The sequence below is a fragment of the Maritimibacter alexandrii genome (assembly GCF_005871115.1).
GTDB lineage: Bacteria > Pseudomonadota > Alphaproteobacteria > Rhodobacterales > Rhodobacteraceae > Maritimibacter > Maritimibacter alkaliphilus.
This window is the reverse complement of the sequence record NZ_SWKQ01000001.1, coordinates 1-42,855: the sequence shown is the minus strand read 5'-3', so window position 1 is coordinate 42,855 and position 42,855 is coordinate 1. Positions and strand designations below refer to the sequence as shown.

42 protein-coding genes and 2 pseudogenes are annotated in these 42,855 nt (G+C 60.0%); 8 read left to right on the top strand and 36 right to left on the bottom strand.

Going from position 1 to position 42,855, the window contains the following annotated elements; translation table 11 throughout:
* Window positions 1-106: 106 nt before the first annotated feature.
* Genes FCT00_RS00230 through FCT00_RS00205 form a run of 6 tightly spaced genes read right to left on the bottom strand, consistent with a single transcriptional unit; the run spans window position 107 to window position 4,917 of the window.
* On the bottom strand, window positions 107-1,327 hold the full coding sequence (locus FCT00_RS00230) for a His-Xaa-Ser system-associated MauG-like protein (protein WP_212747986.1): 1,221 nt from the start codon (window positions 1,325-1,327) through the stop codon (window positions 107-109).
* The gene (locus tag FCT00_RS00225; protein WP_235888901.1) at window positions 1,311-1,643 is read right to left on the bottom strand and encodes a TIGR03982 family His-Xaa-Ser system protein; all 333 of its coding nucleotides are present in this window, start codon (window positions 1,641-1,643) and stop codon (window positions 1,311-1,313) included. The genes FCT00_RS00230 and FCT00_RS00225 overlap by 17 nt, the downstream gene beginning before the upstream one ends.
* A gap of 40 nt (window positions 1,644-1,683) precedes the next feature.
* Entirely contained in the window at window positions 1,684-2,205 is a 522-nt protein-coding gene (locus FCT00_RS00220; protein WP_138421428.1) for a peptidoglycan-binding protein, read from the bottom strand.
* Window positions 2,202-3,281: a His-Xaa-Ser system radical SAM maturase HxsC gene (gene hxsC / locus FCT00_RS00215; protein WP_138421427.1), complete on the bottom strand. Its 1,080-nt coding sequence runs from the start codon at window positions 3,279-3,281 to the stop codon at window positions 2,202-2,204. Before hxsC ends, FCT00_RS00220 begins: the two co-directional genes overlap by 4 nt.
* Window positions 3,278-4,687 carry a His-Xaa-Ser system radical SAM maturase HxsB gene (hxsB, locus tag FCT00_RS00210; protein WP_171042837.1) on the bottom strand — a complete coding sequence of 470 codons (1,410 nt, stop codon included), beginning with the start codon at window positions 4,685-4,687 and terminating at the stop codon, window positions 3,278-3,280. Before hxsB ends, hxsC begins: the two co-directional genes overlap by 4 nt.
* The gene (locus FCT00_RS00205; RefSeq protein ID WP_138421425.1) at window positions 4,687-4,917 is read right to left on the bottom strand and encodes a hypothetical protein; all 231 of its coding nucleotides are present in this window, start codon (window positions 4,915-4,917) and stop codon (window positions 4,687-4,689) included. The genes hxsB and FCT00_RS00205 overlap by 1 nt, the downstream gene beginning before the upstream one ends.
* A 368-nt stretch (window positions 4,918-5,285) precedes the next feature.
* Here FCT00_RS00205 and FCT00_RS00200 point away from each other — a divergent pair, with 368 nt between their 5' ends.
* Window positions 5,286-5,618, top strand: a complete 333-nt coding sequence (locus tag FCT00_RS00200) for a YegP family protein (protein ID WP_138421424.1) — start codon at window positions 5,286-5,288, stop codon at window positions 5,616-5,618.
* Between the two features lie 180 nt (window positions 5,619-5,798).
* Here FCT00_RS00200 and FCT00_RS00195 read toward each other — a convergent pair whose 3' ends face one another.
* Complete coding sequence (locus tag FCT00_RS00195; protein ID WP_138421423.1) at window positions 5,799-6,686, bottom strand: ImmA/IrrE family metallo-endopeptidase; 888 nt, start codon at window positions 6,684-6,686, stop codon at window positions 5,799-5,801.
* Window positions 6,683-7,096, bottom strand: coding sequence for a helix-turn-helix domain-containing protein (locus FCT00_RS00190; RefSeq protein ID WP_212747985.1), 414 nt, complete (start codon window positions 7,094-7,096; stop codon window positions 6,683-6,685). The genes FCT00_RS00195 and FCT00_RS00190 overlap by 4 nt, the downstream gene beginning before the upstream one ends.
* A gap of 67 nt (window positions 7,097-7,163) precedes the next feature.
* Here FCT00_RS00190 and FCT00_RS00185 point away from each other — a divergent pair, with 67 nt between their 5' ends.
* The 5 genes from FCT00_RS00185 (at window position 7,164) to FCT00_RS00165 (ending at window position 12,705) form a co-directional block, all read left to right on the top strand.
* Window positions 7,164-8,525: a nucleotidyltransferase domain-containing protein gene (locus FCT00_RS00185; protein WP_138421422.1), complete on the top strand. Its 1,362-nt coding sequence runs from the start codon at window positions 7,164-7,166 to the stop codon at window positions 8,523-8,525.
* 476 nt (window positions 8,526-9,001) lie between these two features.
* On the top strand, window positions 9,002-10,069 hold the full coding sequence (locus tag FCT00_RS00180; RefSeq protein WP_138421421.1) for a CBASS cGAMP-activated phospholipase: 1,068 nt from the start codon (window positions 9,002-9,004) through the stop codon (window positions 10,067-10,069).
* 261 nt (window positions 10,070-10,330) lie between these two features.
* Window positions 10,331-11,161 carry a type IV toxin-antitoxin system AbiEi family antitoxin domain-containing protein gene (locus FCT00_RS00175; protein WP_138421420.1) on the top strand — a complete coding sequence of 277 codons (831 nt, stop codon included), beginning with the start codon at window positions 10,331-10,333 and terminating at the stop codon, window positions 11,159-11,161.
* Window positions 11,151-12,068 (top strand): nucleotidyl transferase AbiEii/AbiGii toxin family protein, encoded by a 918-nt coding sequence (locus FCT00_RS00170; RefSeq protein WP_138421419.1) that lies wholly within the window; start codon window positions 11,151-11,153, stop codon window positions 12,066-12,068. Before FCT00_RS00175 ends, FCT00_RS00170 begins: the two co-directional genes overlap by 11 nt.
* A 13-nt stretch (window positions 12,069-12,081) precedes the next feature.
* Window positions 12,082-12,705, top strand: a complete 624-nt coding sequence (locus FCT00_RS00165; protein ID WP_138421418.1) for a hypothetical protein — start codon at window positions 12,082-12,084, stop codon at window positions 12,703-12,705.
* 300 nt (window positions 12,706-13,005) lie between these two features.
* Here FCT00_RS00165 and scpB read toward each other — a convergent pair whose 3' ends face one another.
* Complete coding sequence (gene scpB, locus FCT00_RS00160) at window positions 13,006-13,602, bottom strand: SMC-Scp complex subunit ScpB (protein WP_138421417.1); 597 nt, start codon at window positions 13,600-13,602, stop codon at window positions 13,006-13,008.
* Window positions 13,603-13,604: 2 nt separating this feature from the next.
* A complete protein-coding gene (locus tag FCT00_RS00155; RefSeq protein ID WP_138421416.1) occupies window positions 13,605-14,489 on the bottom strand; it encodes a DUF1403 family protein in 885 nt (294 codons plus the stop codon).
* A gap of 113 nt (window positions 14,490-14,602) precedes the next feature.
* Between FCT00_RS00155 and FCT00_RS00150 the strand changes: the two genes are divergently transcribed.
* Window positions 14,603-15,712, top strand: coding sequence for a tyrosine-type recombinase/integrase (locus FCT00_RS00150; RefSeq protein ID WP_407943645.1), 1,110 nt, complete (start codon window positions 14,603-14,605; stop codon window positions 15,710-15,712).
* Window positions 15,713-15,724: 12 nt separating this feature from the next.
* Here the strand turns inward: FCT00_RS00150 and repC are convergent, their stop codons facing one another.
* The 9 genes from repC to FCT00_RS00100 all read right to left on the bottom strand — a co-directional run bounded on the left by repC (window position 15,725) and on the right by FCT00_RS00100 (window position 24,087).
* Window positions 15,725-17,005, bottom strand: a complete 1,281-nt coding sequence (repC, locus tag FCT00_RS00145; RefSeq protein WP_138421415.1) for a plasmid replication protein RepC — start codon at window positions 17,003-17,005, stop codon at window positions 15,725-15,727.
* A 220-nt stretch (window positions 17,006-17,225) separates the two neighbouring features.
* Window positions 17,226-18,242: a ParB N-terminal domain-containing protein gene (locus FCT00_RS00140; protein ID WP_138421414.1), complete on the bottom strand. Its 1,017-nt coding sequence runs from the start codon at window positions 18,240-18,242 to the stop codon at window positions 17,226-17,228.
* Window positions 18,239-19,597, bottom strand: coding sequence for a ParA family protein (locus FCT00_RS00135; protein WP_171042838.1), 1,359 nt, complete (start codon window positions 19,595-19,597; stop codon window positions 18,239-18,241). The genes FCT00_RS00140 and FCT00_RS00135 overlap by 4 nt, the downstream gene beginning before the upstream one ends.
* A gap of 211 nt (window positions 19,598-19,808) precedes the next feature.
* On the bottom strand, window positions 19,809-20,147 hold the full coding sequence (locus FCT00_RS00130; protein ID WP_008335621.1) for a DUF736 domain-containing protein: 339 nt from the start codon (window positions 20,145-20,147) through the stop codon (window positions 19,809-19,811).
* Window positions 20,148-20,723: 576 nt separating this feature from the next.
* Window positions 20,724-21,437, bottom strand: a complete 714-nt coding sequence (locus FCT00_RS00120; RefSeq protein ID WP_138421412.1) for an energy-coupling factor ABC transporter ATP-binding protein — start codon at window positions 21,435-21,437, stop codon at window positions 20,724-20,726.
* Window positions 21,425-22,144: an energy-coupling factor transporter transmembrane component T family protein gene (locus FCT00_RS00115; protein ID WP_138421411.1), complete on the bottom strand. Its 720-nt coding sequence runs from the start codon at window positions 22,142-22,144 to the stop codon at window positions 21,425-21,427. The genes FCT00_RS00120 and FCT00_RS00115 overlap by 13 nt, the downstream gene beginning before the upstream one ends.
* Window positions 22,141-22,689, bottom strand: coding sequence for a cobalamin biosynthesis protein CbiL (locus FCT00_RS00110; protein WP_138421410.1), 549 nt, complete (start codon window positions 22,687-22,689; stop codon window positions 22,141-22,143). The genes FCT00_RS00115 and FCT00_RS00110 overlap by 4 nt, the downstream gene beginning before the upstream one ends.
* Window positions 22,686-23,318: a cobalt transporter CbiM gene (cbiM, locus tag FCT00_RS00105; RefSeq protein ID WP_138421409.1), complete on the bottom strand. Its 633-nt coding sequence runs from the start codon at window positions 23,316-23,318 to the stop codon at window positions 22,686-22,688. The genes FCT00_RS00110 and cbiM overlap by 4 nt, the downstream gene beginning before the upstream one ends.
* A gap of 1 nt (window position 23,319) precedes the next feature.
* The gene (locus FCT00_RS00100) at window positions 23,320-24,087 is read right to left on the bottom strand and encodes a DUF4198 domain-containing protein (RefSeq protein ID WP_138421408.1); all 768 of its coding nucleotides are present in this window, start codon (window positions 24,085-24,087) and stop codon (window positions 23,320-23,322) included.
* A 143-nt stretch (window positions 24,088-24,230) separates the two neighbouring features.
* Between FCT00_RS00100 and nikR the strand changes: the two genes are divergently transcribed.
* Window positions 24,231-24,725: a nickel-responsive transcriptional regulator NikR gene (gene nikR, locus FCT00_RS00095; protein WP_138421407.1), complete on the top strand. Its 495-nt coding sequence runs from the start codon at window positions 24,231-24,233 to the stop codon at window positions 24,723-24,725.
* Window positions 24,726-24,859: 134 nt separating this feature from the next.
* Here the strand turns inward: nikR and FCT00_RS00090 are convergent, their stop codons facing one another.
* The 17 genes and pseudogenes from FCT00_RS00090 to FCT00_RS00005 form a co-directional block, all read right to left on the bottom strand.
* Window positions 24,860-25,771, bottom strand: coding sequence for a DUF2493 domain-containing protein (locus FCT00_RS00090; RefSeq protein WP_138421406.1), 912 nt, complete (start codon window positions 25,769-25,771; stop codon window positions 24,860-24,862).
* Between the two features lie 298 nt (window positions 25,772-26,069).
* Window positions 26,070-27,116 carry a DUF7146 domain-containing protein gene (locus FCT00_RS00085; RefSeq protein WP_138421405.1) on the bottom strand — a complete coding sequence of 349 codons (1,047 nt, stop codon included), beginning with the start codon at window positions 27,114-27,116 and terminating at the stop codon, window positions 26,070-26,072.
* Window positions 27,113-29,213, bottom strand: a pseudogene (locus tag FCT00_RS21560) (strawberry notch C-terminal domain-containing protein). Before FCT00_RS21560 ends, FCT00_RS00085 begins: the two are co-directional and overlap by 4 nt.
* 297 nt (window positions 29,214-29,510) lie before the next feature.
* Window positions 29,511-30,437: pseudogene (locus FCT00_RS00070) on the bottom strand (IS5 family transposase).
* 321 nt (window positions 30,438-30,758) lie between these two features.
* Complete coding sequence (locus FCT00_RS00065; RefSeq protein WP_171042836.1) at window positions 30,759-31,370, bottom strand: TetR/AcrR family transcriptional regulator; 612 nt, start codon at window positions 31,368-31,370, stop codon at window positions 30,759-30,761.
* A gap of 62 nt (window positions 31,371-31,432) precedes the next feature.
* Window positions 31,433-32,593, bottom strand: a complete 1,161-nt coding sequence (locus FCT00_RS00060) for an ABC transporter substrate-binding protein (RefSeq protein ID WP_138421403.1) — start codon at window positions 32,591-32,593, stop codon at window positions 31,433-31,435.
* A gap of 20 nt (window positions 32,594-32,613) precedes the next feature.
* Entirely contained in the window at window positions 32,614-34,452 is a 1,839-nt protein-coding gene (locus FCT00_RS00055; protein ID WP_138421402.1) for an AMP-dependent synthetase/ligase, read from the bottom strand.
* Window positions 34,449-35,219 carry an ABC transporter ATP-binding protein gene (locus tag FCT00_RS00050; RefSeq protein ID WP_138421401.1) on the bottom strand — a complete coding sequence of 257 codons (771 nt, stop codon included), beginning with the start codon at window positions 35,217-35,219 and terminating at the stop codon, window positions 34,449-34,451. Before FCT00_RS00050 ends, FCT00_RS00055 begins: the two co-directional genes overlap by 4 nt.
* Window positions 35,216-35,983, bottom strand: a complete 768-nt coding sequence (locus tag FCT00_RS00045; RefSeq protein ID WP_138421400.1) for an ABC transporter ATP-binding protein — start codon at window positions 35,981-35,983, stop codon at window positions 35,216-35,218. The genes FCT00_RS00050 and FCT00_RS00045 overlap by 4 nt, the downstream gene beginning before the upstream one ends.
* A complete protein-coding gene (locus FCT00_RS00040; RefSeq protein WP_138421399.1) occupies window positions 35,980-37,059 on the bottom strand; it encodes a branched-chain amino acid ABC transporter permease in 1,080 nt (359 codons plus the stop codon). The genes FCT00_RS00045 and FCT00_RS00040 overlap by 4 nt, the downstream gene beginning before the upstream one ends.
* A gap of 4 nt (window positions 37,060-37,063) precedes the next feature.
* Complete coding sequence (locus FCT00_RS00035) at window positions 37,064-37,945, bottom strand: branched-chain amino acid ABC transporter permease (RefSeq protein WP_138421398.1); 882 nt, start codon at window positions 37,943-37,945, stop codon at window positions 37,064-37,066.
* Complete coding sequence (locus tag FCT00_RS00030) at window positions 37,942-38,301, bottom strand: CoA transferase (RefSeq protein WP_222481103.1); 360 nt, start codon at window positions 38,299-38,301, stop codon at window positions 37,942-37,944. Before FCT00_RS00030 ends, FCT00_RS00035 begins: the two co-directional genes overlap by 4 nt.
* Before the next feature lie 4 nt (window positions 38,302-38,305).
* Complete coding sequence (locus tag FCT00_RS00025) at window positions 38,306-39,079, bottom strand: SDR family NAD(P)-dependent oxidoreductase (protein WP_138421396.1); 774 nt, start codon at window positions 39,077-39,079, stop codon at window positions 38,306-38,308.
* Window positions 39,080-39,090: 11 nt separating this feature from the next.
* The gene (locus tag FCT00_RS00020) at window positions 39,091-40,227 is read right to left on the bottom strand and encodes an acyl-CoA dehydrogenase family protein (RefSeq protein ID WP_138421395.1); all 1,137 of its coding nucleotides are present in this window, start codon (window positions 40,225-40,227) and stop codon (window positions 39,091-39,093) included.
* Window positions 40,228-40,236: 9 nt separating this feature from the next.
* Complete coding sequence (locus FCT00_RS00015) at window positions 40,237-41,475, bottom strand: thiolase family protein (RefSeq protein ID WP_138421394.1); 1,239 nt, start codon at window positions 41,473-41,475, stop codon at window positions 40,237-40,239.
* A 10-nt stretch (window positions 41,476-41,485) separates the two neighbouring features.
* Window positions 41,486-42,274, bottom strand: coding sequence for an enoyl-CoA hydratase/isomerase family protein (locus FCT00_RS00010; protein WP_138421393.1), 789 nt, complete (start codon window positions 42,272-42,274; stop codon window positions 41,486-41,488).
* A gap of 72 nt (window positions 42,275-42,346) precedes the next feature.
* Window positions 42,347-42,649, bottom strand: a complete 303-nt coding sequence (locus FCT00_RS00005) for a hypothetical protein (protein WP_138421392.1) — start codon at window positions 42,647-42,649, stop codon at window positions 42,347-42,349.
* Window positions 42,650-42,855 lie beyond the last annotated feature (206 nt).

Genomic DNA, 42,855 nt, shown 5'->3' with positions numbered 1-42,855 from the left:
CTTGTATCCTAAATTAGGGTACAGTATCCTAATTAAAGGTACAATGCCACAAATAGAGGTACAAGCAGCCATTGAAAAGTCAGGGAAAAATTAGCCTCTATTCTCTTTAATTAGGGCACAACGACACCAGCGTCGACAGGAAGGCGACGAGCTCGGCGATCTCCGCGTCGCTGAGCTCGACCGCGTAGCTCGGCTCTTGTGACCAGCGCGCAATCTTTTGGTAGACCTCCGCCCGATCTAGCGCGGAAAGTCTGCTGGTATCGATCTCCGCCAAGGGATCGACATGGGCCCGGATGGCGCTGGCGAGGTCTGGCTCGCCCCCGGAATGGGAAAAGGGCGCGGTCTTCGTGACATTGTAGAGCGGCGGTGTGCGGAAGGCGTAGCGGTCCTGTGGGTCTTGAGTGAAATTGTATCGGCCGTAGTCGATGCCGAATCCGTTGAACCCGAAACCGAACTGCGCAAACGGAATCGCATGGAACTGGAGGTCCGAGAAATAGGCTCCCATATGACAGGCAGCGCATTGCCCGCGCCCGTAGAAAAGGAGACCACCGGCCAGTTCCCGATCGGTCAGATGCTCAGCTTCGAAGACGAAGCGATGGAGCCTCGTTTCGCGCAGGCGGAACTCAGAACGGATGAAGGCGGCGATGGCCTCGGCGATCTGCAGGTAGGTGAGCTCCTCGACCTCAAGCCCGGAAGCTACCGCCAGGGGTGCGGCGATCGCCGGCGTCTCCCGGATGCGGCGGGCGATTTCCTGATGCACCCGGGCCGCGGCGCCGACATCGCCCTGGCGGAGCCATTCGGTTGCATCGCTCTCCCCGATCATCTCGCGGAATTCCACTGGCGGCAGATGTACGGACACGACCAGCGGGTCGTCGGAGGGCGCCATGGTGCCGAACTGGCTTCGGACCGCACCCGAACTGGCATCTACCCGTCCGTCCCAAAAGAAGACGTCGAAGCCGATCCCGCCGCGGCCCCAGAGGGCGAGGGCGTTGCGTGAGAGCACCCCTGCCGGGCTCTTCATCCGCTCGACGCCTTTGCCGACACCACCTGCCCCATGTCCAAGCGGCAGACCATCTGCGGAGCCGAACTCGTCGAGGTGGCAATTACGACAGGAAACGTTCCGGGTAAGCGAGAGAAGTTCGCTCTCGAAGAGGAGTTTGCCGACCGCCGCCTTTTCCGGTTCGAAATCGGGCCAGGACTCTTCGGCCGGACGCAATCCATTCTCCAGCGCGGCCTTGCGCAGGACGGCCTCGCGCATGGTTTCGGCCATGGCGGGGGCGGCGCAGATCAGCGCGATCGCGAGGAAGACCCTAGTAACGGATTTCATGGATCTCGATCACATCCTGCAGGTCTGTCGCCTTGGCCTCGATGGCCCGGAGCGCCATGTAGCCAAGCGCCGTCTCGTCAAGCCCGACAAGCATCAGCCGCTTACGCAGCAGATCGTAATCTTGGCAATCGATCAGCGCGATCTCGCTCGCCTCGAGGTCTCGCACGGTCTCAGCAGAGGGGTCGGCCTCCAGCTTCTGCTTGGCGAGCAGATGCGCGCGCATCGAGCGGTCGCAGCGATAGGTCGCCTCCTGGTAGGCTGGCTCGGCGACGAGGATCACACCCCAGGTCCAGAGTGGCGGGATGATCTGGCCCATCAGCACGCCACCGGCCAGGACCAGGGCATACCGGAGCCAGCTACTTCGCAACGATATTGAGCGCATCTAGGACCTCGGGGGTAATGGTGCCGGTGATCTTTAGGCTCCAGTCCCTCTGGAACTTGCTGAGCGCGGTCTTGGTGCCGGTGCCGACGATCCCGTCGATGGCCCCAGTGTAATAGCCATAGGTATAGAGTGCGGTCTGGACGCGCTTCACGATCTCGGTGAAAGCAGCGCTGTTGCCCGGCAGTATCTTTGGAGCCTCAGGCGCGCGCGGCATTACGGCAGTGGGCGGCGTGCTGTTGCTCGAGGGCTTAGAAGGTCGAGAAATCCCGCCGCCCGAGGAGGAGCGATGGCTGCCGTGTGAGCTGTGCGAACCATGGCTCGAATGCGAACGGTGTCCGGCCAGCGTGTAGGTGTGCTCGCCCCGGAGAAGCTGAAAGAGCGAAGCCGATGGGTCGTCGTGACGATCCGACCGCGCCGGGGCAATGGCGGCCTGCGCCCCCTGCGGCAGGTAACCCGCGGCCGCGAGCGTGATGGCAAACTTCCCGATCTTCTTCATTGCGGTCGTATCTCCATGAATCCGTCCTCCTCGCGGTACCACTCGAAGAACCCGGCGCAGTTGTCGCGCAAGCTGCAGGCGCCGCAGGCCGGGAGGTATTTCTGTTTCCAGTCTGAAATCGATCGCATCGCGAGACCTCGATAGGCCGGCGGCACCGTGCAAAGCGGGAAATTGTAGAGCGAGGCGCTCTGGCCGCGCGCCCGCATCAGGTCGATGGCCGCGCCGAGACTGGCGAAGTCTGTGCTGCTGTCGAAGAAGCATCGGGTCCAGTTCATCCGGCCGAAGCCGATGCGCTCCATCTGCATGATCGCCCAGGTCGCAGCGAAGGGCAGATGCAGCGTGATGAAATCGGCGAGGCGCGGCAACCCTGGGGCATTCTGCGCCAGGACCACAGTCCTCAGTTCGAGCGCGGCGCCGGCGAGGCCCAGGAGCGAGAGGTTCGGAGCTAGCTGTGCAAAGGCACCGGGCTTGCCGACGATCTCGTCATGGGTCGCGGGGTCGTCGGAATAGATCGGCACGCCCCAAAGGAGGCGCGCCCGGTGCTTCCGCAGCCATGCCAAATCTCCACGCTCGAAATGCTGGCCATTGGTCAGGATGTGGAAGCTGAGATCGTCGCGGCTGGAGAAGACCGCGTCTATGAAGGCGAAGAGGTCGTCCTTGTGCAGGAGCGGCTCACCGCCGGAGAGGCCGATCTGCGCGCCCGGCGGCGCCAGCCGCGCGGCCGTAAGGAAGTGCCCGAACATGTCCTCATGGTTTTGCTTTGGCGGCTGGGAGCACATCAGACAGAGCTGGTCGCACTGCTCGGTGACGAGAAACGTGTTGTGCGGCGAGGCCGCCCGGATGAGACGATGGGCGATCTGGCGTCGCGGATCGATGAGCAGCACGTCGCCCGCGATGTCCGCGGGCGCGACACCCCTAAGCCGGAACGCGGTCTGTCCGGTCCGGTAGCCCAGGGCCCCCGCCTCCAATGACCAGAGGGTGGCATCTTCCGCGCTTTGCGGTTCCCCTTCCGCGATCCGGGTCACAAAGGGCGCGAGATCGCGGTCGCACTCCGATTTGAGACGAAGCTGAATCATGGCGCGACTGGCCGCAAGGATTGGGGAAGACTCTCGAGGCCAAGCCAGCGCGACAGGGTGAATTCAACCTCCGGGTCAGCGCTGTAAAGGAGTTCCATCGCAAGATCGAAGATGGCGAGATGGCGCTGACAGAACCAGCTTTCGCGGCTCGGTACATCGATCCGGCCGCTACGCGAGAGATCATCGATCGGATCGGTGCCGCAGAAGGGCTGATAGGGGCAGTGGATGCAATCAGGGTCGAAGTTGTTGATGTGGCCTGGTGCGAGCAAGGCCAGCTTTTCCTGGTCCAGTCCATCGACCACGTTGCCGATGGCGAGATCAACCTGGCGAACACGTGCGAGCATGCGTGCCTCGTCGCTGGGATAGATCTGCCCGTCGAAATCGATAACAGCATTCTTGCCGGTCGGGATGTTGGGATTGCGCAAGTCGGTGTGACTTTCCATCCCAGGGGCGAGGATACGCCGCAGGCAATGGGCGAGATAAAACTCCTCCATGACGCGGCCTGTGCGCGCGTTCCGCGCGATCAGCGCCTCGATGAAGTCTCGGTAGTAGGCGTTCCAGGTGGCCGAGGTCCGAGCAGTGGGATGGCTTTTACGGGCAAAGCCCTGGTAGTTGACCGGGCGCAGGTAGAGTGAGGCGAAACCAAAACCCTCGTAGGCAGCGATGAGCTCCTCCGGCTCAGGCGGGTCTTTCATGTCGATAGTCGGCAGGGCGGAGATCCGTCCCGGACCGATCAGGCCGATCACCCGCTCGAGGTTGCCGAGGAAGGCCTCTGTCAGCGCGCTATCTGCGGTCCGGTTTCGGGTATGAACCTGGTGCGGACCGTCGAGCGAGGTGCTGATCAGCACGTCCCCGCTCTCTAGGAACGCAAGGATATCCTCATTGAGGGATTGAAGGTTGCTGCAGACCACGAAACGGACACTCCGAAAGCGCCGCCGCGCGAAGGCTGCGACGGCCTGCAGGAGATCTAGCCTCAGGAACGGCTCGCCGCCCTGGAACTCGATCTGGATCTCCTCGACTGGTAGGCCGTCAAGAAAGCCCAGCACCTTCTGAAGCGTCTCTTCATCCCAGTCGAAGCCCTGCGCAGCGAGCGGAGCGCGCGAGACCTGGCAATAGGAACATTTGAGATCGCAACGTAGAGTCGGGATTAGAATGACGTAGGCCGTCCCGTCCCCTACATGGTGGCGACGCGACCACCGCGTCAGGAACCCCGTATGCGCGAGATCGCCTTCCCCCTCGAAAGCATGTCCCTTGTCGCGCAGGAATTCTTTGTCCGAAGGCGTCAACAGATCGCGCGCGTAGCGCTTGACGAATCCGCTATCGGCCAGGAAATAAGCGCCGGAGTCATCCGCGAGGATCGTTCGGCGATCGTCGAGATCGCGAAAACGGAGCGGCCAGACCTGCATCACCCTGCCAACATCGCGTAGAGGCTTTGCCGCATGGGCAAGGTCTGCCGGAAGATCTTCTCGCGATAGACCTGGTAGCTCACCTCGCGCTCGAGCTGCGCGGGATCGGCCGCGGATGCGCCGAGCACCGCGACGCCCTGCTCCGACACGGAAAAGTCGAGCTCCGGATAGAGATATCCCAAGCGCAAAAGGGCCGCGGGGATGCAGGGATGAAATTCCGGGTCGATCAATATATTAAAAACGGGGCTCGCGGACATGTTGGCAATCTCGGAGTCTAGTAATAAAACTGGCGTCCAAAGTCGTATAGCCTTCATTGGGCGCGAAATCTGACAAAAATTCAAGCCCGTGACGCCCAAGAAATGGACATCGGAATAACTACCCGTGGCGGTTGACGCAATGACACCATCCTTCTGCCGGCCCTGATGATCGGTTCGCCCAAAACAAAATTCCCCACTGGCTTACGCAATCCGACCCTGCCGATATCGGAGCAATTGCGTTAGAACGATTTCCGCGCGCATAGAGAAATCCGGGACTTGCCAAGCCCGTGTCGCACCTGTCAACTGCGTGCGAAAATCAGACTTTGGAAGGAATTGATTGAATGGCAGGTAAATTCGAGCTCTACGAGGACAGGGCGGGGGAGTACAGGTTTCGTTTGAAGGCCGGAAATGGTGAGATCATCTTGGCCAGCGAGGGTTACAAGAAGAAGGCCAGTGCCGAGAATGGCATCGCCTCTGTGCGCACCAATGCTCCACTGGACGCACGCTACGAGCGTAAGACCAACGCGGCTGGAAAACCCATGTTCAATCTCAGGGCCAGCAACGGCCAAGTCATTGGGACCAGCGAGGCCTATAGCAGCGAAGCGGCATGCGAAAACGGCATCGCCTCTGTGAAAGCCAACGCGCCCGATGCCAGGCTAGACGATCAAACCTGATGACATACACGCGCGGCGCATCAGCAGATGGCGAGCCGCCGCGCATGCCGTGGCAGGCACCGTGTCGCGATCGTGTTCGGCCGCATCAAAAAATGGAGACGTGTGGCCACTAGTTTCGACCGACGCCCAATGGTCTTCCTCTTCGCCAACGCGCGTACCAATCTTCATCGACTAGCCGCTTTAGCGACCTCGCGCGAACTTGGGGGTCCAGCTTTCAATCAATGAGGCTTCGTCTTCGTAGGCCTCGTCATCAGGGTCGTCGGCAAGTTCTTCGCTGGAAAGGACGGTAAGGGTGAAGCCGTAAGCGCCGAGACCGATGACTTCTTCATCCAACGCAAGCCGTCGCCCACAAGAGAACCATTCAGCAAGACTGGTTTGTCCACATATCGAGCGCGCGGACCGGATGTTTTGCGTATCAGCGTTGAACCGCAGGGTATGGGTTCGGGGCAGCGGAGTACCCTTCTTGAGGAACGTGAGCTTATCGAGCTTTTTGAAGCTTTCAGACAAGAACGCATATGCGACTTTGTCGCCGGAACTGACGACAACCGCCATCGGATAGTCGCAACATTCGGCAGCTCTGATGGCAGAAGCCGTGAGCGAGCACTCTGCCAGCTGGCTTAACGCAATGATCCCATCCAGACCGACACGGCTTCCCCCGATGACCTCGCCCACGAGTTTCGACGGCATGAGCAGACCAGACGCAAAATGATCCGCCTCAAGCTCTATCGAACTCATCCCTTGTGAAAACCCGGCCCTGGACATGTGGATCGGAGCGGTCTTCAGGATTTCCTCGGGATGCCCCTCAAGAAAATAGTGGCCAAGTTCGTGAGCCACGGTGAACCTGCGAAACCCTTCGCTCTTGATATCGGTCGCATAGAACATGCCAACGCTCTCATAATGGAAGATGATCCCGCCGCTCACGCCAACCCGGCCCGGATCCTTTGGCTCGACCAAGATGTCTTCGCTCTCCGCGATCGCAAACGGATCCACGGGTAAGGCATCGTAGCCCTTCTCCTTTGCTTTAAGCTCGCCCTGGCGCCGAGCCATCTGGACTCTGAACTTGCTCAACGGCCTGACTTTCTCTGATTCATGAGATCGATCATCATCTGGATGTGTTCTCTGTCGTCATCCGATAAATTTTCTTCACCACGAAAAGCCGTTGTTGCCCCGGCCATGTCACTTGTCCTGCCGAGCAAGTAGTCTGACGTAACGCTCAATGCCTTCGCGAGAGCCCGAATGTTTGCAAACGAAGGCTTGCGCCGCTCCTTCTCGAAATGGCCGATTGCTGATGGCTGTAACCCAGTCTTCGCCGCAAGTTCCGTTTGGTTGATCCCTCGCGCTTCTCTGGCCTGACGTAACCTGTCACCGAACCCACCATTGGAATCCGTAGAATTTGACATGACGCTCCCGCACGTGTTATTACGACGATATCGTAGGATGTCCGCCGCTTGCTCGCGGCTTCTTTTTTCGCTTTCCATCCTACGAAACCGTCAAAAACTGTAGGACGGATCAGCGAATCCGTCAAGCCTGAGGGGGCAGAAGAAGATGAATATCAGGACGAACCTCGAAGATTTCGCCCGCAGCCTGGAGATCGACCCTGTAGAAGCTGCGCTGATGGACGTTGCACGTGCCATCCAGATCACCCGCACGATGCACGACGAAGCTGACCGCCATTTTCGCGGGCTCGCTCAGCATGTCGACCGCCCTGGCAGCCCTCTCGAAGATTTGGTCCTTGAGATCTACCCTTCTGGCAGCTTTGCAATCCACGCCGCGACTCGGTCACGCCTGAAGACCGACCAGCACGACGTTGATGCCGTGCTCGAGATCGCGATCGCTCCTGGCACCGACCCGGCATGGGTGCTTGAACAATTGTACAAAGCGATCAAGGGCGAAGAAGGCAGCAAGTACTACGGCTACCTGATTGAGAAAAACAGTCGCTGTGTCACGGTTACCTACCCGGACGGTGTCACAGTCGATCTGATGCCGGTCGTTCGCATCGATGGGGCACCAGAACGCGTGGCGACCCTGTTTCACTACAAGCCTGAGACGGACGAGCGGTACCACAAGGAGATCAATCCGATGGGGTTTGCCGATCACTTCAATGCTCGCGTCGAGATCAGCGAGGCGTTTCAAAAGCGCTTCGATGCGCGTCGTTACCTCGTCGATGGCGAAACCTACACCGAACTGGCCACGCGGCTTTCAAATGAGACGTCTGGTCTGGCGTTGCAAAAGGCAGATACCCAACCGATGCCGGTGCATGTCCCGCTCGACCAGAAATCGCCTCGCGTGGTTGCCCTGCAGCTGATCAAGAGGTTCCGCGACAAACGCTATCGCAAGCACGACGATCACCGTGGCAAACGCAAACCACCGGCCGTCATTATCGCAGCGATTGCAATCGATGCCGGCCCTGCAAACGATAGCCTGGTCGATGAGGTGATAGCGATTGCCAAGCGGATGCGCTGGCAGATCCGCAATGCTGAACAGAACCTGCGGTTGCTGGAAGTTCGCAATCCGGCACATTACCCCGACCTCTTTACCGATCGGTGGCCGGCTCAAAGGAGCGACCAGCAACTTTGGGCGGCGGACTTGCTCACCCTCATCGAACGCCTCGAAAACCTGAAGCGGGTTGGCTTCGATCCTGCGGTTATCCAATCGACGTTCGACGATCTGTTCGGCGAAAAGGCGGGCGAGACCGCTCTGCAGGCCTATCATCGCGCACAGACTGTCCAACTCGAACATGGTGCGCTCGGCATGACACCGAGCGGGCATTTGAAACCTGCGGCACCTGTTTCGTCCTTGGCTGCTCCAGCTCTGGGTGCTGGGATCGCATCCGCACCAGGCCTCGTGAAGCCTGCACGCGCGAATACGAACATGGGGGGCACTGTAGCTGATGATAACTGTTGGTGATCAGATTGCGGACATGGCCGATGTCTATCCTGAATGGTCATGCGACCGGCTGAGCCAGCGAACTTGCGTTTGGGAAGGGCATCTGCAGCCACACAGAACGATGTACCGGCTGCGGGTAGAATACACGGAACCCTTACTGCTTGAAGGCAGATCAAACCTGTACCTGCAACCACTGGTTGAGGTTCTTGAGCCGACATTGCAAAGGCGTTTCGACAACGAAGAAGGGTCCCTGCCGCATGTTTACGTTTCACATCCGCGAACAGAGCGTACGGGGCCATTCCTCTGCCTCTTCGACGACGAAGCGGATCAGTGGTCGCCAGATGACCTGATCAGCAATACGACCATTCCCTGGGCGTCCAACTGGCTGAGCTGCTACGAAAGCTGGCTCGCTTCGGGAAAATGGTTTGGGACCGGCAAACACATCAGAAGTCAGTCAGGCGGTCGATCCAGGTTGGCGGCACTTATGGAGAGATTTCATGGCACAACCTCAATCCCGCCGCTCGCAGGGCACCATCTTTCACCGTCGAGATCAACTCGAATGGCCCGCAGATGATCTTCGAATACTGTCCATTGATGGCGGCGGCATAAAAGGCATTCTGCCTGCGGCGGTGCTGGCGGAATGCGAGCGCCGTTTCTTGAAGGGCGGTTCGGCAGCCAGCTACTTCGATATGATCGCCGGCACTTCGACCGGAGGAATAATCGCGCTCGGCATGGCAGCAGGAATGCGCGCAGAGGAGGTTCTGGAAATCTATATGCGCTACGGGTCGGAAATATTTCCCCGGCCTTGGACTCCGCCAACTCGATTTGGTCGCGCGATGCGATCCGCTTACCAGTTTGCCCGCGATCTTGCCGTTTATCGGTACAATCGCGATCCCTTGGAACGAGCGCTTCGAGATCGCTTCGGCAACAGGACACTGGGCTCCGTCAATGTGCGTTTGAACATTCCCGCCTTCGATGGATTCAACGAGGTCAATGTCCTCAAGACCCCGCACCACCCTGACTTCCGCCTCGACTGGCAGGAAGAACTGGTCACGGTGGCATTAGCGACATCAGCCGCGCCAACATTCTTCTCGACCTACCGAAACGGCACCCGGCACTTTGCCGATGGCGGTGTTTGGGCGAACAACCCCATCATGGTGGCGCTGGTCGATGCCATGAGCTGTTTCAACGTCGACAGGCACGAAATCGAAATCCTGAGCCTTGGCTGTGGTGAACAAGACCTCCGCATGACTGATGGTCAAATCAAGCGCGGCGGCATGTTCCACTGGAGAACAATCATCGAGAGCGCGATGCACCTGCAAAGCCAGAACGCCCTCGGGCAGGCCGGACTTTTGATCGGGCGAGACCGCATGCTTCGTCTGACATCCGCTCCGACGCTGGAACCCATTGCACTTGATGACTTCACGCGAGCGAGTGCCGAACTTCCGCAGCAGGCGAAACGTCTTGTCGAGGAGAACGCCGAACGTCTTGAGACATTCTTTGATGCTCCTCGGGCTTCGGCTGCATTTTACCACGGACCGCTTAGCACGTCCGGAGGAACTTAAAATCGGCCACATTCGCCGATAGACAAACACCGGTTTTCTCGTCGCAGGAACGACTGGTAGTCGCTCATCTGTGAAGCCCACATGGCCGGGTGTTTTCTCAGCTGTTCGAGGGCATCCCCCCTCCTTTGCTGGTGAGTTTCAGAGCCGACAACCACCGGTCTCTTTGAAAATGAGAAAATTTGTCCATCCTTGATGGACTATTTTGTGGGTTTCCACTGAAACAGGTGGCGGTCTCTTTGAAAATATATCATTGTGTCGCCTATGAGCGGACAAGAACACGAAAAGCTAAAGAGTCTTCTTGAGGCTGTCCCCACGGGGTTCCTCGTGGACTCCGCCTGGCTTGAGCATCACGGGATAGGCCGGCGTTCGTCCTACGCCTATGTCCAACGTGGCTGGCTAGAACGCCTTGGACGCGGCGTCTTCCGCCGCCCGGCACCAGGCAGCGCCACCACGAATACGCTCGATTGGAAGACCTGCCTGCTCTCGCTCCAGCACATCATGCACTACCCTGTCCATGTCGGGGGGGCGACGGCATTGGACCTGCAAGGCTATGCGCACTATCTCTCACTCGGCGACAAGAGCACAGTCTGGCTATACGGCTCAAATATCCCCAACTGGCTCGAAAAACTGCCGCTCAACGCCGAACTCCGCACACGCAGCGTATCGCTGTTCTCCGACCCGCAGTTGGGTGTCGATGACGCGCGAGATAATCAGGGAGAGACAGCATCGTCCCTGCCATGGGACTGGAAACTGGTGATGTCATCCCCAGAACGCGCGGTCTTTGAGGCGCTGGACGAGTTGCCGGATCAAGAGAGCTTTCACAACCTCGACGTGGCGTTCGAAAGCCTGACGACGTTGCGCCCGAGAACCCTCTCGGCACTGCTCAGAAGTTGCAAGAAGATCAAGGTCAAACGCCTGTTCTTCGTGTTCGCCGACCGCCACGACCATGCCTGGCGCAAGCGACTAGATCCGGAAGAGTTCGACCTCGGTAGCGGCGACCGCGCATTGGTCAAAGGCGGCAAGATACATCCGCGCTACAGGATCATGGTGCCCGAAGAGTTTGTACGAAAGGAACGTGATCATGGCGCGTGAGGACTATGCCGCCCAAGTGGCCCTGCTCGTGCGGGTACTTCCGTATGTCGCGAAGGAGGAGATATTTGCGCTCAAGGGCGGGACGGCCATCAACCTCTTCTATCGCGACCTTCCGCGCCTCTCGGTCGATATCGATTTGACCTATTTGCCTGTCAAAGACCGCGCCGAAAGCCTCGCTGAGATCAACGACGCGATGGACCGGATTGCCGCTGCCATCGAAGGCGGCATCACCGGCGCCAAAGCGCAGCGCATTGCCGGCGGTGGCGGCGGCGCCACGCGTGCGCTCGCACGCCTCGGCGCAGCCGAAATCAAGATCGAAACCTCCCCCGTCACCCGCGGCGTCGTGCATGATCCCGAACAACGCGAAGTCTCCGAAGCCGTCGAGGAGGCGTTCGGATATGCGACGATGAACATCGTTTCCTTCGAGGATTTGTTCGGAGGTAAGCTACATGCGGCCCTCGATCGCCAGCACCCGCGAGACCTCTACGACATCAAACTGCTCTACGAGAATGAAGGATTTACCGACGCGTTGTTCCGCACCTTTCTGATCTACGTCGCGAGTTCACCACGCCCGCCACACGAACTTCTGAACCCAAACCTGATCGATCTGGATCAGCCCTATGCCCGGGAATTCGAGGGTATGACGAAGGAAGCAGTCGACCTTGCGGAATTGATCTCAACGCGCGACCGCCTGATCGGGGATATCCAATCCCGCATGGATGAGGGCGCGAAGAGGTTTCTGAGAACCCTGCATGACGGCGACCCAGACTTCGACGCGATCGACCGCCCTCAAGCGGCCGAGCTTCCAGCGGTCCGATGGAAGCTCATCAACGTGAACAAGCTGAAAGCAGAAAACCCCAAGAAGCATGCCGCCCAAGGGGAAGAGCTGGAGAAGCTCCTCGGCTGAAGATGGACCAGAGATGACTGATTTCGAGAACGACCCCGACTACGAAGAATGCCTTGTGAGCTTTTTTGATGTCCTCGGTTTCAGGAACCTCCTGCACACGCGAAGCGGTGCAGAGATCAGGCACTTGCTTTCGATGTTTCGCAGGGTGTCCGAAGGAGATGCCACGCCGCCCACCCGCTCCGACGAGATGCGGATGATCAGCGAAGTCCATGCAGAGATCGTGTCTGACGCGATCGTCAGAACCAGAACCATTGAAACTCAGTACCAGGCCGGCCCCTTGGTCTGGGAGCTCATCGATCTGCTGCACATCCAGATCGAATGCGTGGCAAATGGCATATTGGTGCGCGGCGCGATGACAATCGGCCTCATGCATCTCGGCATCGACTTCAGTGGTCCGGTGTTTGGGCCTGCCCTCGTTCAGGCTTATTTCATGGAAGAAAGCGAGGTCATCTTCCCGCGCATTGCGATCCACGAAGATGTCATCGAACGCCACCGGCAGGACCAAACGCTTTGGCGGGAAGGTCATTCCTATGAGGATGAAGAGCGTCACTTGAACAACCTCCTGCGCCAGGACGAGTCAGGCCTCCACTACATCGACTATCTTCGCGCCAGTCTCAGCGAACTCGACGGCGAATAGGCCGGCTGGATCGAGTTTCTGGGTAGGCACAAAACGTTGGTGGAGAGCGGTCTCGCCGACAGTACCAACGCGACGGTGCGGCGCAAATACAGCTGGCTCAAGAACTACCACAACGCAGTCATCGACGAGAACATAGCAAACCTGGAACCGGGCGCGATGACCGAGGATGGGGCCCCTTGGGAAACTCTGTTCAGAGGGCTCAGGATCGAAGCCTGAATTCTCTCAACAAGCCACGACTGAGAGCGTCACGACATGCCTCACCGTTTGGCCAATACGGGGATCGCCAGCCCGCAACCATTCCTATGACCCGCCATCCAGACCTGCGTCCTCCAACTGCTCCCGCTCTGGCAGATCTGCGAGAGTCTCCAGATCAAATGCGACAAGGAACTGCTCGGTCGTCACAAAGGTGTAGGGCGCACCGCGGCGCGGCGATCGTGGCCCCGTCCCGATAAGGCCGCGCGCATGCAACCTACCGATCAGGTCGCGACTGATCTCCTTGCCGAAGATGTCCTTGAGTCCGTCGCGCGTGATCGGCTGGTGATAGGCGATGGCCGCGAGCACCGCGACATCGAATTCGCTCAGATCGAGTAGCTGATCCCCGATATCCGCCGCTGCGCGGATCGCAGGGGCGTAGATAGCCCGCGTCCGGAACATCCAGCCGCCGGCGACCTGGGCGATCTCGAAGGCCCGCCCCTCCAGATCGGCGGCGAGGTCTTCGACGAGCAGATCAATCGACTCCCCCTGTCCCACCACCCGCGCCAGGTCGTTTCGCGGCACAGGGGAGGCAGAGGCGAAGAGAACTGCCTCGATCCGGCGCATCCATTCCCGCCAGCGCAGCTCAGGCGGCAGGTCAGTCAACTCGCGGTCAAGCTCGGCTTCAGGGCGATCCTTTGCCATCGCTACACCCCGTAAAGCCGAAAGGTATCGCGCCCGGTCAGTTCGCGCACTGCGCCGAGGTCGACCAGCCGATCACACAGCCGCCGCGCGGCGCGATCCGGCAAAGGCAGAGCCGACGGCGTCACGGCGTCACGGGTCAGGAACATCTCGACGGCATCCCCCGCCCCCTTTGCCCGCAGCTTCGGAGCGACCACCTTCAGGTGCGTCACCCGACGCGCAAGGTCAGAGGCCTGACGCACCGCCTCGACCACCGAAGAGATGAGTGCCCGATGACAGGCCAAGCGAAGGTCAACGCCCTGCTTACGCAGGTCGGCGCGTTTCAGGCCTACGGCCAGCAGCGGCACGAGATGATCCCAGCCAAACGCCTGCGCAAGAGCAGCATCCGCGAGGATCAGCGCAGGCATTTCGGCCCGCGGCGCTTCCGTCAAAACTGCCTCCAGCACCAGTGCGGCACGGGTAACCGGCCCGCCCTTCCCCGCATCCAGCCACCTCGCGATCCGGTCCGGTTCGAAAGCCGACAAGGCGCGACCGAGAGTCTTGATCGACACCGGCCGCTCCACCGCACGACGCCAGATAAGGTAGGTTTCACCGGCCGGTCCCGGTAGATCGCCGGGACGCAGCAGGTGCACCGCATCACGCAACTCCCCTGCCCGCTCCGACCGTCCTGAGAACGCGACGCAAGTCTCGGCCGCACGCAGCGCGAGCCGGTCCCGCAACAAGGCTTGGGGCACTTCCTCGCGTCCCAACACAAGATGCAGGTGGTTGAGCGCCGCGCCCGACAAAAACGCAACATCTTCAAAGGTTTCAGCGCGTGCAGAGGTGACCCAGGCGGGCATCCGCGGTAACGTGTCGAGGTCGCTGGTGTGATCCGGCCGGGCAATTGTCATGCCCAGAGCCTACATCTACGCGGCGCTTTATTCCAGAAAATAGCGATCTAACCGCCCCGCCTTACCGTTCTAGATCATGTCCAATAAGTTTGCCTTATCGGACACAAAAAGATATGCTCAGCGGCATGTCAGAAAACACCGAGAAATCGAGCTCCGAAGCGCCAATCGGGCCTTCGTCCAACGAGGACAACGAGAGAGATCGCCCTGACGGCGGGGCCTTGAGCCTGCCGTCCTTTGTCGCCGGTTCCGGCAGTCTTGATCGGCTGGTGGACACGGCCCGAGACTATGCCCGTGCCGCGGCCTCGGACAACACGCTGAAGGCCTATGCAAAAGACTGGGCGCATTTCGCTCGGTGGTGCCGGATGAAGGGCGCTGAGCCTCTGCCACCATCGCCGGAGATGATCGGGCTCTATCTCGCGGATGTGGCCTCCGGGTCAGGCCCCTCCCCTGCCCTCTCCGTCAGCACGATCGACCGCCGCCTGTCGGGCCTCACCTGGAACTACGCGCAGCGCGGCTTTTCCCTCGATCGCAAGAACCGACACATCGCGACAGTGCTGGCGGGCATCAAGCGCAAGCACGCGCGACCACCGGTTCAGAAGGAAGCCATCCTGGCGGAAGACATCCTCGCGATGGTCGCCACCCTGTCCTACGATCTTCGCGGGCTACGAGATCGTGCAATCCTGTTGCTCGGCTACGCAGGAGGCCTCCGCCGCTCGGAAATCGTCAGCCTCGACGTACACAAAGACGATACGCCGGACTCCGGCGGCTGGATCGAGATCTTCGAGAAAGGCGCCCTCCTGACCCTCAACGCCAAAACCGGTTGGCGCGAGGTTGAGATCGGCCGCGGCTCGTCCGAGCAGAGCTGCCCGGTTCATGCGTTGGAACAATGGCTGCACTTCGCGAAGATCGACTTCGGCCCCATCTTCGTCGGCACCTCGCGCGACGGCAAGCGTGCGCTGGAGACACGGTTGAACGACAAGCATGTCGCGCGGCTGGTCAAGCGCACGATGCTCGACGCCGGCATCCGCGCCGACCTGCCCGAGAAGGAGCGCCTGGCGCTGTTCTCCGGTCACTCCCTGCGCGCCGGTCTTGCCAGTTCGGCCGAGGTGGACGAGCGCCATGTGCAGAAGCATCTCGGCCATGCCTCGGCCGAGATGACCCGCCGTTACCAGCGCCGCCGCGACCGGTTCCGCGTGAACCTGACCAGTGCCGCCGGCCTCTAACCCCCTGCCCCATCACGCCGCCTGCCCGCTGAGCCTGCCATAGAAGCTGCGCTCGAGATGCAGCTCCCCTGCCCCGGCCTTCTCGACCATGCCGCGCAGATAGCCGCCCGGCGAGGAAACTTCCCCTGCGCAATGCTTCTCGAAGACAAGCGCCAGCGCCGCTGTCGCCACCTGTTTGCCCAACCGCTCCTGCGCCACGTTCCAGGCATGCTCGGACACCCCGATCATCGGCCTGAGTTGACCTGCAACCCGGTGAAGATCGCCCCAATCTTTCAGGAACCCGCCCATATTGCGCGCCCAGGATGCGAATTCCGGGCAGGCTTGCATGACGGTTGGGAGATCCAGCGCTGCGCGCTTCTTGCGCACCTCTGCCACCCACTCTTCCAGCTCCCTATCAACCTGATCTTCGGGCTGAGCATTGGGCACCACGGCCGCGACTTCCTCATTTTCTGAGGAATTACGAGTTACAGGATTAAGTTGGTTTGTAATTAGTATATGAGGGTCAGAAATGACCTCCCTGGGGTTCATTTTTTGAGTCTTCTCAGAGGCTTGTTCCTTGGTTGTGAGCGTGTTTTCCACAGACTCGACCACCTGAGTTGCCTTGAGATAGGCAGCTTCGACGCGTTCCTGAAGTTCCTTGAACCACGTCAGCAGCCGAGCAAGCTGCTCGGAAGCTTCATGGCGACGAGGAAGCCGGTCCAGAAGCTCCTCGAAAAGACCTGTGAATTGCGTCCAGGGACCGCGCAGCGCGCTGCTGACGGCCGCCTCGATCCGAGCGCGGATCATACGTCGTGCAACTGTGATCTGGCGCTTCAGGCGTTGACAGAGCTCGCGCTCGGCCTGCAAATCGGCATGGAGCTCCTCGAACTCCTCTACACGCGCCGACAGCGGCGACAAATCAAAGCCATAGGCCTCGATAATGCGCCCCTCGACGTCCCTGCGGCCCCACCGCTTGCCGTTAGGGCTGTCTTGAAAGGAGATCACCCCGATCTCAGCCAGGCGCCGCGCATGGCGCTTAAGCGCCGAAAGCGAGAACCCCGTCTGCTCCATCAGATAGGCGTTGGACGCCCAGACGATCGGGCGCTGTCCCTCCTCCCAGTCCTGGGCCTGGGTAAAGGCCCCGAGCGTGTCGAGGAGCAACATGTCTCCGGCCTTGAGGCCAATGTAGGCGCCCACGCGCTTCAGAGCCACGAAGGCACGCGTTTTGGGTACTCCTACCTGTTCACCGGCTTGGGCAAGCTGCTCTGCAATGCCAAGACCCGGTGTCGGCTTGCGCCAACCTGTATGTTTCATGCCTGTTTCTCACCTCCAGTTATGTGGAGGCAAAAGAAAGCCGTTCGCTCAGAAGCGTTCGTCGTTGACAGTGATTCGAGAGAGACTTATCTTCAAGGCGACCAAACCAATAAGATCAGCTCTCAGGCCCTCAGCTTGGGGGCTTTTCTTTTGCCTTTAGATCACATTCTTCCTTCTTGCTCGTTGCCTCAATGTATGGAGATGCACCGGTATTCAGGCTTTAGCCCGTCGGTGGAACCTCCTTGTTCTTTGTCAAGAAGTCCGCGATCAGATCGCTCAACTCCTCAAGCTTCTCTTGGCTCAGCGGTACGCTCGCGGCTTTGATCGAGAGATTGCCGTTCGCTGACGTGAGCGAGAGATTACGACCCCCTACCTTGCGCTTGGCGGTGATCTTCTGAGCGGACTTTCTGACTTGCTTCTTCGGCTTGCCCTCAAGGCTGGCCAGCGCTTTTTGCAGATCCTGGAAGCTCATGTCGTAAGCGTTCTTGAACGCGTTCAAGATTTGATCTCGAGCCCCGAAAACTGCGCGAGCGCGCGACACGATACTCTCGTGGACACCAATACGTGCAGCAAACGCCACCGCAGTCGTCTTCTCACCAGATTCACGAAGCGTCTCGTACATCTCTCCGATAGCCAGTAGGCGCTCGAAAGCGCCAAGGTTTTCCCTTTCCTCATTTTCCCGGAAACGAAGGAACAGCATCTCGAATTGCGCGTTCTCCGCGCCTCGCTTATCTGGGGACGCCAAGATGGCTCTTAGCTTAAGCCCCAAGGTCTTCGCTGCAGCATGACGACGTCTGCCGGTCAGCATGATAAAGCGAGCATCCGCGACGTCAGTCGGGTTCAACGGGTCAGGCTTCCAATTCGGATCCTCTGGCCAAACAAGGATGGGCGTGTCTTGGCCGTTGATTTCGATGCTCTTAAGTAGCGTTTGAAAGGCCTCTTGTGCCAGCCAGTCATCACGACGATCTGAACCTAACGGATCCTCCACTTGTTCCGGTGAAATCTGAAGCTCGTGACGGCCGTTCAGAATGTCTTCGACGAGCTGCGCACGACCCTGCTCTACCGCTGCCTGCGATTGGGCAAGCGCGCCGGCCTTCCATGCACTACCCGCCCCCTTGAAAGCTGCAGTAGTAGAAGACGGTGCAGTGTCGACCTTTGCCTCGTCGTCATTGCCACTCGGCTCAGCTGATTGGTTCAACGCTTTCGAAACCAGCGACCTCGGGATAGTTCGCTTCATGCTGCGGTCTCCCCGTCATCGTCATCATAGAACGTGTCCATCCAAGCATTCGCATAACCACGTTCGAGGCCTGGCCACAGACGGCTGACGATTGCATCGTTCACCGCGTCAGCGTTCTCGATAAATCTGTTGATACCTTTTCGTTTGCCAGGCGTGTCAGGCTCGTATTCGTAGACCGACTGATAAACGTCTGAAGCGTTCGAAATCGCGTCCGACCGAAGATAGAATACTGGCAAGATCTCCGTGGGGCAGTGCTCGAGAAGATTGCCGATGTGGTTGAGATCCTGACCGTTGGAACGCTGCACAATGGTTGGCAAAAGCATGTTGGCACCCGAGCCAATATCGATACGCTCATGTGCTAGGATGTGCTGGAGCATGCCTAGCAGGCCGGTGACAAACGTCGACAGCGTTGCGATGTCGAACCCCTTCATGGTCTGCGGAATGACGAGGGATGAAGAAGCTATCACATTGTTGAGCTGGAAAAGCGTCAGCGCCGGTTGATAGTCAATGATGATGCAATCCAACGTTTCGTTCAGAGCCTGTTGGAGACGGACAGGATCGACCTTTCCATCCGCAACAAGTTCGTTGGGAGACGTTGTCGGCGGATAAGCCTCTTTCCAGCGATCAATCGCATCCCGAAGGTAGCGGTAGAAACTCTTCCCTGCAGGAGCTTCGCGAACCAAGCGAGCGATCTGAATTTCGCCTTCAGAGGTCTCGCCGTGCGCCGGCACCAATCGAAGCCCAGGCCAAGAAGTCTTCAAGAAGAAGCCATCCAACGTCTCCGCAGAGTGATCCGTATACGGTGCCTCCTCAGACTGGAAGAGGCCCGCGAAGTCCACCATCGATGGCGTTTCTTCAGTAGGCATTTGAGACAACCCCTCACCGCCTACAAAGTAAAGTGTGATCGTGCTCTGCGGGTCCGCATCCATCACTCCAACGCGCATTCCGTAGTGTAGGCTCAGGTACTGCGCGAAATGTGCAGCGCTAAGGCTCTTGGCCGTTCCGCCCTTTTGGCTGGCAAATGAAATGACTGGAAGCGGATCGCCGGGCTTGCGCCACGCAAGATAGTCAAAAGGACGCTTTGCAGACGCCGCCATCAAAGCGCGCATATGCATCAGTTCATGAAGGTTGAAGACACGCTCGCGTCCAACGTACTCACCCTTTGGAAAGTCGTCGTTGCCATTCGCGAACTTGGTCAAGTATTGGATGCTGACGTTCAAGAAGCGAGCGCACTGTCGCATCGACCATGTGCGCTTGATACGATGGCGCAGCGTCAACTCTTTGTTGACGGCGACCATTGTGCGCTCCAGACCTCGTGACAGGTCGGTCAAAAACTGCTCTAGACTTCCGCTCATATCGCTGCCCCGACTTCGGTTGATTCCGAGTTCGACTCGTTTCGCCACTCATAGTAGCACTATTATGGGCGCAATTGGAAGATACCACGCGCCTACCTGAATTCAGGAGTATGATTGGAGGCAGTGAGGCGCAAAACGATCTAATCTTGAACGCGTTCAAGATCGACTTGCGGGTGCTGGGCCCGAACGATGTCGGGCCCAATTCTTCAGATCACGCGGCGTCTTTGGGACCCCAGGGGATCACGGCCTGCAGGGACAGATCGTCCTGGTTTGCGGCCTTGCCGAGGTTGGCGTTGAAGCCGTGGTCGCGGATGGTCAGCGTGTAGTAGTCGGCGCCGGTCTCCTTGTTCTGCTTCTTCCAGATGCCGCCGCACTCGACCAGCTTGCCGCGCGGTGAACGGCCGAGGACGCGGTGCGTGGGGGCCATCGGGTTCGCGCTTGCGACGGGTTCGACCGTGATGTCGAGGTCGAAGGTCAGGGTCGAGATGGAGCCGACGCCCTTGGCGGTTTCGATGTCGGCGCTGGTGAATTTGATACAGTTCGTGGTCATTGCTCTTCTCCTTGTTTGCGTTGCAATGATGGTCACCTTGCAGCTGGCCAAGGCCCGGCCACACCGAAGGCGAAGCGCAGCGGAGAGGGGCAGGCCCCGGTCTTTTTGATCCGCGAGGAATGGCCCGCAGGGGCAGGGAAAAAAAGCGGCGACAACCTTTGTGGACGGGACGACAGCTGCGACCAGCATGTCATGCAACTCAGACAAAGGGAGAAGTGCGGTGGCCGCGAAGGAAGGTAGGGGAACAGCCGAAAGAGATTCCGCCGGTTGGCGATCTAGCGAAAAGCCCACTTACTAGCCCAGAGCTGCGACAGGTCACACTCTCGGAAACAAGAAAACCAACCTCAGCGCAGCGCCCTTGGCTAAATGACCGAAAATGTGAGGCTCGTAGCAATCTGGCAGAAGCCATAGGGCAGGGGGACCGGTCAGACGAAAATGCCTGTTGAAGATCCTCGGCTCCGACGCGACCATAAAGCGACCGCGCAGCTAATGGCGGCTCCGAGCCCATATTGACCAAGAGCTCGCCACGGCTTCGCTGCGGGTGCATTTGGCCGCGCTCAGCCCAGTAATACCCCATCAAGAGGGCAAGCCCGAGCGATGCAAATGTGGATGAACATGGCTGTGGCGATGCAAATGGATCTCCGCAGGGCAGAGCTGCCCATGTTCGAGCAGCATTCCTCGGGTCGCTATACGGGTGACGAAGGCTTCGTCGTGCGAAACCAAAATCATGGCACCGTCGAAGGACTGCAGAGCGGCTTCAAAGCGGGCTTGGTTCACAGCGTCGACCCCGTTGGTCGGCTCGTCGAGCAAGATGACATCCGGCTTCATCGCGAAGAGGCCCGCAAGGCAGATGAGGCGCTTTTCGCCGCCGGAGAGCTTGTGCGTGAGGCGATCTGCAAGATGGCCCAGACCGAGATCATCCAGCGCCTGACGCGCGGTTGCTTCTGCACCGGACGGCGTTTGGCCAAGATTCAGCGGGCCGAAACTGACGTCCTCGAGAACAGTCGGACAGAACAGCTGGTCGTCGCTGTCCTGAAACAGAAAGCCGATGCGGCGACGTGCGACACGGAAATCGGCCTCTCGCCGACAGGGTATGCCGAAAAGGGACAGCGTTCCCGACGCAACAGGCTCGAGGCCGACCAGGGCCCGCAGAAGCGTTGTCTTGCCCGCACCATTGGGGCCGACAATGGCAAGCTTCTCGCCTCTGCAAAGCGTCAGACTTGCGCCGGATAGAACGGGTCGCCCGTCCCGCTGGACCGCGATGAGATTGGCGTCAATCAGGTTACCCATAACAGATCCCAAATCAGTAGGCCGCAAACGGCCGCAAGGAATAGCCCGCCCGCCAGCCAGTCTCGGCGCGCTGCGGGCGGCAAGGGAGACACCGGGACAAGACCGCGCGAGCCACGCATCCGCATGGCTTCCTCGACGCGGTCCGCGCGGGCCATGGCGCGCAAGAGTGTCATCCCGATCAGGTTGCCGTAGCTGCGCCAGGTGTGTAGCCCGGTGCGCGGAACAAAGGCACGCATCCGCATGGCGTCCTGTAATCGCGCAGCCTCGGCCCGGATCAGGCTCAGATAGCGGATCACGCCGAGAAGCAGGCGCACGAGGGCTTCGGGACAGCCCAGTCCCCTGAGTGCCAGCCCGAGCCGGACCGGTTCGACACGCGAAAACGCCGTGGTCAGCAAGAGCATTGCGGCTGTGACCTTGGCTGCGACCAGCAGCGCTCGCAACATACCTTCGCGGCTGGCACCGAAACTCCCGACTTGAAACAAGGCTTCGCCGGGGATGGTCAGCGGCAGCGTAATAAGCAATAGCACCAGAAAGGCTTCGAGATGTACGAGCCTGCGCCACGGGAATGGCCCGGGGTGCGTCAGCGTCACGGCAAGGGTCAGCCCAAGCCATGCAAACCCGGGGCCGAGATGCGCCAGCGGTGACAGGATGAAGAGCGCGCCGACCACGGTGACGAGCCGCAGGCGCAGATCAAGCGGCAGGATCATCCGCGCCGACCACGCGCCCAGAGCGCGATTCCCGCAATACCGAAGATCAGACAGAGGCCGGAAATGATATCGGTAAAGCGCATCCGCGCATCCATCTGCTCAATGCGTTCGAGCAACGGGGCGATTTCGCGAGCGACGACAGTCTGGATCGCGGCTTCGGTCACAGCTCCGTCCGGTGAAGTGGGCGGTTCACCCAGTGACGCAACTGTCGCCGACGGCGCCGTGACAACTCCAAAGCGTTCCGGTCCGAGGTCCCGGGACGCGATGTGGCCTTCACCCGAGTTGATCGTGACCGTCACCGGACCATTGATCTGGGGCGGCACCGCAAAGAGGAACCCGCCCTGGCTATCTGTCCTTCCCCGCGCCAGCTCCTGCCCGGCCATCGTCGCCGACCAATCCACATCCTGAGGTCGCCCTCCGCCGACGAAGAACCCGTAGCCCGTGACCGTCTCGCCTTCGACGGTGGCAAATACCCTCAGGCTGTGAGCCGCCACCGGACTGGCAAGCAACATCAAGACCAGCATACCCGAAATGAGGCGCGTCATGCGGAGACCTCCTCCGCGGCAACCCGTGGCCGGAGCGCCTCGGGTGCGGTCCGGGCGAGGAAAGCCAGCACCATGCCACAGATCAACGCCTCGCCCAGTGCCAGCGGTAGATAGGTAATCAGCACGATCTTTGCCGCGGGAACATAAGCAGAGGAGGACAGCCAAAGCGCCAGCGCCACCATGCCGCCGGTGCCGAAGACCGCGAATGCCGCACCGATGCCGCCGACAACCCCGGCCCGCACCGGACTTTGCGCGCTTCGAACCAACCCGCCGATCATCAACGCCATGATGTAGCCCGGCAAAGCAATGTTTAGCGCGTTGACGCCGAGCGTCGTCAGGCCGCCAAATCCGAACATGACGGATTGAAGGATCAAAGCCACCAGCACCGCCGGGAATATACCCGGCCCCAGCATCAGCGCCATAAGGGTCGAGAGCAGCACATGCACGCTCGACGGTCCCACCGGCACGGAGACAAGCGAGGCCACGAAGAACGCCGCCGAGAGGATCGCCACGCGCGGAATGGCGCGGTCATCCATGGTGCGCAGCCCCGCCGCTACGCCGACCGCCGCCAGCGCGCCGCCGCCTATCAGCACCGGCAGCGACAGCAGACCATCGGGGATATGTGCCATCCTATTGCGCCGGTTTCGTATTGACCCAGATCAGCGCACCTTCCTCGACCGGAACCTGCGTGCCGTCCGGCGCGGTCATCGGCTCGTCGCCTTCGATCAGGGCGGCAAAGCCCCACCAGCCCGATACCGGCATGGCATAGGAAAACGTGCCGTTGGCATCGGCCTTGATGACCTGCGTGATGTAGGCATCGTTCGGCGCGGTGATGCCGTGATCGTTGATGAACTCCACCTCGATCTCGGCGTAAGGCACCGGCGCGCCGCCCTTGGTGACGACCCCGGTGAAGATGTTGCCTGTCCAGAGACCGGTCGGCTGCGTCAGTGGCATGATCTCCACCGGGAAACCTACACTGTCGTCCCAGCCCTCGCCCGAGGCGAAACTGTCCACGACGACCTTGGAATAATGCACGATGTACTTGCCCTCGGCGGGTTCCCAGTAGGGTGCCGGTTCGATGTAGAAAATCGCCGCTCCCGGTTCGTCGAGTTCATGCGTCAGGCTATAGGCCATAGCCTCGCCCTGAGGCGCTTCGGCCAAATCGCCCGAAAGATCGGTCTTGGTACCACCTTTCAGCACACCGACAGCGACTGGCCGCGCCATCGACATGACCGGACCGCCCTCAAACGGATGGGTAAATACCAGATCGAGCGTCACTGCCCCGCCGTCAGGAAGCACATCCGCAGAGGGAATGATCTCTTGAAAATGCGCGAGCGCCGGTGCGGCAAGCCCAGTAGCCAGCGCACAGGAAAGAAGAAGGCGGGGCAATGTAATCATCGATTGCAGTTCCTTTTCGAGTATGATTCTTCAATAAGAAAATCATACTGCGCGATACCCTGCAACCCACGACTAGAAAATCTTCATTGTAACTCATATACTTGCTGGAAACTTTCTTTCCACGCTCGGAAAGGGCGCTTACCATGAAACGTATCACAATCACCCTGTCGGACGACATCGCAGAGGCGTTCGACGCCTACATGACCGAAAGCGGGGCGCAGAACCGCTCGGAGGCGATCCGCGACCTCGTGCGGCGCGCCATGTTGCAGCGCCAAAACGGACCGGCAGATGCTCCTTGCCTCGGAGTGGTTTCCTACACCGTCGACCAGACCACCCGGAACCTCGGAGCAAGGCTGGCACAGAGACGGCTCGATGCACATGATCGTCACGTTGCCGCGCTGTCCGTGCCGCTCGATCACACCACCGCGCTCGAGATCGAAGTACTCCGCGGCAGGCTAAGTGACGTCAGCATCGCATCCGAAGCACTGTTCCTCGAACGTGGCGTCGCCCATGGCGCGCTGTCGCTGATCCCGGTGGCCCCCAGCAAATCGCCACATGTCCACGATCAGGAAAACGATCATCCTCATAGTCACATACATGTACAGCCAAGTTTTATCGCAACCACTCAAGACAGTTGACTGCGCATTGTTGCCGGTCGGCGCATTGCGGGCTGCACGCGCAGCGAACGGCAGGAAGGTCCCGCATTGCTGCCCTTTTGCGAAAACAAGGCAAAAGGCTGCTTCCTTGAACCAAGCCGAGAACGAACCGGGGCCTAAGCCCCGATCCTCTTGATGCGGATCCCGAGCTTGCGGGCCTTGTCGACAAGGTTCTCGGTGATGCCCGAACCCGGGGTGGCAATCAGGCCCTGCGGCATGGTATCGAGCATCTTGTCGTTGCGTTTGAAGGGGGCGGCCTTGCCGTGGCTCTTCCAGTCAGGTTTGAAGACCACCTGGGTGACGCCACGGGTATCTGCCCAGCGGGCCGCGATCATCTCAGCGCCCTTGGGCGTGCCGCCGTGCAGCAGCACCATGTCGGGGTATTTGGCGTGCGTGGCGTCGAGGACGGACCAAATCAGATCGTAGGCCTGATAGTCCCCGCCCGAGAAGACGATCCGCGTGCCTTCGGGGCAGTGCACCTCGGTCTCTTTGCGGCGCTTGGCCGAGAGATAGGCCCGGCTGTCCACCACGGCAGAGGTCAAGCCGCGATGCGAGACCTTGGATCCGGTGCGGGGCAGCCAGGGTGAACCGGTGGCAGCCGAGAAATGGTCCACGGCCAGATCGCGCATCTGCTCGAAGGCGTCGCGATGGTCCCAGAGCTTGAGCCCGATGATTTGGAGGCGCTCGAGCTCGACCGAGGCGACCTCAGAGCCGTCCTGGATGGCCAGACTTTCCCGGACCTCGAATTCGTTGTCGTCAAGAATCTTCTGGATATGGGTCAGCCGGCGATGGAAAATCGAGGTGAGGGACCAGAGCATCTCTTCGAGATTGTCTTCCAACTGGCTGCCGGTGAGGAGGCCGATGGTGGTGTCAAAGAGCGTCGCCATGGCGAGCTCGACCTCGTCAGGCTGGGGCAGGGGGCGATGATCTGTCTCGCCGGGTCCCGGTGTTGCGCCGTGAAGTGCGAGGTGGTCGAGGATGGCGGAGGTCACGCCGGTGTCCTCTTGGATGTCTGTCTGATGGGGCATTGTCTGGTTCCTCTGTTTGATCTGACCCGATTTGGATGGGGCGATAACAGGACCGGCGGCGACCGGGCCGCATCCGTCAGGATCGGAGCAAAGCGGAGAACGCGCCGCGGGCCGGAAAATTGGTCCCGCGAGGAATGAGCCGAAGGCTCAGGGGAATTTTCTGGCGCGGGGCGCATTGCTGCCCGGGCGAGGGGCACTCAGCCCCGACCCGCCGGTCCATCGCTCCCCTTTTCCAAACGGGATCAGATCGAACCGGCGGAACCTTTGCCCAGTCAGGCATCCGCGAGGAGGTTGGCGGTCATCCGTCCTCGATCTCCAGACCTTGTGCCTTCATGGCCTCTAACAAGGACCGGCGCAGCGCATCTCCGCCAAATGCTCGCAGATCGTCGTTGAAATCGCCCAAATGCGACACGAGTTCACCACAGGCAATTCCAAGCGATTTTAGTTGGTTACGCAGTCTCATTGATGCGTTACGTCCAGCTTTGTCATTGTCCCGCGCGATCCAGATACGCTGAATGCCCGGCGGCGGAATGAAGAGGCCGAGATGGCTGGCGGTGAGACAGGAGGCGAGATCGAATTCCGGGAGAACGGTGCCAACCGAGAGGGTGTTCTCGAGCCCTTCGCCGACGATGAGATCGCTGCGAGGTGGGCCGGACCAGAAGCGGATGGCATGGCCGTGAAGCTGCCCGAGGATCCGTTTCGGACTCTCGATCGGGGCCAGACCGCCGGTGGACGGGTCGAGATAGACCCTTGCGCATCCGGTGATCTGGCCCCGATTATCGGTGACCTTCGCGAGCAGGGCAGGGGCCCTTTGCGGCGGATCGGCGTCGTCCGTGCCGTGCCGCAGGAAGACCCGTGGGTGATAGCGCAGGGCCGGGCCCAGCCGTGTGATGCCACGCCCTTGTAGATAGATGGCGGCTAAGGTGCCAAGCACCGGCTTGCCAGCGGCAAAGAGTTTGCGCGCCCGCGCGATGCGTTTGCTCGAGGCGGCATCTGGTTGCTCACGGGTTTTGGTGACTCGCGGCACGGCAGGGTAGGGGGCCTCGCCGAGAAAGGACCGGGCCTCCCTCAGCGTTTCCTTCAGCGTGACCGACCCAAGCCGTTCCTGCAGCAGGTCGATCAGGTCGCCATATTGCCCCGTCGCGAAATCTTGCCAGGACCCGGCCTTGCGCCCACCCTGCGCGTGGAGCCGGATCGCGAGGCTCTGGCCCTTAGCGCCAGAGGTGTCACCAATCTGCCAATAAATGCCCTGCTTGCGCCCCTCGGGGAAGTACTGGCGGCAGAAACTCTCGGCCCGGTCTGCCAGATCGACCGAGAGGTCCGCGATACTGCGCCCCGCGCTCATGCTGCGGCATCCGCTGCACTGGCGCCAACAGGATACTCTGCGAGAATCCGCGCCAGCACCTCGGTGCCATCCACCGGGATGAACACTCGCGTCTTCCACTGGATCACCTCGGTGAAACAGCCCATCGCCTTCAGTGCGGGCAGGGCCGTGCCCGACGCGCCGATGAGTTCAAGCCTCGGCTGACCCATGACCAGCGACCGGCGCAGCTGGTAGCCGCCAAGGAGGCTCAGGGTCGTTCGCGCCTCTATCACCGCGCCGAACACCTCCTGCGGCGTCATCTGGATCTGGCAGTCGAGCCCGAGCCGCGCGTAGACGTTAAAGAGCTGCTCCTGGCTGACCAGACGGCCGATGGCGCGCTCCCCGTCCTCGGTCTGAAGACGATAGATGCGCATGTTGTCAGCGGGCAGGCGATCCCAGATTGGCAGAAGAAGCCCGCAGATCAGCGTGATCTTGGAGGTGGTGAACTCCGGCACCGCTTCGACCTCGGCCTGCCAGAGCTGCTCGAACATCCTATCACCGACCTCTTCCCAGTGCGACTTCGAGAACTCGGAAAGTGCGAGTAGCTCGGTCGCGATGGGTCGTAGCAGTTTCACCCAAAGGATCGGCACACCGTCCTCATCCATGAAGGCCGGCGCCTTCACCATCAGCGCCGCGCGTTTGGAGGTCTTGTTCCAACAGAGCGTCGCGCCCTTCGTATCAGCGCAGATGGCTTTGACGCGGGGCAGGGTGAGCGGATCGTTGCGATCGGTGCGCTCCACGGTCAGCGCGGTCGCCGTCGCCCCCGTCGCCTCATGCTCGAAGATGACCTTGCGGTCGACAATCTCGAATTTCTCGGCGCGCAGAGTCTCGAGGCCGACATCCAGCGTGCCCGCCTGGCGCGCATCTTCGATGATGGCCGAAAGAAACCCGCCGAAGGCCTCGAAGATCGCATCCTGCATGTCGATCCGGAGCGCGAGACAGCGGTTCAGGAACTGCTGGATCGGTGGCAGGTTTTCTTTCATCGTGCCATCCGCCTCATCGAGCGTCAGGCCGGTCATCTCCTGGAACCTGGCGTAGGAGCAGGCCTCGATCTTGCCTGCACGCAGCTTGTAGAAGAACTGCCGCAGCGCCGCCCGCGCATAGGGGCTCTCGAGGTTGTCCTCGGCGCGGAACATGTTCTGCCCGCCCGTCTCGCGCTGGCCCTTGGTGATGGCGCCAAGCGTATCGAGACGGCGCGCGATGGTGGAGAGAAAGCGTTTCTCGCCTTTCACATTGGTCGCGACGGGTCGAAAGAGCGGTGGCTGCGCCTGGTTCGTGCGATTGCCCCTGGATCGCATTGTCGGCCTTCCAACCGGGCTCCAGCAAGTAGTGCACACGGAGGCGCTGGTTCTTTGCCCCGAGATCGGCGTGGTAGCTGCGCCCGGTGCCGCCGGCATCCGAGAAGATCAGGATGCGCTTGGCATCATCCATGAAGGCCTGCGTCTCACCGAGGTTGGAGGAGGCGGGGCGGTTTTCGACCTTGAGCCGCCCTTCACGCGTTTTCACGATGCGCCGCTTGCGCCCGGTGACCTCAGCCACCGCATCCCCGTCGAAATGCCAGAGGATCTGGTCGAGCGCGCCCTGCACCGGGGCGAGGGCCCCAAGATGCTCGACAAGATCGTCCCGCCGCCGCTCCGCCTCGCGGCAGATGATCGGGTTGCCATCGCCATCGAGGGCCGGGCGCGAACGTAGGTCGCCATTCTCGTCCGTATAGGGCTCGAAGAGCTGTGTCGGGAACGAATGCATCAGGTAGGGCACCGGATGATCTGCGGGAATGACACCGTCCTCGGCAAGCCGCTTCAGCGCCCTGAGGCGACGACCGCCGGCATCGACTGCAAAACGTGTCTCAGACAGCGCATGAACCACCAGGTTCTGTTTGACGCCCGTCTCGCGAATACTGGCGAGGAGTTCGGCGTCGTCGCTCGTGCTAGCGGCAACTTTGCGGACGTTGAGCGGGCTCGGCTCCAGCTGGTCGAGCGGGATCATCCGGATGTCGGCAGCGCCGTCAGGCGCGGCCGTTCCGGCGGCTTCGGTCTTTTTCGCGCTGGTGGGTTTCAGGCGGGTCGTGGTCTTGGCCATAGTCAGGCTCCTCGTCACGCCGGACCCGGACGAGACACTCTCTATCCTTTCAAGCCCGGCACCCGGGCTTCCCTTTCTCTGGCTCTTCACATTGCAACAGTGCACTGTTCTGCCGGCTCTGGTTTCAGCTGGATGAGTGTCTAAGTTCAGAGCATAACCAATAACTTCGAACCCGAACTCTCCTTATGGCACTCATCCAGGGACTCGGGTTGGGAAAACTAGAGAACATTGAGCAGCCAAAGCGATCCTGTTGCGCAAATCGGGCGATGGCCGAGGTTCCCCTTTCCTCGGACGGACTTATCCCACAGCTACCGTGACGGGTATGCCGAGCGCGGTGTAGCCGCTCAGGACGGCGATGCGGACCTGGAGTTCAGCGACCTGACGGTCAAAGTCCCGCGCCATAAGGCGCTGCCCCAGCAACTTCACACAGTGCATCTTCGTCTCAACGCGGCTTCGGTGGTGGTATCCGCTCCATCGTCGCCAGAGCGCGCGGCCCAGGTATCTCGTCGCGCGCAGGGCCTCGTTTCGCGCCACAGCTCCGGCGGTTATGGTCATCCATGGCTTTGCGTTCTTGCGTGGCGGGATGACGGCGTGGACGCCACGGTCAGCAATGCCGTCGTGGTACTTTCGTGTATCGTAGGAGCCGTCAGCCGTAACACCGCCGATCTGTTGGTCCACCTGGTTCTGGTTGAGCAGGCCGGGTAAAACCGGTGCATCGCCGATGTGGCTCCTGGTGACCTCGACTGCGCGAACCTCCAGTGTTTCCTCGTTGATCCCGAGATGGAACTTGCGCCAGACGCGCCGTTTGGGTCGACCATGCTTGCGGGCGCCCACGACTTTGATACACGTGCTGTCGATCAGCAGGTGCAGCGGCCCCTTGGAGCCGCGATAAGGGAAGTTCACGACCGGAGTCCTGCGGCACCGGGACAGGGTGCTGAAGTCGGGCACCGTCCAGTCGAGGCCAACCAGCCGCAGCAGGCTCTCGACGAACCCGGTTGTCTGCCGGAGCGCCATGCCCAACAACAGCTTCATGGAAAGGCAGGTCTGGATGGCAGAATCGCTTTAGGTCTGCTGCCGGCCACGTCTGCCTGTCGGCGCGGCCTCCCCGCTCATATCGGGGTCGAACCAGATCGTCAGCGAACCCCGGCGCTTGTGCGCTTCATTGTAGGCTGGACAGTTCCTGGTCTTGTAGGTCGGAGGTGTAGGTCTGCTCCTGCATCCCAGCTACCACGCTGGACTCATGAGATGAATCCCACGCGGGATTTGCGCAACAGCGCCTTGTTGCATGGATTAGTGGGACGTCGCAACACTATCATATTACGGCTCATGCATTCCAAGACCGAGACCGGAACACATTTTCCGCTCCCAGAGGCGAGCAGGTCACCGATTTTCTGTAAGTTGGAAACTAAGGGAGACAATAGAATGCCCGTCAGCTTGTTGCATAGTGAGTTTGATTTTTAAGACCGCGTATGGCGAAATCAGCGGATTGAATTTGGCACCTGAACAAATTGGCACTTGTGCCTGTCCGGCCAACCCAACCTTCGGCTATGCTTTAATGCCGTTGGTCATTAGGTTCAGAATCTGGTCACCGATGACCTCGGGAGGTTCCGGACCGTCGGGATCGTACCACTCCGGCATCTGGTTAAAGGCTGAGAACAGAATCTGGGCGAGCCTTTTAGGCGAGCATTCGCGGATTGACTTATCCTTGATACCTGCCTCGATGACCTCTTCAAGGAAATCCTGACCGTCGCGCAAGGTTTGGCGCAGTTTTTCCTGATTCTTGCCCGTGAGGTTGCGGCGCGCCTCGCGCATCAATGAGGAACCGAAATCGCTCACAACCAATGCAGCGTAGGAACGAAAAAACACATGAACCCTGTCAAGGCCATCGCCAGTTGACCCTTGTGCCGCGTCAAAGCACAGACCGACCCTTTCCAGGGAAACCAGTGCGCACTGCATTAGGATGTTTTCCTTGTTGCGGGCGTAATAATACAGTGCAGGCTTGGTCAGATCCAGTTCAGCGGCGATATCATCGAGCGAGGTTTTCTTGTAGCCGACCGACGAGAACAGACTCGCCGCGACGTCCAAAACTGCGCGGCGTTTAAGTTCCTGCTGTTCCTCGACGTCTTTTGTCTTTTTATGCCATTGGATCGCAGGCACATTTCCCTCACTATTAAGTGTGCGCCGGGCGAGAGAACTTCCCGCCCGACATTTTGGCAAGATTAGTAGTCGAGGCCCCGGGCTGCAACTGTCCATGAGCCGTTTTCAACCCTGGCCAGAATCAGCGTTTCCACCCCCTGGTGATCTTCGGGGCCAAAGCTGATTGTTTGGCCGCCGATCGGATCGACATAGCCATTGATCGCCTCGATCGCAGCCAAGAAGCCTTCGGTGGTCAGTTCGGGGCCTGCCGCTTCAAGCGCCTCGGCCAGCAAATCGATGAAAATATAGCCCAACTGCGCCTGCGGCTCCATTTTTGTCCCATAGGTCTCTGCATAGCTTTCCAGGATGCGTTTGGCCTCGCCTTCCGAGGTCGCGACATCGGCGAAGACGAAGGGCGAAACCAGATAGAGCCCTTCCATTGCACCGTCTGCCGCCTTGGCCACAGCATCCATGTAGGGGACCATGCCCGTGACGAAGATCGGTTCGAAACCGAGCTTCTTCGAGGTGGCAACGGTCAAGATCGTGTCCTTGACGCTGCCGGCGTTGAAGACGATGTCGCAGCCTGCATTCTTCAAGGTCGTGACCGAAGACACCATGTCGGTCTCTGTGGCCGCATGCTCGGTTTTTGCAACGATCTCCATGCCGTATTCATGTAGCTGCTGTTCGACGCCAAGCGTCATCGACTCGCCCGCCTCGTTGGCGATCTGCGACACGCAGGGAGTCACAAACCCGCCATTGTCATGGAAATAGGCTACCGCCGCACGGAACTGCTCGGTATAGTTGCGAAAAAAGGCGTATTTCATCGGGTGCAGCGGCTCTGCCATCTCGGGCGCCGCGGTCATGGGAAACAGGTTGGGAACGCCGGCGTCCAATTGCTGCGGCATGACCGCGAGGTTCATCGGTGTTCCCAGCGCGCCGACCATAGCAAAGACCCTGTCGCGGCGCAGCAGTTTGTTGGCAGCCTGAATGGCGCGCGGCACCTGATACTGCGTGTCCTCGATCACGATCTCAAGCTGGCGACCGTGAATGCCGCCCGCGGCGTTGATCTCGTCCACGCGCATGCGCAGTCCGTTGGCTTCAGGTACGCCCCAGACAGCCAGCGGGCCGCTGAGATCGGTATAGCTGCCAAGCGTGATCTTATCGTCGGTCACGCCCTGCGGACCAGCAATGGCCGCACCGGTGACCAACGCGGAGAGCGCCAGTGCAGTTGCAAAATTCTTCATGATTTCCTCCCTTTCAAGTTTCAGTACATAGTTTCAATGAGGTCTTTGTATTTACGCTCGACCTCGTTGCGTTTTAGCTTCATCGTCGGCGTGAGCTCCTCGTCCTCAGCCGTCAGAAGCACATCGATCAGTCGGAACTTCTTCACTTGTTCCACCGGCGAGAATCCGGCATTCGCACGGTCCACTTCTTCGCCGATCAACTCGATGATCGGCTCACTTTCGCAGAGCGATTTGTAGTTCGAGAACGGTATGCGCTTGTCCTGGGCGTATTTCTCGACTGGTTCCTGGTCGATCATGATCAGCACGGTCAGGTACTTACGCTTGTCGCCGATGATCACGGCATCCGAGATGTAGGGCGAGAATTTCAGTTCGTTCTCCAGCTGCGACGGCGTGATGTTCTTGCCGCCGGCGGTGATGATGATGTCCTTCTTGCGGTCGAGAATGGTCAGATCGCCATTGTCGTCCATCTTGCCGACATCGCCAGTATGAACCCATCCATTCACCATGGTCTCGGCGGTCTTTTCCGGCTGGCTCAGGTAGCCAGAGAAGTTTGACCGCGCGCGTATCAGGATTTCGCCATCCTCGGCCAGTTTAACCTCTACGCCACGCATGGCCCGCCCGATCGAGCCGATTGGAGACTGGCCGGGCACGGTGGCGGTGACGATACCAACTTCGGTCTGGCCATAGGCTTCTTGCACCGAAACGCCAAGCGCGTTGAACCAACTGAGCAGCCGCGCCGAGATCGGTGCCGCGCCTGAGACGATCGTATGCGCCCGCGCCAGACCCAGTTCGACGCGGATGTTTCGCAGTACAAGGAAATCGAGCACTCTGTGCGCAAGGCCAAGGCTCAGCGGCACCTGTTTGCCCTCTGCCAATACCACCGCACGCCGTTCGGCCACTTTCAGCGCCACTTCATAGGCGAAGCGGCCAAAGGCTGTGGCTTCATTCATGATGAAACTGATGCGGGAATAGAACTTTTCCCACACCCGCGGCACCGCGAAGATGAAAGTCGGGGCCACCTCCTGAATATCGGCGTTAAAGGTCTCGCCGCTCTCGGCAATGTTGATGGTGATGCCATGCCGGATCGGGGTCGCGACCGAGATGATGCGCTCGGCGGCGTGGCACAGCGGCAGAAAAGTCAGGATCTCATCACCCGGGCCCAGCGCCATTTCCGGGTGGTTGTCGGCTTGCGCCAGAAAGAACCGGTGCGAGATCATCGCGCCTTTGGGCGCGCCGGTGGTGCCCGAGGTATAGATCAGCGTGGCGATATCCTCGCCGTTGCCGGCATCAATACGGGCTTCGAAGGCGGCATGCATGGCAGGGCCGCCATCGGCGGCAAGCTCGAGGAACGCTTCCCATCCCATGACTTTGTCGTGAGAAAATCGGCGCAGACCTTCCATGTCATAGACAATGACCTTTTCGATGCCGGGAACCTCGTCCTGCATCACTAGGTATTTGTCGAGCTGTTCCTCGTCCTCGACAAACAGAACCTTGGCACCGCTGTCGTTCAGCTGATAGGCAACCTGGTTTTCCTGCAAAGTCGGATATAGCCCATGAACCACCGCACCGATGCACTGAATGCCAAGGTCGGAAAACACCCATTCCTTGTTGTCTTCGCTGATGATCGCCACAACATCGCCGGGCTTGATCCCCAGCGCCATCAGCGCACAACCTGCCTGACGGGCCCGATCATAGTAGTCGGTCCAAGTGTACTCTTCCCAGATGCCGAAATCCCTTTCGCGGATAGCGATTGCAGATCCGAATTCCCTGCAGTTCTGCCGAAACAGCTTGGGTAGCGTGTCGCAACCGTCGATTTCCAAGATGGGCGGGGTCCAGTCTTGTGGAAAGATGTCGTTCATCGCCAGGTCTTCCTTGCTTTCCAGCGACGGTCACCCCGCGCGCTGTCGGCTTTGATGCCAAGGTAAAATTCGCGGATGTCAGCGCTGTTCATCAGCATGTCGCGCTCGCCTTCTATGACGATTCGCCCGGTTTCCAGCACGTAGCCGAAATCGGCGGCCGGCAGCGCGACGCTAGCATTCTGTTCCACCAACAGCATGGTCATGCCTTCCTCGACATTGATCCGCTTGATGATCGTGAAAATCTCGGAAATTAACCGGGGTGAGAGACCCAGCGATGGCTCATCCAGCAGCATCAGGCTGGGCCGTGCCATGAAGGCGCGGCCCAGGGCCACCATCTGCTGTTGCCCACCCGATAGATAGATCGCCTGCTTGTCGATAAACCCACGCAGGACCGGGAACCAGCCCAGTACCTTTTCGAAATCGCGCGCCACCTCGTCGCGGTCTTTGCGGCAATAGGCGCCCATCATCAGGTTGTCTTTCACCGACAGAAGGGCAAAGACCTCACGTCCTTCGGGGCTGTGGGCCACACCGGTGCGGGCGATCGCATCCGGGTCCAGACCAGTAATGGCCTTGCCCTTAAAGGTGATTTCCCCCTTGAACGGATCCAGCGCACCCGAGATGGTTTTCAGGATGGTGGTCTTGCCGGCGCCGTTCGATCCCATGACCGTAACCACAGTGCCTTCGCGCACCGACAGGCTGACACCACGGATGGCCATGACGCGGCCATACATTGTTTCGACATTGCGGACTTTCAGAACTTCGCTCATGCCGCTTCACCCCCTAGATAGGCTGCCTGCACATCGGGATTGTCCTGCACCTCAGAGGCGCTGCCGGTGGCCAGGAAACGGCCTTCGTTGATTGCCAGAACCTTGTCTGAGACCTTGTTCACCAGCTTCATGTCGTGCTCGATCATCACCACGGTGATGCCAAGATCCTCTCGGATGTCTTCGATCACAAAGGCGGTGTCTTCGGTTTCCTCGGTGGTCAGCCCGCTAGAGGGTTCATCCAGCAACAGGATCTCGGGGCTGGCGATCAGCGCGCGCGCCATTTCGGTCTTCTTGCGCACGCCGTATGGCAGGTCGGCGACGCGGGCGTGACGGTAGCCTTCGAGGTCGAGGAATTCGATAACCTCTTCCGCCTTGCGGCGGTGTTCCAATTCCTGGCGCAATTGGCCGGGCAGGAATAACAGCTCGCTCAGCGGCGAGAACCGCCCATGCCGGAACCGGCCGATCAGCAGATTATCCAGAAGCGAAGCATGCTCGAACAATTCGATGTTCTGGAACGTGCGGGCGATGCCGTGGTTGATCACTTCGTGGGGCTTGGCCCCCAGCAGGCTTTCGCCACCAAATCGGATATCACCATTGATCGGATCATAGATGCGGCAGATCAAGTTGAAGACCGTGCTCTTGCCGGCACCATTGGGGCCGATGATGGTGAACACCTTGCCCGGTTCCACCGAGAAGCTCAAATTGTCGACGGCCTTTAGCCCACCGAATGCAAGGGATACGTTTTCGACTTCAAGCCAGCTCATTTTAGACGCTCCGTCTTGAGGAAGGTCTTCTGCCGTTGGAAGCTGCGCCGCTTGTACATCGGGAAGACGTTGAAATAGTGATGGATTTTGACCCAGCGGCCAAACAGCCCGTCGGGTTCGAACAGGATGAAGCCCAAAAGGATCAGGCCGAAGGCCAGGCTATCGAACCCGCCGGATGTGGCGATGGCACCGGGTATGATCACCTTGACCCAGCTCAGGGCGGTGGGCAGCAGCACGATAAAGAACGCGCCGAAGATGGCCCCGTGGATGGTGCCGATCCCGCCGACAACGATCATCAAAAGTAGACGAATGCTCTCGCTCATGCCGAAGGTTTCCGGCGTGATATAGTAGAATGCATGCGCCAGCAGCCCCCCGGCCAGACCGGCGAACACCGCCGACAGGAAGAATGCATATGCTTTGTAGAAGGCCACATTCGTGCCCAGCGACCGGGCCGAAACCTCGCTGTCGCGGATCGCAATAAGGGCACGACCAGACCGTGTGCGCAACAGATTGCGCGTCGTCAGGATGGCGCCAACAAAGAGCCCGAGGTTCAACAGGTAGGTGTTCCAGCTCTGGTCGATGGCGATGCCGAAGATGTCTATGCCCGGCACTGGCAGGCCGCGATGTCCGCCGGTCAAGTCACCGCCACCGCCGATCAGCCGTTCAGTCACGATGGCGATCGAAAGTGTAGCGATGGCGAGATACAAGCCATGCATTCGCCCGCAGATGCGCCCAATGGCCAACCCGAACAGACCAGTGATCAGCGCCGCAAAGGGCAGCGACAGGATCCACGGCACACCATAGCGAGACAGTAGGATCGTGTGGGCATAGGCCCCGATGGCGACAAAGGCGGCCTGCCCGAAGCTCACCTGTCCCGAGAACCCGGTCAGGATCATCAGACCCAGCCCGGCGATGGCATAAATATAGACAAACGACAATTCGTCCAGGAAGTAGCCATCAAGAAACAACGGCGCGGCAAGCGCGATACACAGGAACAGCAGATACCAGAAGGCCTGTGTACGGTCGCGAAACAGGCGGATGTCCTGCTTGTAGGATTTGCGAAAGAGTACGCGCATGGGCCTATACCTTCTTTGCGTAGATTTGTGCCAGCAGACCCTCCGGCCGGATCAGCAGCACCATGAACATGATCAGATAGGCGCCGATCCCCTTGAAGGTTGGGAACATGATGTCGAAGAACGGCTCGGTCACGCCGATCAACAAACAGCCCAGAACCGCGCCGGGGATCGATCCAAACCCGCCTACAATGGCGCCTGCAAAGGCTTTGAACCCGACAAATCCCATCTGCGTCGAGACCAACGTGACCGGGCCCAGAAGTAGGCCTGCGATGGCGCCAAAGATCGCGGACATTGCCCAGATCGACGAGGTCAGGCGCTTGACAGGGATGCCCATATAAAAGGCCGCCAGCTGGTTCAGGGACAAGGCCTGCATGGCCACACCCTGGCGGGAATAGCGGAAGAACGCGTAAAGCCCGCTAGCCACGATGGCGGTCACCAGGATCGCCAGAACGCTGGACCAGCCAATAATGACCGGTCCAAGAGCCAGATTCCCCTCGATCGGATCTGGCAGGGAATAGTTACCAAAGCCCCATACAATCCCGGCAACAGCCCGCAGTGCAATTCCCAGCGCCAGCGTCAGGATAAAAACGGTGAACACCGGCTGTCCGGTGAGCCGCCGCACAACAAGCACGTCGACCCCGTAACCGAACCCGCCCATGAACACGAGCGTCAGCAAGGCTCCCAGCCAATAAGGCAGCCCCCAAAGCACGATGAACTGATAGCCAACAAAGGCCCCCAGCATCATGAACTCGCCTTGGGCGAAATTCACCTGCTCGGTGGCCTTGTAGACCAGCACCAGGCCGATGGCGATCAGGCTATAGAGACAGCCCTGTGACAGTCCGACCAGCAAAAGCTGTACGGCGTCAGCGAAACTCAGACCGGTCATATGGCGGCCCTCCAATGCTGCAGGATTTCGTTCGTTTCGACGAAGCCGGCGTCACCGGATGTCGGAATGTATGGCCGGGTATGTGAAAAGCGAGGGGCCGGGGCGGGCATTTCGATGCCATCTACAGTGAGAACGCTCTCGTGTGCCCGGCTGTGCAGATGCACCGCTGCGTCAGCCAGAGGCACCACCGGTGCAAAGCAGGCATCTCTGCCTACTAGCACGTCATACCATTCAGCCTGTGTCCGGCTCAGGAACAGGTCGGTCAGGGCCTCGCGCAAGGCCGACTGCGCCGCGGGCGCAATCCCGGCCATTTCGATGAATCGAACACCTTTGAGAGGGCCATTACGATTCAGCATCGCGTCACCTCGCCTGCAGCCGCGTGGCCGCATCCAAACGCAGGGTGGCACCGTTCATGTAGCTGTTTTCGATCAGAAAGGCACAGGCGTGGGCGAATTCTTCCATCCGGCCCACCCGCTTGGGCGCCTCGACGCTTTCTTCGAGCGAGGCGACGACCTCATCACCGAGGCTCATCACCATCGGTGTGCCAAAAAGTCCCGGTGCGATGGCGTTGATGCGGATGCCTTTCGGCCCCATCTCACGCGCGGCAGGCAGGTTGAGCCCAATCACACCGGCCTTGGACGAGGCATAGGCAGTCTGCCCAATCTGGCCCTCATAGGCCGCTCCGGACGAGATATTGACAACCACACCGCGCTCCTCCCCGTCTTCGGGCGGGTTCTCCAGCATCCGCGCGGCGCATTTGCTCATTACGTTGAACGTGCCTACAAGGTTGATCTCGACCGTGCGACGAAAGGCATCGAGCGAGGCAGCCTGGCCCTCGCGGTCGACCACCTTCATCGGGCTGACCACACCGGCGCAGTTAATGGCGACATGCAGCGCGCCAAAGCGGTTGATCACGGCCGCGATGGCCTCCGACACCTGCTCGTCGCTGGTCACGTCCACCTGCCGGAACATGGCCCGCTCCGCGCCCAACCGTGCGGCCAACGCCGTACCCTGCTCCATGTCACGGTCGAACATGGCCACCTGTGCGCCCAGCCCGTGCAGATATTCTGCCGTCGCAGCACCAAGCCCGGAGGCCCCGCCTGTCACGATAACGGTCTTGCCTTCGATCTTCATGACTTGAGCCCTTATTTGAACGCGGCCACACCGGTCAGGGACCGGGCGATCAGCAGTTTCTGAATCTCGGTGGTCCCGTCCGGGATCGGTCCAATGATCGCTTCGCGGGCCAGACGTTCGACGATGAACTCGCGGGTCACGCCGTTGCCGCCATGGATCTGCACCGCCTGCCGCGTGGCGCTCACCGCAATCTCAGTGCCATACCACTTGGCCATGGCACATTCTGTGTCACAGCGCTCATGGCGGTCGATCATGCCGGCGGCGCGATGGGTCAGCAAGCGCGCGGCGTCGATCTCGGTCGCCATCGTGGCGATCTTGTCGGCAATCATCTGATGCCCGGCGATCTGCTTACCATGCTGATTGCGCTCTTGCGCGTAACGGATGGATTCCTCCAGCGCCCGGCGCGCCAGCGCGATGCCCCACATCGCCATATGCACCCGCGCGCGTTCGAACACGACCAGGGTCTGCTGCAACCCCCACCCTTCTGCACCGATGGTGTTCTCGACCGGTACTCGCACCTCATCGAGGAAGATCTGCGAGGTCGACTGTGCATTCAGGCCGATCTTGGGAATATCGAGGGTTTCGAAACCGTGTTCCTTGCGGTCGACAAGTATATGTGTCAGCCCCTCGCCGGTACTACAGGTACAGATCAGGAAATCGGCAAAGCGCCCGTTCGATATCCAAGTCTTCTCGCCCGAAATCACCCAGTCGCCGCCATCCTTGCGGGCACGGGTCTTGACCGCTGCCACGTCCGAGCCGACGCCCGGTTCCGATATGCCGATAGCCACGGATGTTTCACCTGCCAGAAGCTGTGGGATATAGCGCGCGCGTTGTTCATCGGTGCCAAGGCGAAGCAAAAGGTCGGCGCCCACCACGTTGATCAGGATCGGCAACGCAATGTCCATCGCCGTGACGCCGACCTCTTCGAACAGCATCAGGTGCGTGGACCAATCGAGCCCCATGCCACCCACCTCTTCTGGATGGGGTGCCGAGGTCAGACCGAACTCGGATAGCTGCGTGAGGAACCCCTGGATCACCTCTTTTTCAAACGGAGCGTCCTTGACCTTCTGGTATTCCGGTTCGATCTGGTCATCAAGGAAGCGGCGCAGAATATCGCAGGCCATTGCCTGTTCTTCAGTCTTGAACATCTTGCTCTCCTATCGTGCGAGGATCAGAACCGAGGCCACTGCCTCTTCGATCCCGATCAGCCCACCGCCGTTTTCGGCAATAGCCACCTTTGCCCCTTCAACCTGGCGCGCGCCGCATTCGCCGCGCAGCTGGCTGACAAGCTCATACACCTGCCCCAGACCGGTGGCGCCGATCGGGTGGCCTTTGCACTCCAGCCCGCCCGACGGGTTGACCGGCACACGCCCGCCAATCGTGGTCTCGCCACGTTCGGAGGCAGCCGCGCCCTCGCCAAAAGGAAAGAGGCCAAGATTCTCAATCTGGATCAGTTCGCCCACGGCGGTGGCATCATGCACCTCGGCGACCGAGACGTCCTCGGGTCCAAGTCCGGCCTTCTCATAGGCGCGCCGGGCCGCCTTGGCAGTCAGATGGTTTTCAAAGTCGTCGCCATCCCGGTCCGACCCGGTCTGTATCACGCTGGCACGCAACTCGATGGCGCGATCTCGGGAAATGCCGTGGCGCTGCATGCCCGCTTCGGTCATCAGCACGGCCGCTGCACCGCCATCGCTCATCGGGGCGCACATCGGCAGGGTGAGCGGATAGGTGATCGGCGGCGCGCCGAGCACGTCGCCAACAGTGTAAGGATTGCGGAACTGCGCTTTGTCGTTTTCCACCGAGTGCATGTGGTTCTTGGCAGCGATGGCCGCGAATTGCTCCTGTTTCGTCCCGAACAAGCGCATATGTGCGCGAGCAAAGGCGGCGTAGACGGCCATGAAAACGGAATAGGGTTTTCCGGACTCGCTGCCTTCCGGCAAATCGATCCCATGCCCCAGCGCAAGCAACCGCTTTTCATTCTCCTCGGCGGTCGCCAATTCCCAGCCAGAGTCGAAAAAGCTGAACATCTTGGCCTTATCACCAGTCCACATCTTCTCGGCTCCAACGGCCAGCGCAACATCGCCTTCGCCCGCCTTCAGAAACTGCGCAGCTAGGTTCAGGGCGGTCGATCCGCTGGCACAGGCGTTTTCGACGTTCACAACTGAAATTCCCTCGATCCCAATATCGCGAAGGGCGATCTGGCCCGGGATCATCAACTGCCCTTCCAAATGCCGCTGGGTGGCGTTCGAAAAATAGGCGGCCTCGATTGCATCGGCAGCAATCCCGGCATCTTCCACGGCTCCGGTGACGGCCTCGCGGGTCAACGACTTCACAGTCGCTCCCTCCAGGCGCCCCATGCGCGTCATCGCCACACCGGTTATGTAAACCTTATCCATCTGGCCCTCATCAGGTTCCGGCAAAAACCGGTTTTCGTTTCTCGGAGAACGCCGCCAGCCCTTCTGCTGCGTCATTCGATGTCAGGTGGTCGCGCAGGACCGACAATTCCCAGGCCAGAGCCTCGGTTTGCGGCATCTCGACGGAGGCATTGGCGACCGCTTTCATCCGCGACAGAACAAGCGGGCTCTTTTCGGCCAAGCTTTGAGCAAAGGCGTCGAGGCGGGCTTCAAGCTCGTCATCGGCAACCACCTCTTGCACCAACCCCATGCGCAGCCAATCGCACGCCGGCAGACTACGGCCGGAAAACAGCAGGTATTTGGCGTTTGGCAGACCAATCAGAGAAGGAAGCACGGCAGCGCCTCCGGCCCCCGGAAAAACACCGAAATTGGCATGCGCATCGCCAATCTTCGCGCTTTCGGCAGCGATCAGAACGTCGCAGCACATCGCCAGTTCCAGCCCGCCCGCGACGGTAACCCCGTTTAGACCGGCAATGACGGGTTTGGGAAAATCGCGGAGCGTCTGAAAAACCTCGGCTACGGCATCAAGGAAATCACCTTCTTTGGACCGCTCCTGTGACAGACCCGCCTGCACCGCCTTGAGATCGGCTCCCGCACAGAACGCCCGGCCGCTGCCGGTCAGCACCACAACGCGCAGCTTTTCGTCACGACGAATGCGCTCAAGCGTCGCCCCAAGCTCCAAAATCATGTCCCGCGAAAGAGCGTTCAACTCGGTAGGTCTATTCAAACGCAAGCAGGCCGCCGATCCCCGCGTTTCCAAAATGACATTTACATGTTTCATTATTTCACCTTTTACTGACCAGTAAGTAATGCAAAAAGATGCACCGGTCAACATAGAAATATTTCTTCTTTTTCAATAGCTTGAAAAAACACTTCGGGAGACGGACGCAAAGCACCCGCCAAGTTCAGGAACCGCCTCGGTGTCATCTTCAGAGTCGATCGCGGTATTCGCGAAAGAAGTCAAAGCATGATTGATGCCTTGGCAACGCCCGCTTTTCTTGCTGCGATGCCGCTGAAAATGACACCCAATGCGTTGCTGCAGCTGCAAGCGTGAGGGATAGAGTTTTTCCGGTCTGGGCTCAATCCGGCTATTCGATGCCTCTAACCAACGGCTTGAAAACAACAAAAGGGCCGCCCTAAGGCAATCTTCGCTCATTCACACCTTCGTTTGTGCCTTGTTGCTTAATCGGTGGGACGTCACAACACGCCCTTTCCCGTGTAATCTATGCGACGCGTGTCAATCGGCATTGAAGTTTGACCCCCTATCGGCATCCAATATTGACCCCCTTGGTGGTGAGCAGGCCCGGCGCTGCGTAGCCCTCACATAGCGCAGCGGCGGCGGGCCTGCGGGGTTTCGGGTTG

What these genes read in the sequence shown, in the direction of transcription:
- FCT00_RS00040 (WP_138421399.1), bottom strand. Translation starts at nt 37,059, where the DNA reads ATGCGCGTACTCTTTCGCAAATCCTACAAGCAGGACATCCGCCTGTTT.
- FCT00_RS00085 (WP_138421405.1), bottom strand. Translation starts at nt 27,116, where the DNA reads ATGAGCGCGGGGCGCAGTATCGCGGACCTCTCGGTCGATCTGGCAGAC.
- scpB (WP_138421417.1), bottom strand. Translation starts at nt 13,602, where the DNA reads ATGGCAAAGGATCGCCCTGAAGCCGAGCTTGACCGCGAGTTGACTGAC.
- FCT00_RS00175 (WP_138421420.1), top strand. Translation starts at nt 10,331, where the DNA reads ATGAGCGGACAAGAACACGAAAAGCTAAAGAGTCTTCTTGAGGCTGTC.
- FCT00_RS00015 (WP_138421394.1), bottom strand. Translation starts at nt 41,475, where the DNA reads ATGGATAAGGTTTACATAACCGGTGTGGCGATGACGCGCATGGGGCGC.
- FCT00_RS00185 (WP_138421422.1), top strand. Translation starts at nt 7,164, where the DNA reads ATGAATATCAGGACGAACCTCGAAGATTTCGCCCGCAGCCTGGAGATC.
- FCT00_RS00165 (WP_138421418.1), top strand. Translation starts at nt 12,082, where the DNA reads ATGACTGATTTCGAGAACGACCCCGACTACGAAGAATGCCTTGTGAGC.
- hxsB (WP_171042837.1), bottom strand. Translation starts at nt 4,687, where the DNA reads ATGCAGGTCTGGCCGCTCCGTTTTCGCGATCTCGACGATCGCCGAACG.
- FCT00_RS00115 (WP_138421411.1), bottom strand. Translation starts at nt 22,144, where the DNA reads ATGATCCTGCCGCTTGATCTGCGCCTGCGGCTCGTCACCGTGGTCGGC.
- FCT00_RS00100 (WP_138421408.1), bottom strand. Translation starts at nt 24,087, where the DNA reads ATGATTACATTGCCCCGCCTTCTTCTTTCCTGTGCGCTGGCTACTGGG.
- FCT00_RS00005 (WP_138421392.1), bottom strand. Translation starts at nt 42,649, where the DNA reads ATGAGCGAAGATTGCCTTAGGGCGGCCCTTTTGTTGTTTTCAAGCCGT.
- FCT00_RS00045 (WP_138421400.1), bottom strand. Translation starts at nt 35,983, where the DNA reads ATGAGCTGGCTTGAAGTCGAAAACGTATCCCTTGCATTCGGTGGGCTA.
- FCT00_RS00020 (WP_138421395.1), bottom strand. Translation starts at nt 40,227, where the DNA reads ATGTTCAAGACTGAAGAACAGGCAATGGCCTGCGATATTCTGCGCCGC.
- FCT00_RS00055 (WP_138421402.1), bottom strand. Translation starts at nt 34,452, where the DNA reads ATGAACGACATCTTTCCACAAGACTGGACCCCGCCCATCTTGGAAATC.
- FCT00_RS00170 (WP_138421419.1), top strand. Translation starts at nt 11,151, where the DNA reads ATGGCGCGTGAGGACTATGCCGCCCAAGTGGCCCTGCTCGTGCGGGTA.
- FCT00_RS00090 (WP_138421406.1), bottom strand. Translation starts at nt 25,771, where the DNA reads ATGCCCCATCAGACAGACATCCAAGAGGACACCGGCGTGACCTCCGCC.
- FCT00_RS00150 (WP_407943645.1), top strand. Translation starts at nt 14,603, where the DNA reads ATGCTCAGCGGCATGTCAGAAAACACCGAGAAATCGAGCTCCGAAGCG.
- FCT00_RS00060 (WP_138421403.1), bottom strand. Translation starts at nt 32,593, where the DNA reads ATGAAGAATTTTGCAACTGCACTGGCGCTCTCCGCGTTGGTCACCGGT.
- cbiM (WP_138421409.1), bottom strand. Translation starts at nt 23,318, where the DNA reads ATGGCACATATCCCCGATGGTCTGCTGTCGCTGCCGGTGCTGATAGGC.
- FCT00_RS00050 (WP_138421401.1), bottom strand. Translation starts at nt 35,219, where the DNA reads ATGAGCGAAGTTCTGAAAGTCCGCAATGTCGAAACAATGTATGGCCGC.
- FCT00_RS00190 (WP_212747985.1), bottom strand. Translation starts at nt 7,096, where the DNA reads ATGGAAAGCGAAAAAAGAAGCCGCGAGCAAGCGGCGGACATCCTACGA.
- FCT00_RS00220 (WP_138421428.1), bottom strand. Translation starts at nt 2,205, where the DNA reads ATGAAGAAGATCGGGAAGTTTGCCATCACGCTCGCGGCCGCGGGTTAC.
- FCT00_RS00030 (WP_222481103.1), bottom strand. Translation starts at nt 38,301, where the DNA reads ATGCTGAATCGTAATGGCCCTCTCAAAGGTGTTCGATTCATCGAAATG.
- FCT00_RS00130 (WP_008335621.1), bottom strand. Translation starts at nt 20,147, where the DNA reads ATGACCACGAACTGTATCAAATTCACCAGCGCCGACATCGAAACCGCC.
- FCT00_RS00225 (WP_235888901.1), bottom strand. Translation starts at nt 1,643, where the DNA reads ATGGGCCAGATCATCCCGCCACTCTGGACCTGGGGTGTGATCCTCGTC.
- repC (WP_138421415.1), bottom strand. Translation starts at nt 17,005, where the DNA reads ATGAAACATACAGGTTGGCGCAAGCCGACACCGGGTCTTGGCATTGCA.
- FCT00_RS00200 (WP_138421424.1), top strand. Translation starts at nt 5,286, where the DNA reads ATGGCAGGTAAATTCGAGCTCTACGAGGACAGGGCGGGGGAGTACAGG.
- nikR (WP_138421407.1), top strand. Translation starts at nt 24,231, where the DNA reads ATGAAACGTATCACAATCACCCTGTCGGACGACATCGCAGAGGCGTTC.
- FCT00_RS00180 (WP_138421421.1), top strand. Translation starts at nt 9,002, where the DNA reads ATGGCACAACCTCAATCCCGCCGCTCGCAGGGCACCATCTTTCACCGT.
- FCT00_RS00135 (WP_171042838.1), bottom strand. Translation starts at nt 19,597, where the DNA reads ATGAGCGGAAGTCTAGAGCAGTTTTTGACCGACCTGTCACGAGGTCTG.
- FCT00_RS00110 (WP_138421410.1), bottom strand. Translation starts at nt 22,689, where the DNA reads ATGACGCGCCTCATTTCGGGTATGCTGGTCTTGATGTTGCTTGCCAGT.
- FCT00_RS00025 (WP_138421396.1), bottom strand. Translation starts at nt 39,079, where the DNA reads ATGAAGATCGAAGGCAAGACCGTTATCGTGACAGGCGGGGCCTCCGGG.
- FCT00_RS00230 (WP_212747986.1), bottom strand. Translation starts at nt 1,327, where the DNA reads ATGAAATCCGTTACTAGGGTCTTCCTCGCGATCGCGCTGATCTGCGCC.
- FCT00_RS00140 (WP_138421414.1), bottom strand. Translation starts at nt 18,242, where the DNA reads ATGAAGCGAACTATCCCGAGGTCGCTGGTTTCGAAAGCGTTGAACCAA.
- hxsC (WP_138421427.1), bottom strand. Translation starts at nt 3,281, where the DNA reads ATGATTCAGCTTCGTCTCAAATCGGAGTGCGACCGCGATCTCGCGCCC.
- FCT00_RS00010 (WP_138421393.1), bottom strand. Translation starts at nt 42,274, where the DNA reads ATGAAACATGTAAATGTCATTTTGGAAACGCGGGGATCGGCGGCCTGC.
- FCT00_RS00155 (WP_138421416.1), bottom strand. Translation starts at nt 14,489, where the DNA reads ATGACAATTGCCCGGCCGGATCACACCAGCGACCTCGACACGTTACCG.
- FCT00_RS00120 (WP_138421412.1), bottom strand. Translation starts at nt 21,437, where the DNA reads ATGGGTAACCTGATTGACGCCAATCTCATCGCGGTCCAGCGGGACGGG.
- FCT00_RS00035 (WP_138421398.1), bottom strand. Translation starts at nt 37,945, where the DNA reads ATGACCGGTCTGAGTTTCGCTGACGCCGTACAGCTTTTGCTGGTCGGA.